Origin of the sequence: Salinimonas profundi (genome assembly GCF_014750655.1) — a bacterium.
Lineage (GTDB): Bacteria > Pseudomonadota > Gammaproteobacteria > Enterobacterales > Alteromonadaceae > Alteromonas > Alteromonas profundi_A.
Genome location: NZ_JABBXD010000002.1, coordinates 359,636 through 417,306, shown reverse-complemented (window position 1 = coordinate 417,306; position 57,671 = coordinate 359,636). Strand labels below are relative to the sequence as shown.

52 protein-coding genes, 1 tRNA gene and 1 pseudogene (1 of these 54 cut by a window edge) are annotated in these 57,671 nt (G+C 49.2%); 46 read left to right on the top strand and 8 right to left on the bottom strand.

Going from position 1 to position 57,671, the window contains the following annotated elements; genetic code table 11:
• From HHX48_RS06305 to HHX48_RS06160, 30 genes are all read left to right on the top strand, one after another.
• Positions 1-1,198 carry the 3' portion of a sigma-54 dependent transcriptional regulator gene (locus HHX48_RS06305; protein WP_191023293.1) on the top strand. It extends 272 nt beyond the left edge of the window, so 1,198 of the gene's 1,470 nt are visible here — the last part of the coding sequence; its start codon lies off the left edge, out of view; the stop codon is at positions 1,196-1,198.
• Positions 1,199-1,316: 118 nt separating this feature from the next.
• Positions 1,317-2,471, top strand: coding sequence for a sensor histidine kinase (locus HHX48_RS06300; RefSeq protein ID WP_223858080.1), 1,155 nt, complete (start codon positions 1,317-1,319; stop codon positions 2,469-2,471).
• Positions 2,468-3,814, top strand: a complete 1,347-nt coding sequence (locus HHX48_RS06295) for a sigma-54-dependent transcriptional regulator (RefSeq protein WP_191023292.1) — start codon at positions 2,468-2,470, stop codon at positions 3,812-3,814. Before HHX48_RS06300 ends, HHX48_RS06295 begins: the two co-directional genes overlap by 4 nt.
• Positions 3,815-4,130: 316 nt before the next feature.
• Entirely contained in the window at positions 4,131-4,469 is a 339-nt protein-coding gene (fliE, locus tag HHX48_RS06290) for a flagellar hook-basal body complex protein FliE (RefSeq protein WP_191023289.1), read from the top strand.
• Positions 4,470-4,485: 16 nt separating this feature from the next.
• Complete coding sequence (gene fliF, locus HHX48_RS06285; RefSeq protein WP_191023288.1) at positions 4,486-6,186, top strand: flagellar basal-body MS-ring/collar protein FliF; 1,701 nt, start codon at positions 4,486-4,488, stop codon at positions 6,184-6,186.
• A gap of 15 nt (positions 6,187-6,201) precedes the next feature.
• On the top strand, positions 6,202-7,245 hold the full coding sequence (gene fliG / locus HHX48_RS06280; protein WP_139756999.1) for a flagellar motor switch protein FliG: 1,044 nt from the start codon (positions 6,202-6,204) through the stop codon (positions 7,243-7,245).
• 22 nt (positions 7,246-7,267) lie between these two features.
• Entirely contained in the window at positions 7,268-8,047 is a 780-nt protein-coding gene (gene fliH / locus HHX48_RS06275; protein ID WP_191023286.1) for a flagellar assembly protein FliH, read from the top strand.
• Positions 8,040-9,374, top strand: a complete 1,335-nt coding sequence (gene fliI, locus HHX48_RS06270) for a flagellar protein export ATPase FliI (protein WP_191023284.1) — start codon at positions 8,040-8,042, stop codon at positions 9,372-9,374. The genes fliH and fliI overlap by 8 nt, the downstream gene beginning before the upstream one ends.
• 3 nt (positions 9,375-9,377) lie before the next feature.
• Positions 9,378-9,821 carry a flagellar export protein FliJ gene (fliJ, locus tag HHX48_RS06265; protein ID WP_191023282.1) on the top strand — a complete coding sequence of 148 codons (444 nt, stop codon included), beginning with the start codon at positions 9,378-9,380 and terminating at the stop codon, positions 9,819-9,821.
• Between the two features lie 152 nt (positions 9,822-9,973).
• Positions 9,974-11,833 (top strand): flagellar hook-length control protein FliK, encoded by a 1,860-nt coding sequence (locus HHX48_RS06260; RefSeq protein WP_191023280.1) that lies wholly within the window; start codon positions 9,974-9,976, stop codon positions 11,831-11,833.
• Between the two features lie 89 nt (positions 11,834-11,922).
• A complete protein-coding gene (gene fliL, locus HHX48_RS06255; RefSeq protein WP_191023278.1) occupies positions 11,923-12,459 on the top strand; it encodes a flagellar basal body-associated protein FliL in 537 nt (178 codons plus the stop codon).
• Positions 12,460-12,473: 14 nt separating this feature from the next.
• Positions 12,474-13,532: a flagellar motor switch protein FliM gene (gene fliM / locus HHX48_RS06250; protein ID WP_191023276.1), complete on the top strand. Its 1,059-nt coding sequence runs from the start codon at positions 12,474-12,476 to the stop codon at positions 13,530-13,532.
• A 29-nt stretch (positions 13,533-13,561) separates the two neighbouring features.
• A complete protein-coding gene (gene fliN / locus HHX48_RS06245) occupies positions 13,562-13,966 on the top strand; it encodes a flagellar motor switch protein FliN (protein ID WP_191023274.1) in 405 nt (134 codons plus the stop codon).
• Positions 13,967-13,994: 28 nt separating this feature from the next.
• Positions 13,995-14,411 carry a flagellar biosynthetic protein FliO gene (fliO, locus tag HHX48_RS06240; RefSeq protein WP_191023687.1) on the top strand — a complete coding sequence of 139 codons (417 nt, stop codon included), beginning with the start codon at positions 13,995-13,997 and terminating at the stop codon, positions 14,409-14,411.
• Positions 14,401-15,162 carry a flagellar type III secretion system pore protein FliP gene (gene fliP / locus HHX48_RS06235; protein ID WP_191023272.1) on the top strand — a complete coding sequence of 254 codons (762 nt, stop codon included), beginning with the start codon at positions 14,401-14,403 and terminating at the stop codon, positions 15,160-15,162. Before fliO ends, fliP begins: the two co-directional genes overlap by 11 nt.
• Positions 15,163-15,170: 8 nt before the next feature.
• Positions 15,171-15,440, top strand: coding sequence for a flagellar biosynthesis protein FliQ (gene fliQ, locus HHX48_RS06230; protein WP_191023270.1), 270 nt, complete (start codon positions 15,171-15,173; stop codon positions 15,438-15,440).
• A 2-nt stretch (positions 15,441-15,442) separates the two neighbouring features.
• Entirely contained in the window at positions 15,443-16,225 is a 783-nt protein-coding gene (gene fliR, locus HHX48_RS06225) for a flagellar biosynthetic protein FliR (protein ID WP_191023268.1), read from the top strand.
• Between the two features lie 12 nt (positions 16,226-16,237).
• Entirely contained in the window at positions 16,238-17,362 is a 1,125-nt protein-coding gene (gene flhB / locus HHX48_RS06220) for a flagellar biosynthesis protein FlhB (RefSeq protein WP_191023266.1), read from the top strand.
• Positions 17,363-17,524: 162 nt separating this feature from the next.
• Positions 17,525-19,624 carry a flagellar biosynthesis protein FlhA gene (gene flhA, locus HHX48_RS06215; RefSeq protein WP_191023264.1) on the top strand — a complete coding sequence of 700 codons (2,100 nt, stop codon included), beginning with the start codon at positions 17,525-17,527 and terminating at the stop codon, positions 19,622-19,624.
• A gap of 29 nt (positions 19,625-19,653) precedes the next feature.
• Entirely contained in the window at positions 19,654-21,087 is a 1,434-nt protein-coding gene (gene flhF / locus HHX48_RS06210) for a flagellar biosynthesis protein FlhF (protein ID WP_191023262.1), read from the top strand.
• Entirely contained in the window at positions 21,084-21,950 is an 867-nt protein-coding gene (locus HHX48_RS06205) for a MinD/ParA family protein (RefSeq protein ID WP_191023260.1), read from the top strand. The genes flhF and HHX48_RS06205 overlap by 4 nt, the downstream gene beginning before the upstream one ends.
• Positions 21,947-22,675, top strand: a complete 729-nt coding sequence (locus HHX48_RS06200; RefSeq protein ID WP_191023258.1) for an RNA polymerase sigma factor FliA — start codon at positions 21,947-21,949, stop codon at positions 22,673-22,675. Before HHX48_RS06205 ends, HHX48_RS06200 begins: the two co-directional genes overlap by 4 nt.
• 52 nt (positions 22,676-22,727) lie before the next feature.
• Positions 22,728-23,111, top strand: coding sequence for a chemotaxis response regulator CheY (cheY, locus tag HHX48_RS06195; protein WP_040610362.1), 384 nt, complete (start codon positions 22,728-22,730; stop codon positions 23,109-23,111).
• 34 nt (positions 23,112-23,145) lie between these two features.
• Entirely contained in the window at positions 23,146-23,895 is a 750-nt protein-coding gene (locus HHX48_RS06190; RefSeq protein ID WP_191023255.1) for a protein phosphatase CheZ, read from the top strand.
• Positions 23,896-23,908: 13 nt separating this feature from the next.
• Positions 23,909-26,179: a chemotaxis protein CheA gene (locus tag HHX48_RS06185; RefSeq protein ID WP_191023253.1), complete on the top strand. Its 2,271-nt coding sequence runs from the start codon at positions 23,909-23,911 to the stop codon at positions 26,177-26,179.
• 34 nt (positions 26,180-26,213) lie between these two features.
• The gene (locus tag HHX48_RS06180; RefSeq protein ID WP_191023251.1) at positions 26,214-27,356 is read left to right on the top strand and encodes a protein-glutamate methylesterase/protein-glutamine glutaminase; all 1,143 of its coding nucleotides are present in this window, start codon (positions 26,214-26,216) and stop codon (positions 27,354-27,356) included.
• A gap of 8 nt (positions 27,357-27,364) precedes the next feature.
• Positions 27,365-28,144, top strand: a complete 780-nt coding sequence (locus HHX48_RS06175; RefSeq protein WP_191023249.1) for a ParA family protein — start codon at positions 27,365-27,367, stop codon at positions 28,142-28,144.
• Entirely contained in the window at positions 28,137-28,892 is a 756-nt protein-coding gene (locus HHX48_RS06170; protein ID WP_191023247.1) for a chemotaxis protein CheW, read from the top strand. Before HHX48_RS06175 ends, HHX48_RS06170 begins: the two co-directional genes overlap by 8 nt.
• Before the next feature lie 26 nt (positions 28,893-28,918).
• A complete protein-coding gene (locus tag HHX48_RS06165; RefSeq protein WP_139756977.1) occupies positions 28,919-29,410 on the top strand; it encodes a chemotaxis protein CheW in 492 nt (163 codons plus the stop codon).
• A gap of 104 nt (positions 29,411-29,514) precedes the next feature.
• Positions 29,515-29,928: a DUF2802 domain-containing protein gene (locus HHX48_RS06160; protein WP_191023246.1), complete on the top strand. Its 414-nt coding sequence runs from the start codon at positions 29,515-29,517 to the stop codon at positions 29,926-29,928.
• 187 nt (positions 29,929-30,115) lie between these two features.
• On the opposite strand, the gene HHX48_RS06155 is transcribed toward HHX48_RS06160, so the two are convergent.
• The 5 genes from HHX48_RS06155 to HHX48_RS06135 form a co-directional block, all read right to left on the bottom strand.
• A complete protein-coding gene (locus tag HHX48_RS06155; protein WP_191023244.1) occupies positions 30,116-30,844 on the bottom strand; it encodes a hypothetical protein in 729 nt (242 codons plus the stop codon).
• 119 nt (positions 30,845-30,963) lie between these two features.
• On the bottom strand, positions 30,964-31,323 hold the full coding sequence (locus tag HHX48_RS06150; protein ID WP_191023242.1) for a hypothetical protein: 360 nt from the start codon (positions 31,321-31,323) through the stop codon (positions 30,964-30,966).
• A gap of 367 nt (positions 31,324-31,690) precedes the next feature.
• Positions 31,691-32,236 carry a hypothetical protein gene (locus HHX48_RS06145; RefSeq protein WP_191023240.1) on the bottom strand — a complete coding sequence of 182 codons (546 nt, stop codon included), beginning with the start codon at positions 32,234-32,236 and terminating at the stop codon, positions 31,691-31,693.
• Between the two features lie 128 nt (positions 32,237-32,364).
• Positions 32,365-32,568: a hypothetical protein gene (locus HHX48_RS06140; RefSeq protein ID WP_191023238.1), complete on the bottom strand. Its 204-nt coding sequence runs from the start codon at positions 32,566-32,568 to the stop codon at positions 32,365-32,367.
• Positions 32,569-32,764: 196 nt separating this feature from the next.
• Positions 32,765-33,709 carry an endonuclease/exonuclease/phosphatase family protein gene (locus HHX48_RS06135; protein WP_191023236.1) on the bottom strand — a complete coding sequence of 315 codons (945 nt, stop codon included), beginning with the start codon at positions 33,707-33,709 and terminating at the stop codon, positions 32,765-32,767.
• A 630-nt stretch (positions 33,710-34,339) separates the two neighbouring features.
• On the opposite strand from HHX48_RS06135, the gene metA reads away from it, so the two are divergent.
• The 5 genes from metA (at position 34,340) to HHX48_RS06110 (ending at position 41,708) form a co-directional block, all read left to right on the top strand.
• Entirely contained in the window at positions 34,340-35,284 is a 945-nt protein-coding gene (metA, locus tag HHX48_RS06130) for a homoserine O-acetyltransferase MetA (protein ID WP_191023234.1), read from the top strand.
• Between the two features lies 1 nt (position 35,285).
• Positions 35,286-36,341 (top strand): homocysteine S-methyltransferase family protein, encoded by a 1,056-nt coding sequence (locus HHX48_RS06125; protein ID WP_191023232.1) that lies wholly within the window; start codon positions 35,286-35,288, stop codon positions 36,339-36,341.
• Between the two features lie 8 nt (positions 36,342-36,349).
• The gene (gene metH, locus HHX48_RS06120; RefSeq protein ID WP_191023229.1) at positions 36,350-38,971 is read left to right on the top strand and encodes a methionine synthase; all 2,622 of its coding nucleotides are present in this window, start codon (positions 36,350-36,352) and stop codon (positions 38,969-38,971) included.
• 30 nt (positions 38,972-39,001) lie between these two features.
• Positions 39,002-39,586 (top strand): DUF938 domain-containing protein, encoded by a 585-nt coding sequence (locus tag HHX48_RS06115; RefSeq protein ID WP_191023227.1) that lies wholly within the window; start codon positions 39,002-39,004, stop codon positions 39,584-39,586.
• A 100-nt stretch (positions 39,587-39,686) separates the two neighbouring features.
• Complete coding sequence (locus tag HHX48_RS06110) at positions 39,687-41,708, top strand: methyl-accepting chemotaxis protein (protein WP_191023225.1); 2,022 nt, start codon at positions 39,687-39,689, stop codon at positions 41,706-41,708.
• Positions 41,709-41,810: 102 nt separating this feature from the next.
• Here the strand turns inward: HHX48_RS06110 and HHX48_RS06105 are convergent, their stop codons facing one another.
• Positions 41,811-42,752, bottom strand: a complete 942-nt coding sequence (locus HHX48_RS06105) for a hydrogen peroxide-inducible genes activator (RefSeq protein WP_191023685.1) — start codon at positions 42,750-42,752, stop codon at positions 41,811-41,813.
• A 111-nt stretch (positions 42,753-42,863) separates the two neighbouring features.
• Between HHX48_RS06105 and HHX48_RS06100 the strand changes: the two genes are divergently transcribed.
• The 7 genes and pseudogenes from HHX48_RS06100 to HHX48_RS19135 form a co-directional block, all read left to right on the top strand.
• The gene (locus tag HHX48_RS06100) at positions 42,864-43,499 is read left to right on the top strand and encodes a carbonic anhydrase (RefSeq protein ID WP_191023223.1); all 636 of its coding nucleotides are present in this window, start codon (positions 42,864-42,866) and stop codon (positions 43,497-43,499) included.
• A gap of 222 nt (positions 43,500-43,721) precedes the next feature.
• Positions 43,722-44,369 (top strand): carbonic anhydrase, encoded by a 648-nt coding sequence (locus tag HHX48_RS06095; RefSeq protein WP_191023221.1) that lies wholly within the window; start codon positions 43,722-43,724, stop codon positions 44,367-44,369.
• A 9-nt stretch (positions 44,370-44,378) separates the two neighbouring features.
• Complete coding sequence (locus HHX48_RS06090; RefSeq protein WP_191023219.1) at positions 44,379-45,923, top strand: SulP family inorganic anion transporter; 1,545 nt, start codon at positions 44,379-44,381, stop codon at positions 45,921-45,923.
• 172 nt (positions 45,924-46,095) lie between these two features.
• Positions 46,096-46,740 (top strand): carbonic anhydrase, encoded by a 645-nt coding sequence (locus tag HHX48_RS06085; protein WP_191023217.1) that lies wholly within the window; start codon positions 46,096-46,098, stop codon positions 46,738-46,740.
• A 9-nt stretch (positions 46,741-46,749) separates the two neighbouring features.
• Positions 46,750-48,387, top strand: coding sequence for a SulP family inorganic anion transporter (locus HHX48_RS06080; protein WP_191023215.1), 1,638 nt, complete (start codon positions 46,750-46,752; stop codon positions 48,385-48,387).
• A 139-nt stretch (positions 48,388-48,526) separates the two neighbouring features.
• On the top strand, positions 48,527-49,393 hold the full coding sequence (locus HHX48_RS06075) for a hypothetical protein (protein WP_191023213.1): 867 nt from the start codon (positions 48,527-48,529) through the stop codon (positions 49,391-49,393).
• 496 nt (positions 49,394-49,889) lie between these two features.
• A pseudogene (locus HHX48_RS19135) lies at positions 49,890-50,016 on the top strand (DapH/DapD/GlmU-related protein); the annotation flags it as partial.
• Positions 50,017-50,214: 198 nt separating this feature from the next.
• Here the strand turns inward: HHX48_RS19135 and HHX48_RS06065 are convergent.
• Positions 50,215-52,311, bottom strand: a complete 2,097-nt coding sequence (locus HHX48_RS06065) for a M13 family metallopeptidase (RefSeq protein ID WP_191023209.1) — start codon at positions 52,309-52,311, stop codon at positions 50,215-50,217.
• Positions 52,312-52,313: 2 nt separating this feature from the next.
• A complete protein-coding gene (locus HHX48_RS06060; protein ID WP_191023207.1) occupies positions 52,314-53,525 on the bottom strand; it encodes a GNAT family N-acetyltransferase in 1,212 nt (403 codons plus the stop codon).
• Positions 53,526-53,599: 74 nt separating this feature from the next.
• On the opposite strand from HHX48_RS06060, the gene HHX48_RS06055 reads away from it, so the two are divergent.
• The 4 genes from HHX48_RS06055 (at position 53,600) to HHX48_RS06040 (ending at position 57,633) form a co-directional block, all read left to right on the top strand.
• On the top strand, positions 53,600-54,058 hold the full coding sequence (locus HHX48_RS06055; RefSeq protein ID WP_191023205.1) for a regulatory protein RecX: 459 nt from the start codon (positions 53,600-53,602) through the stop codon (positions 54,056-54,058).
• Between the two features lie 136 nt (positions 54,059-54,194).
• The gene (gene alaS / locus HHX48_RS06050) at positions 54,195-56,792 is read left to right on the top strand and encodes an alanine--tRNA ligase (protein ID WP_191023203.1); all 2,598 of its coding nucleotides are present in this window, start codon (positions 54,195-54,197) and stop codon (positions 56,790-56,792) included.
• A gap of 134 nt (positions 56,793-56,926) precedes the next feature.
• Positions 56,927-57,124 (top strand): carbon storage regulator CsrA, encoded by a 198-nt coding sequence (csrA, locus tag HHX48_RS06045; protein WP_191023201.1) that lies wholly within the window; start codon positions 56,927-56,929, stop codon positions 57,122-57,124.
• A 418-nt stretch (positions 57,125-57,542) separates the two neighbouring features.
• A tRNA-Ser gene (locus HHX48_RS06040) sits at positions 57,543-57,633 on the top strand.
• The last annotated feature ends 38 nt before the right edge of the window (positions 57,634-57,671 follow it).

Here is a 57,671-nt window from a genome sequence, read left to right as displayed (position 1 = left end):
GCCAATGACCTACCCGGTGCTCACTCAGGCAATACATCGTTGTCAGGAATATAGCCGTCGTCGCCCCGGTTCAACGAAACCTTCAGGGGTAAAAACCCGGTTATTCCGTTCGCTGGTAGGTCGTAGCGAAGAGATTCAAACGGTGCGACGTCTGGTGGAGCAAGTTGCCCCCACCGATGCCACCGTATTAATTCTGGGTGAATCCGGCACGGGTAAAGAAGTTGTTGCCCGTAATGTGCACTTTTTCTCAGAACGTAAAGATGGGCCGTTTATTCCGGTTAATTGTGGTGCGATTCCCGGTGAGCTGCTGGAAAGTGAATTATTCGGCCACGAAAAGGGCGCTTTCACCGGCGCAATCAGCGCAAGAAAAGGCCGCTTTGAGCTTGCTGAAAACGGTACGCTGTTTCTTGATGAAATTGGCGATATGCCTATGCAAATGCAGGTTAAACTGCTGCGGGTTTTACAGGAGCGTACCTTTGAAAGAGTGGGCGGCAGCACGCCCATCCAGTGTAATGTGCGCATCGTTGCGGCAACACACCGCAATCTTGAAACCATGATTCAGGAAAACAAATTCCGCGAAGATTTGTTTTACCGCCTTAATGTCTTTCCTATCGATAGTCCGGCGCTTCGCGAACGACGCGAAGATATTCCGTTGTTATTACAGGAATTAATAAGCCGCATCAAAGGTGATGGTGTTGAAGGCGTGAAGTTTACCGAGATGGCCATTGCCTCGCTGATGGAGCACTCCTGGGACGGCAACGTCAGGGAGCTGTCAAATCTGGTCGAGCGCCTGAGCATTCTTTATCCCGGTCAGATTGTGGATATTCAGGATCTGCCACCTAAATACCAGTATGGCGAAGTGCAGGCATATCAGCCTGAATACCCCGAAGAATTACTTGAGCGTGATGCATTTAATGCATTATTTGCTGAATCTGCAGCGCAGGAGGACGCGCCACAAGCGCCGTCTGAGCAGAATGACGAACCCGAGTCCCATCGTTCTGATCTACCTGAAGATGGCGTCAACCTTAAAGAGTACTTGTCTGAGCTTGAAATCAACCTGATTATTCAGGCACTGGAACAACAGGATTGGGTTGTCGCGCGTGCGGCAGATAAACTGGGCATGCGCAGAACCACACTGGTTGAGAAGATGCGAAAGTACAATATTCAGCGTGACGAGACCCTCTCGTCAGATAATTGACATCCTGCTTTGCGCTCAAAACCCTTCTAATTCATTGAAAATAAAAGCTTAAATATTGGCCTGAAAACTGCTAGTTACTAGTCATTCGAAGTTACGTCTGCTTTTTGACGAGGTCGGTATGACATATGACAGCGGTCAGTTTTCAATGCAACATGATTCCCACTATGTAAATGACGTGTGCGATGCGCATTTTTCTGCGTCGTCCACCGACGAGCCGTTTACTGATTCTGCAGACGTAACAGCGCTACGCCAGCAGGCTGATCGCTTATCGCACCTGCTTCAGGTTATGCCTGCCGGCGTGATTGTGTTAGACGGTTATGGCATTGTCAGGCAGGCCAACAGCCAGGCCATTGATTTACTGGGCGAGCCGCTCGAAGGCGAGTTGTGGCGAACCATTATTGCCCGTTCCTTCAAGCCCCGTGCTGACGATGGCCACGAGGTGTCACTCATTGATGGTCGTCGTGTGAAGTTATCAATTACGCCGCTTCAAAATGAACCGGGGCAGCTGATTGTATTAACCGATCTGACCGAAACCAGACAGCTGCAAGCGCGGGTCAGTCATATGCAGCGGCTGTCCGCGCTGGGAAAAATGGTCGCCTCGCTGGCTCACCAAATCAGAACACCGTTGTCAGCGGCAATGCTATACGCGGCGAATCTGACACGTTCAGATCTTGGACAAGATGCAACGTCCGGCTTTGCACATAAGCTTACTGCACGGCTGCAGGAGCTGGAAAGTCAGGTTAATGACATGCTGCTGTTTGCCAAATCCGGCGAGGATCAGGTTGTCAGCAATCTGACGCTGACAGATTTAAAAATGGCGATAGCGCCTAACGCTATAACATTAGCCGATCAGGCGCAGCTATCCGTTGTCTTTGAAGGATTCGAACAAGATGCTGTTATGGTCGGTAATCTGACGGCGCTGCAGGGCGCTGTGCTGAATCTTGTCCATAATGCCTGTCAGGTGAGCGAACCGGGTACGCAGGTTTTGGTTAAAGCTACTGTGAATGGCGATAGTCTTTCGCTTGATGTAGCAGACTGTGGCCCGGGCGTTACTGATTCAGTTAAAGATAAAATCTTTGAGCCTTTCTTCACAACAAAAACGCACGGCACAGGACTGGGGCTGGCAGTGGTGAAATCGGTTGTGAACGCACATAAGGGCCAGCTGACAGTGACAAACAACGCCCCGGCTGGCGCTGTATTTACGATGTCTTTTCCCACTCACGCTGCGCAGTCCGCAGCGCCCAGAGCACATTCTGACGGAGAACTTGTATGAGTGAGACCACCATTCTTATTGTAGAAGATGATGCTGGCCTGCGCGAAGCGTTAATCGATACGCTATCGCTGGCTCGATACCGTGTGGTATCTGCACAAAGTGCTGAAGAAGCATTGGTGTGTCTGGGTCAGTATGCTGTCGATTTGGTTGTCAGCGATATTCAGATGGCGAAAATGAGCGGACTGGTACTGCTTAAAAATATCAAGTCGCGCTTTCCGCAAATGCCGGTTTTGCTGATGACAGCCTATGCCACCATCGATGATGCCGTGCAGGCCATGCGTGATGGTGCAACCGATTATCTGTCAAAGCCCTTTGCCCCAGAAGTGCTGTTAAACCTTGTTGAGCGCTATGCACCGGCGCGAAAAATTGAATCGACCACACCGATAGTGGCAGATCCTGCCAGTGTTCAGTTGCTGGAATTGTCGCGTAAAGTGGCGCGCTCTGATGCAACCGTGATGGTACTGGGACCCAGTGGTTCAGGTAAAGAAGTGCTTTCGCGCTATATTCATGATCAGTCCCCCCGTAGTCAGGCGCCGTTTATAGCCATTAACTGTGCAGCGATTCCGGAAAACATGCTTGAAGCGACGCTTTTTGGTTATGAAAAAGGGGCATTTACCGGTGCCGTTCAGGCCTGTCCGGGTAAATTCGAACAGGCGCAGGGCGGTACACTGCTGCTTGATGAAATTACGGAAATGGACCTGGCATTGCAGGCCAAATTACTGCGGGTCTTGCAGGAAAAAGAAGTCGAACGGTTGGGCGGCCGTAAAACCGTGCAGCTGGATGTACGGGTAATTGCCACCAGTAACCGCGACCTGAGAGACGCGGTTGATGCTGGCAGGTTCCGCGAAGATTTGTTTTACCGGTTGAATGTCTTTCCAATCACCTGGCAACCACTGGCAGCCCGCCCCGGGGATATTGTGCCATTGGCTGAGCACCTTATTGCCCGTCATGCCTCAGCGCAGGGAATGAAAAACATCACCCTGAATGCGGCTGCACGAAACAAGCTCACGCAATATGAATGGCCGGGTAATGTGCGCGAACTGGAAAATGTGGTTCAGCGAGCCCTCATCTTGTGTAACGGAGAGGCTATTGACGCCAGCGACCTGATGATTGATATGGCCGCCACACTTGCCAGTCACAGCTATGCTCAGCCTGCCGCCGAAGAGGATCCAAGCCGGCTCGGCTCGGAGCTGCGCCAGCAGGAACACCAGATCATTCTGGATACTTTAGAAGCCTGCAAGGGCAAGCGTAAGGATGTCGCCGAGAAGTTGGGCATCAGTCCGCGGACTCTGCGCTATAAACTCGCGCGCATGCGAGAGGATGGCATTGAGTTACCCGCCTGATTAACGAAGAAGCCCGGCCTGTCTGGTGCTTCTTTCCTCTATATGTTTAGAGTACGCCGCCTGACTGTAAATAAGCCAGGTGGCGCAATCGTTGTAGTCTTATAGTAACAATTTCTGTCTACTGACTCGCCGTTCGGCACTGCGTCTGACGCGCCTTCGCTTCCCTTCATTCCGATGTCTGTCATTTTTTTGGCTTTTTCTTTGTAGTGCACTGTAATCATTAGGTTTTTAAAGTTGGCCTGCTAGTTGCTTTATCTGTCATAAGTAGTGATGTCAGACAGAAATCTGACTACCAGTGATTTAGCGGAGAGTTGCAATGGACATTAAAGGAAACAGCCTGTACCAGGAAATGCAAGCGATGATCGGACAGACGCGCCTGCAGTCGACTGAAATGCCCCAGCCGCAGCAAATTCAGGAAGCCGGTAGTTCGGCCAGTGAATTTTCCACCATGCTTAAAGGCGCGCTGGAAGGGGTCAATGATATGCAGATGCAATCAAAGGATTTACAGCGTGCGTTTGAGATGGGTGACCAATCTGTAAGCCTGGCCGATGTCATGGTCTCCAAAGAGAAAGCCGGTATTGCGTTTGAAGCAACCGTGCAGGTACGCAACAAAGTGCTTGAAGCATACAAGCAAGTTATGAACATGCCGGTGTAGGTGAGGAATTACTCAGATGGCTGAAACAGGAACGAACCTTACTGTCGCTGATTCTGATGCGATGAATGCATCAACAGAGGCTGAAAATAAATCCGGCTTTATGGATACGCTGGGCAGCGCTGACATGATGCGTCAGATGGCGCTGGTCATTGTACTGGTCATCTGTGTGGCAATTGCTGTGTTCATTATGATTTGGGCGCAGGAGCCGGATTATCGCCCATTGGCGAAAATGCCGACCGAAGAGTTGATTGAAACCCTGGATTATCTGGATGCCAATCAAATTGAATATAAGCTGGAAGGCAACACAGTTTATGTTCGTAACGATGAGTTTCAGAATGTTCGGTTGGGAATGACCCGCCAGGGCCTGACACAATCAACCGATGCCGGTGCTGACATTATCATGCAGGATATGGGATTTGGTGTCAGCCAACGGGTTGAATCGGAGCGTCTGAAGCATGCCCGTGAAATGCAGATTGCTTCAACTATCGAGGATATGTCCAGCATTCAAAAAGCACGTGTGCTGCTGGCCATGCCAAAAGAAAATGTGTTTGCCCGTCGTGAGAAAAAAGCCAGCGCAACGGTCGTACTGACGGCGCGCCGGGGTAAAGCGATATCCGGTGAAGAAGTTGATGCCGTGGTGGATATCGTGGCATCAGCGGTACAAATGATGGACCCGGAAAATGTCACGGTAACTGACAGTAATGGTCGTTTGCTGAACTCCGGCTCGCAGGATTCGATGAGCGCCCGCGCCCGAAAAGAATATGAAATCGAACGTCAGCGCGAACAGGAGTATCTGGAAAAAATTGATGCGATACTGATCCCTGTTTTAGGTATCGGCAACTACACCGCGCAGGTTGATGTGTCCATGGACTTTACCGCCATGGAGCAAACCCAGCGTAGCTACAACCCCGATCTACCGGCTGTGCGCAGTGAAATGGTGATTGAGCAAAATACAGTGGGTGGCGCCAACGGTGGTATCCCTGGTGCACTGACAAATCAGCCCCCACTGGCATCTAATATTCCAGAAGATGCGACCGGTCAGGGCGGTAACGCCGTGCCGATTCCTGGCAGCAACAGCAAAGAAGAAACCCGGAACTATGAGCTGGACACCACAATCAGTCATACCAAAAAGCAGACGGGTGTCATTCGTCGTCTGAGTGTTTCAGTCGCCGTGGATTACGCACACAGTACTGCCGAAGACGGCAGCGCAACCTCAGCGCCCAGAAAACAGGATGACTTACTGAATATCCGTCGCCTGCTGCAAGGAGGCCTGGGCTTTGATGTGACCCGCGGTGACTCGTTAGAAGTGGTGAGCGTACCCTTTACTCGTATGGACAGTGGAGTTGTAGAGGAACTGCCATTTTGGGAAGATCCGAAGTTCTTACCTATACTGAAGCTGGTTACCGGCGCTCTGGTCATCATTGTACTTATTATTTTTGTAATTCGTCCGATGTTACGTCGTCTGATTAACCCTGACACGGCCAATGATTCTGATGATTATGATGCAGATGAAGGGTTGGATCTGGGTGACGAAACCATCAGTATGCTCAGCTCAGACTTTGATGAGGGGCAGGTAGGATTTGCATCAGATGGTTCATTGATGTTGCCGGATCTGCATAAAGACGAAGATGTATTAAAAGCGGTACGGGCATTGGTTGCCAATGAGCCTGAGCTATCGGCTCAGGTGGTCAAAGGCTGGCTGATGCAGGATGAGTAGTAGGAGCGTCTGACGATGGCTGAAGAACTGGCAACAAATAACGAAGAGTCCGGCTACGACGTCGGCAAGCTTGAAGGCGTTGAAAAGGCGGCCATCCTGCTGCTGAGTCTGTCTGAAGAAGATGCCGCGCAGATCCTCAAGCACCTTGAGCCGAAGCAGGTTCAAAAGCTCGGCGCAGAGATGGCCAAAGTCGATGACATGACACAGGCCAAGATCACCTCTGTGCACAAGCACTTTATTGAAGAGATCCAAAACTACAGTACTATCGGCTTCCAGAGCCAGGACTTTGTGAAGCGGGCACTGACCGCAGCGCTGGGTGAAGATAAAGCGGCCAATCTGATTGATCAGATTCTGCTGGGCAACGGTGCCAAAGGCCTGGATTCTTTGAAATGGATGGACTCCAAACAGGTGGCGTCAATTATCCGTAACGAGCACCCGCAGATTCAGACGATTGTTTTATCGTATCTTGAGCCTGAGCAAAGCGCCGAGATTCTGGCGCAGTTCCCGGAAAAAGTGCGTCTGGACCTGCTGATGCGTATTGCCAACCTTGAAGAAGTTCAGCCTGCTGCCTTGCAGGAACTGAACGAAATCATGGAGAAACAGTTTGCTGGTCAGGCGGGTACGCAGGCAGCCAAGATGGGCGGCCTGAAATCTGCAGCCGATATTATGAACTATCTGGACACCGCTATCGAAGGTCAGCTGATGGATGCTATCCGTGAGCAGGATGAAGAGATGAGTCAGCAGATTCAGGACTTGATGTTTGTCTTTGATAACCTGGTCGATGTGGATGACAAAGGCATTCAGGCTATTCTGCGTGAAGTGCAGCAGGATGCATTGCTGAAAGCAATTAAGGGCGCAGACGACGAGCTTAAAGATAAGATTACCCGCAATATGTCCAAGCGTGCCGCTGAAATGCTTACTGATGATTTGGAGGCCATGGGGCCGGTCCGTGTGTCAGAAGTTGAAACAGCACAAAAAGAAATTCTTTCTGTGGCCAGACGTCTTGCTGATTCAGGTGAAATTATGCTGGGCGGCGGTGGCGGTGAAGAATTCCTGTAACCCTTTTTCGGTAGACTAAACCATGTCTGAATATGATGATAATTTGTCCGCGGCGCAGGCTAAACTCTGGGATTTGCCGTTTGTTGACGATGCAGGCAGGGAAGCAGAGGAGGCAGATAAAACCAACGCACTGAATCGCCGCAGTGACTGGAAATATGAGCCGCCCGAAGAAGAGGAAGAAATAAAACCGCCTACGCTGGAAGAGATTGAAGCCATTCGTCAGGCGGCTCAGGACGAAGGTTACGCTGAAGGTAAACAGGCTGGTTTTGAAGAAGGCAAAGCGCAGGGCTATGAAGAAGGCCTGGAATCTGGCAGGCAAGCCGGCCACGAGGAAGGTTTGCAGCAGGGGCTGGATGAAGCAAAGTCACACATAGACGCGCAAAGCGAAATCTGGCAGGCACTGACCGATAACCTGCACGCGCCATTGAATCAGGTCACGGAAGCCTCGCGGCAGCAACTTGTACAGTTGGCCGTAGCACTGGCAAAGACTGTTATTCGTCATGAAGTCACCACTAACGAGCAGGTTATACTACAGGCGCTGGCAGAAGGCATGAAAGCACTGCCGGTTAACGAAAACACGTATCAGATTCATATGCATCCTGAGGATGTTGCGCTTATCACTGAGCATTTCGGTGCACAAAAAGTAGCGGATAAAGGCTGGCAGTTGATCGAATCACCCACGATGTCCCGCGGCGGGTGCGATATTGTCACCGCCACCAATGCCGTTGATAATTCTGTTGAGCGCAGAACCCGCGAAGTCCTCGACCGTTTTTTACTGGAGCAGGGCCTGCACCGTGACTGATCCCTTTAAGGACTATTTCAGCGACCTCAAAGACCAGATTCCGCAGCCACCCATCGTGGCGGCAGGAAAACTGGTACGCGGGATCGGCCTGACATTAGAGGCCGTAGGCTGTCAGTTGCCCGTGGGGAGTCAGTGCAAAGTGCAAACCGTTGAGGGTGAAATTGAAGCCGAGGTTGTCGGCTTTGGTGATGATATTACCTATCTGATGCCCACCGAGGCCGTACGCGGTATTGTTCCCGGTTCCCGGGTTATTCCGCTGGACAGAGAAAGCGGTTTGGCGGTAGGTATGGGATTACTGGGGCGGGTCGTTGATGGCAACGGCCAGCCACTCGATGGCTTAGGCGCGGTAAAAACCGATACCCGGATGCCTACTACACGGGCGGCCATGAACCCATTGCTGCGAAAGCCTATCAGTGAGCCGATGGATGTCGGCGTGCGCTCGATAAATGCATTAAATACCGTTGGTGTCGGACAGCGAATGGGCTTATTTGCCGGCAGTGGTGTGGGTAAAAGCGTTCTGCTGGGCATGATGACCCGTGGCAGCGAGGCAGATATTGTCGTGGTCGGCCTGGTCGGCGAACGGGGGCGCGAGGTCAAAGAATTCATTCATGAAATACTCACCGAAGAAGAGCGTCAGCGGGCAGTTATCGTCGCCGCACCGGCAGACACCTCGCCATTAATGCGCTTAAAGGCATGTGAGACTGCAGTAACTATCGCCGAATATTTTCGTGACCAGGGTAAAAATGTGCTTTTGCTCATTGATTCATTAACCCGGTATGCCATGGCGCAGCGTGAAATTGCTCTTGCTGTGGGTGAACCTCCGGCGACAAAGGGCTATCCGCCTTCCGTATTTGCCCGGTTGCCAGCGCTGGTAGAAAGAGCCGGTAATGGTTCGGAAAATCAGGGCTCAATTACGGCCTTTTATACTGTGCTGACAGAAGGCGATGATTTGCAGGATCCTATCGCGGATGCAGCCCGCGCAATTCTTGACGGTCACGTGGTCTTGTCACGCAAACTGGCAGACAGCGGTCATTATCCGGCCATAGATATTGAAGCTTCTATCAGCCGGGTTATGCCAATGGTCGTTAGTGAAGAACATCAGTTGCAGGCGCGCCGTATCCGTCAGGTGTATTCAACATACAAACAGAATCAGGATTTGATTGCTATAGGCGCTTACGCCCGCGGCTCTGATCCGCGCATCGATCTTGCGATCCGCGCAGAACCTGCCATTAACGCATTTTTGCAACAGGGAATGAAACAGACCCTGACCTTTGATGAATGCCACGAAGCGATGCAGGCGCTGGCTGGCGGACTGGGTAACGGGTAATGTATGGGACAGCTTGATACCGTCATTCGCGTGGAGCGCGACCGTGAAGAAAAAGCGGCGCAGGCTTATCAGATGGCACAGCATAGTTTGAATGAACAACGCCAGAAGTTAAGCAGCTTACAGCAGTATCGGCTGGATTATTTGCGTAATTTGCAGCAGAACGGTCAGCATGGTGGGTTAGATGCCCGCGATTATCATCAACATCTGCAATTTGTGGCCAAGCTTGATAAAGCCTGCGAGCAGCAAAACCAGATAATATCCCGAGCTTCATTAGTGGTGGATCAGCGGCGTCAGCATTATCTTCAACAACAAAAACGTCGAAAAGCCGTCGATTTCCTGATTGATAAAAAACAGCATGAGGCGGCAGTGGCGGCAGGCCGACGCGAGCAGGACCAGTTAGATGAGTTTGCCGCCCAGCGCTTTTTACGCGCAAAAACAAGATATTAACCGCTCTTCCAGACATTTTTCAGATCAGCATACAATATTGGAACACGACTTGCTGTATTCATTACAGTGACGGTTTTCCGCTTATCCAGATAAGGCTTTAAACCTGGTTTTAACAGGCCTGCGCGGGAATTTTGAATAAGGAACCTAAGGTTATGATGCAAGACATTGCCACGAAGCGTCAGGACGTTGCCGCTTTGCCGATAAATCTTGACGGTGATGTTGATCTGAAGCCTGAATCGACCAATGGTGCGGCCTTTTCGCAGGCGTTTCGGCAAAGTAGTCAGTCTGCCGGTGCTGATAAAGCGTCTGAACGAAATATGCCATCGACAGAGTCTTCTGGCGTCTCTGCTAAAAAGACAGACGCCCGCCAGAAAACCACTGATAAATCGACGGGTTCTGATAACGCAATCCAGGCCAAAGACAAGCAATCGCAGAGCGGCGAAAACAATGTCACTTCGGGTGATGCCGCCCCAGCGGTAAAAGATAAAGAAAAAGCCGGAACAGTTGGAGCGAAGGATAGTAAGTCAGATACGGTGGAAGGCGAACTGAGCGAGACGATTATTGCTCATGAAGGCACGCCAGAGGATATCGACTGGCTGGCTTATGTCGATCAAATTCGCAGCATATCAGACGCAGATAAAAACAAAGCGGTGGAAGCGGAAGCCGCAATTACCGGGCAGACGCTATCGGCAGATCCTGAGTTGCAAAATCCAGCGATGGTTGATGAAGCAACAAAAATCGCTCACTTGCTGAATCTGCAAGGCGACAGCACCGGACGTGAGCAGGATAAGATCCCCGCCATTCCTGATTTGATTGCCAGATTGGGTCATGAGATTGCGGCTCAGCAAAAAAATACGAATACAGATGCCGGTTCAACAGTAAGTGATGCATCTGCTACCCTTAAGGAATTAGCCGCGGCCATTGTCAGCGGTTTGCAAAATGAAGGTGCAGAGCAACAATTGGGAGAGGATGGCCAATCGCTTGAAGCGCTGGTGGCTAAGCTTAAAGGCTCATCGCAGTCCGATGCAGCACAACAAGATGCTGCTTTATTGTTATCGGTGATTCAGGGCCAGATTGCTGGTAAACAGACTGCCGCAGATGAGGTGACGCAAGCAGGCGCTGCTGAGTCAGTCCAGGCGATCAGTCCGAAGATGTTATCGCTGATGGAAAATATCGTCAGTCTTACTGATAAGCAGTCAGAGGATCTTGCGCAGAATATTACGGCCCGCGTAGCGGATCTGGTCCCATCAGTATCTGACAGTGCGAAAAAGCAGATCACCGATGCAATTGTGGCTGGCTTATCTGAGATGAAAACGCAGATTCAGCAGGGTCATGAGCCGGGTATCAGTTTAAAGGCGATGGTTACTGAAGCGCTGCAGCAGTCTGAGGTGAATGTGACTCCCGCTTTGAGTCAGAATATTGACCAGCAGCTAAGCCAGATCAATACGCTGCTCAATGCTGCCAGTACAACAAGTCTGGCTGCTCAACAAGCCGCGCAACTGGCTGCGCCTGACATGGCAATAACAGAAAATACACAGGTGAGAGCAGAATCCGGTACAGCTACCCGACAGGCAGAAGGCCTGTCACAGCCGGTAAATATTCATCAGCCAGATGGCCAGAAACAGCTGACTGAGAAAATACGCTGGATGGTGAACAGCCGCAATATGATGGCTGAGATCCGGTTAGATCCACCTGAAATGGGCAGCATGCAGGTACGGGTAAACGTTCAGGGTGATGCAGCATCAGTCAGTTTTATTGTGCAATCGCCTCAAGCGCGTGAAGCCCTGGCTCAGGCAGAGCCCCGGCTAAAGGATATGCTCGCACAGCAAGGTATTGAGCTTGGTGAGTCATCGGTTCAGCAGCAAAGTCAGGGGCAGTCTGATACACAGTCAGATGGTCGCGGTGGCTTCGGCGGACAGACTGCCGGTCACGGCGATGCTGATGATGGTACACAGGTGATTGAGCAGCCGCTTACCCGGCAAGCCCAGGGGGGTATAGATGATTATGCTTAATCCGTCTTTCGCATTATTGCGCTTTTATGCTGAGCATTGATAATAGCGGCTGATTAAACGAGACAAGCCTGAAGCAGTAGAGACAGAAAATGGCCGAAGAAGAATTACAGATCGAAGAAACGAGCAAAAAAAGCAAGCTCCCGCTTATTGTCATTATTATCGTGGCAGTCCTGGGGGCGGGCGGTGCAGCCTGGTACTTTTTGTTTTCCGGCAGCGATGAGCCTGTTGCCGAGGAAGCCCCGGCTCAGGCAACCCAGGCCGGTAGCGGTCAGTCTGGCAGTGCAACTACGGGTAATGCAAAAGTTGGTACAGCACTGTATGTAGCAATGCCGCGCCCGTTTACGTTTAATGTACCCGGCTCTGGACGCGATCGACTTGTGCAGATAAAGGTGCAGTTGATGGTGCGTGGCAGTGACAACGAAGAAACCGCCAAAATGCATATTCCGCTTATCGAAGGAACGCTGCTACAGGTTTTCAGCGGCAGTAACGCCGATGAGCTGATAACCGAAGCCGGAAAAGTAGCACTGCGCGAAAGTGCTGTCAGTGAAGTGCAAAAAGTAATGAATGAAACGGTTGGAGCCAATGTGGTTGAACAGGTTCTGTTCACTGGCTTCGTCATGCAATAAATCAGGAAAAGACTGTGAGTGATTTATTATCTCAGGATGAAATCGATGCCCTGTTACATGGTGTCGATGATGTAGAAGAAGATGAGGCCAGCGAATCGCCCTCTGATTCTTCAGCGCTCGAGTATGACTTCTCCTCACAGGATCGTATTGTCCGTGGGCGAATGCCAACGCTTGAGATTGTAAACGAGCGTTTCGCCCGGCATCTTCGCGTGAGCCTGTTTAATATGATGCGCCGCTCTGCTGAGGTGTCGATTAACGGCATTCAGATGATCAAGTTTGGCGAGTACATACATACCCTGTTTGTACCAACCAGTCTGAACATGGTGCGCTTTCGCCCGTTAAAAGGCACCGGCTTAATTACCATGGAAGCACGCCTGGTGTTTATTCTGGTGGATAACTTCTTTGGTGGGGACGGACGCTATCACGCCAAGATTGAAGGTCGGGAGTTTACGCCGACTGAGCGCCGGATCATCCAGATGCTGCTCAAAATTATCTTTGAGGATTATAAAGAAGCCTGGGCCCCGGTCATGGATGTATCGTTTGAGTATCTGGATTCGGAAGTGAATCCGGCGATGGCAAATATCGTAAGCCCCACGGAAGTGGTGGTTATCAGTTCTTTTCATATTGAACTTGATGGCGGCGGCGGCGATTTTCATGTGTCGTTACCATATTCGATGCTTGAGCCCATCCGCGAGCTGCTGGATGCCGGTGTACAAAGTGACAAAGAAGATACGGATCTGCGCTGGAGCAAAGCGCTTCGTGATGAAATCATGGATGTGGATGTAGAACTGTCTACCCACATGCTGGATGTTGAGGTGTCCCTCAAACAGGTCATGGAGTTTAAAGCCGGCGACATCATTCCGGTGGAAATGCCTGAACATATCACTGTTATGATTGAGGATTTACCCACGTTCAGAGCAAAACTGGGGCGTTCCAGAGATAATCTGGCTTTGAAAATTACCGATAAAATTCCTAGACCGACATCGGTTAAATCAGAGCTGCAACTATTAACCCGCGGTGGCCGCATTATTGATAATGACGCGGAACTGCAAGTACTTGAAGAAGACCTGTAACCCAGGCCTTAGCAACCAGAGGCATTGTTATGAGTGAACAAGACGGCATGGACGACTGGGCTGCCGCAATGGCGGAACAGGCTGAATCGGAAGAAAATCAGGGCGCACAAGAGGATGTTCAGCCAGCTGAGCTGGATGAATTTACCGAAGACGCACCCATAAGCTCCGAGGAAAAACGCAAGCTGGATACGATTCTTGATATTCCGGTCACCATTTCCATGGAAGTGGGCAGAAGTCAGATAAGCATCCGGAATTTGCTGCAACTGAATCAGGGCTCAGTGGTGGAGCTGGATCGGGTTGCCGGGGAGCCATTAGATGTTTTAGTAAATGGCACGTTGATTGCTCATGGTGAGGTAGTAGTAGTTAATGACAAATTTGGTATCCGACTCACCGATGTTATCAGTCAAATCGAGAGAATCAAAAAGCTTCGCTAAATCATCAATTTTATCAGGGGGTTGCGCACTGCTTCCCCTGGTGTTGCCCTTTGATGTGATGGCGCAGAGCACGCAGTCCATCACTAATCCCACCTCTGTACTGTCAATTTTTCTATCACTTCTGCTGGTTGTCGCGATTATTTTTGCGCTCGCCTATGTGATGCGACGGTTTAATGTCACCCACGGTGGTGGTGGCCAGCTGAAAGTGGTCGCCAGCATGGTAGCCGGTGCCAAAGAACGCATAATGGTTATTGAAGTGGGTGATGAGCAGCATATGATTGGCGTGACCAGTCATAATATTTCCCACCTGTGTAAACTGGAAAATAAAATTGCTCCGAATCAGCACGCGATAACCACCGGTAGTCAGTTTAAAGATAAGCTGGTTAAAGCCATGGCGGGCAAAATGAATCCATCGGTGAAGGGAGACGACAACGATGCGAAATAAATCGCTTTTAACCTGTTTGGGTGTACTGCTGGTAAGCTTGTTGGCGATGCCTGCGTTTGCGCAGCAGGGCATTTCGGCCGTGACGGTATCCACCAACCCCGACGGTACTCAGGATTATTCCATGACGCTACAGGCGCTGTTCATCATGACAGCCTTAAGCCTGATACCCGCGTTTATCATGATGATGACCTCCTTTACCCGCATCATCGTTGTGCTGTCTATCCTGCGCCAGGCGATTGGTTTACAGCAGTCACCGTCTAATCAGATTCTTATCGGCGTCAGTCTGTTTTTGTCGTTATTTATTATGGCGCCAGTCTTTGATGAGATAAACGAAAAGGCATTACAGCCATATCTGGATGAACAGATGACAAGCAAGGAGGCCTTTGAGGAGGCAAAAGCGCCGATGCGCGCCTTCATGTTATCGCAGACGCGGGTCAAAGATTTGGAAACCTTTGTGCGCATTGCCGGCGACGAGGATAAATATCAGGAGCCTTCAGAGGTGCCGTTGACAATTTTAATCCCGTCATTTGTGACCAGTGAGCTTAAAACCGCGTTTCAGATAGGTTTTATGCTGTTTATCCCGTTTCTAATCATTGATTTGGTGGTGGCATCTATACTCATGGCAATGGGTATGATGATGTTGTCACCGATGATCGTGTCATTGCCCTTCAAGTTGATGCTCTTTGTGCTGGTGGATGGCTGGAATCTTATTTTCGGTACCCTGGCTACCAGCTTTGGAATGGGCGTGTAGGAGGCATTATGTCACCCGAAGTATTTGTAGAGATACTGCGTGAAGCCATGTTCATGGTTATTTTGCTGGTGTCTGCCGTCATTGTCCCCAGTCTGATTGTGGGATTGATTGTTGCCGTTTTTCAGGCAGCGACTTCTATCAACGAACAAACCATGAGTTTCTTACCACGTTTGATTGTGACCTTACTGGCATTGAGTTGGGGCGGAAACTGGCTGGTTAAAAAGCTGATGGATTTCTTCTATAACATGGTTGAGCAAATTCCGCAGGTTGTTGGCTGATAATGCAGTACGAGCTAGACGTTGTTTTCCAGTTTCTGGCTGATTCGACCTTGCCGTTTATGCGCATTAGCGGCATGTTTGCAGCGATGATTGGTCTGAGCGCCAAAACGCTACCACCGCCGGTCAGGGCGCTACTTGCTGTTTTTCTGACGCTGGTGATTATGCCGGTTGTCGATCCGGTCCCGGTAGATAACCTGGTCGGACTGGGCACGTTTATGGAGATTATCCGCCAATTGCTGATCGGCATCGCCATGGGTTTTGTGTCTATGATGGTGTTGAACACCTTTGTGTTGGCAGGCCAGATCGTTGCCATGCAAACCGGTTTGGGGTTTGCCTCGATTGTTGATCCGGTAAATGGGATTAACGTGCCTGCGGTGGGTCAGTTTTATCTGATTCTGGCAACATTGCTGTTCTGGGCAATGGACGGCCATTTATCTATGATCCAGATGGTGGTGGCCAGCTTCGATGCGTTTCCGATTGGTGGTGCCTGGTTTACCGGCGAGCAATTGCGTGAAGTTGCTCACTGGGGAGCATGGATGTTTATTTCTGCCGTCACCTTGTCATTGGCGCCTATTGTTTCTCTGCTGATTGTTAACCTGGCGTTCGGTGTAATGACCAAGGCGGCACCGCAGTTAAACATTTTCAGTATTGGTTTTTCCATTGCGCAAATCACCGGGCTGTTGGTTATCTGGATTACACTGGATAACTTTATCGCCCATTTTTCCGCGCAATGGGGCAGGGCAGAACAGTTCATCTGTGAACTGGTTCGGATTTGTCCGGGTTAAGGAGGGGAACTCGTGTCTGACGCTCATGATAAAACAGAAGAACCCACACAGAAAAAGCTCGACGATGCCCGAAAAAAGGGGCAGCTTGCCCGATCCAAGGAGTTATCAACGGCGCTGGTGCTTATCATCAGTGCCTTCATGTTTTTGCTTATTGGCAGCGTTGTCGCCGAAGATATTTTTGTAATGACCAAGCGCATGTTCACTCTGTCGCGCGATGAAACCTACGATATCTCACATATGTTTTCGGCAAGCGGCGAAGCCTTGATGTCTGTTGCCTGGCCTGTCTTGCTATATATGATTGTCTCTATGCTGGCCGGCATCTACGGCAGTATCGCACTAGGCGGATTTAACTTTAGCTGGGAATCAGCGGCCCCGAAAGCCAATAAGATCAATCCCATTAACGGCTTTAAACGCATGTTTGGCCCTAACGCAATGGTGGAGCTACTGAAAGCCATTGCGAAATTCTTTGTTATTGGTGCCATTGCTATTGGCGCGTTGTTTTACTTTAAAAACGAGGCGCTGCATCTTGATCGGGAGATGTATCCCCTTAACCTGTTTCATGCCATGAGTATGCTGGAATGGGCATTTTTGTTTCTTACTCTGGGTATGATCCCTATTGCCCTGATTGATGTGCCCTATCAGATGCACAAACACAATAAAGAGCTGAAAATGACCAAACAGGAAGTCAAGGACGAGCATAAGAATGCCGAAGGTGACCCACAGGTTAAAGGCCGCATCCGTCGGTTACAGTTCCAGGCTGCCGCCAACCGAATGATGCAGGATGTCCCGGATGCTGATGTGGTTGTCACCAACCCGACCCATTATTCGGTAGCCATTAAATACGAGGAAGATGGCAATCGTGCGCCGGTGGTCGTGGCCAAGGGGCAGGATGAACTGGCTATGCATATTCGTAAAATTGCCACGGCGCATGATGTTCCGCTGATCCCTTCGCCTATGCTGACGCGGGCTATCTTCTATTCTACGGAAGTGAACGAAGAGGTACCGAATAAGTTATTCATGGCCGTGGCGCAGGTACTGGCGTATGTCTATCAGCTGCGCGCTTACAAAGCGGGTAAAGGTCAGCGTCCTAAGCCACTGAAAAAAGATCTGCCCATTCCTGAAGAGCTACGCCGCTGATTATCGTGCGTGTAAAATCTTGCATGTATCTGATTTTTAGTGCGTTTAGCTTTCCGCTTTTCACTGTCAAAAAACGACCTCTAAATATGGCACGGTAGTTGAACTATCTCTGCTATCGCATTCTTTTAGCGTCAAAATTCTGATAGTGAGAGATTCCACGCAATGCAGTTAGCAGCTTATCTACAGCGGTTCGATAAAAATCAGTTGCAAAAATTCACCAGCGGTTTGGGTGCGCCCATCGTACTGTTGGCGATTATGGGCATGGTTATTCTGCCAATGCCGCCATTTTTGCTGGATGTGCTGTTCAGTTTTAACATCGCATTGTCACTGGTCATCATTCTGGTGGCGGTCTTCACCCAACGTCCTATCGATTTTGGTATCTTTCCGCTTGTTCTGCTGATTGCCACCGTACTGAGGCTGGCACTTAACGTCGCCTCCACACGGGTGGTCCTGCTGTATGGCCATGAGGGCGGTGATGCCGCCGGAAAGGTGATTGAAGCATTTGGCGCCGTGGTGATTGGCGGTAACTATGCAGTCGGTGTGGTGGTGTTTGCCATCTTACTGATCATTAATTTTAAAGTAGTGACGGCCGGTGCGGGGCGTATTTCTGAAGTTAATGCCCGTTTTACCTTAGATGCCATGCCCGGTAAGCAGATGGCCATCGATGCTGATCTGAATGCTGGTTATATTGACCAGGATCAGGCCCGTCATCGCCGCGAAGAAATCACCGCTGAAGCGGATTTCTACGGGTCGATGGATGGTGCGTCAAAGTTTGTCAAAGGTGACGCGGTAGCCGGTCTGTTTATCATGCTTATCAACATTGTCGGCGGTCTGTTCATCGGCATGATTCAGCATGATCTGACCTTTGGTAACGCCGTTGAGGTCTATACCATTTTAACCATCGGTGATGGTCTGGTAGCGCAAATTCCGTCGCTGCTGTTATCAGTTGCTACCGCCATTATTGTGACCCGGGAAAACGAAACCCAGGAGATGGGTAAGGAAATCCGTAGTCAGTTAGGCAATCAACAGGCGCTGTATATTGCCTCTGCGGTCTTGTTTGTCATGGGTATCATTCCCGGCATGCCACACATTGCGTTTTTAGGCTTTTCTGCCATTGCCGGTGGGTATGCTTACTGGCAAACCAAGCAGGCTAAGAAGGCTGAGCTGGAACCTGCGGCAACGTCGCTGGCCACTGATGAACCGGTTGAAGCACCTGAAGCCAAAGAGCTTGGCTGGGACGATGTCCAGCAGGTTGACACAATTGGTCTGGAAGTCGGCTATCGTTTAATCCCGCTGGTTGATAAGTCCCAGGGCGGCGAGCTGCTAACCCGTATCAAAGGGGTGCGTAAAAAGCTGTCACAGGAACTGGGCTTTCTCATTCCGCCGGTGCATATTCGCGATAACCTGGATTTGGATCCCAATGCTTATACTATCGCCATGCTGGGCGTCACCATTGGTGATGCACAAATCAGTCATGATGAAGAACTGGCAATTAATCCGGGGCAGGTTTTCGGAAACCTGGATGGCCGGCCTACCCAGGATCCTGCGTTTGGCCTGGATGCGGTGTGGATTAAGCCCAGCCAGCGCGAGCACGCTCAGACGCTTGGTTACACCGTGGTAGATGCTGCGACGGTGGTGGCCACGCATTTATCGCAGCTACTGACCAATAATGCCTATCAGTTACTGGGTCATGAAGAAGTGCAGCAGTTACTGGATATGCTGGCTAAATCAAATCCCAAGCTGGTGGAAGGGCTGGTACCGGATATTTTGCCCCTTAGTACGGTGGTTAAAGTACTGCAGACGCTTCTTTTTGAAGGTGTGCCCATTCGGGATATGCGAACCATCGTGCAAACGTTGAGTGAGTACGGTACCAAGAGCCAGGATCCTGACGTGCTGGTCTCTGCCGTGCGCATTTCACTTAAACGACTTATCGCGCAGGAGATTTGTCAGGGTACTCCGGAGATCCCCGTCATAACTCTGGCGCCAGAGTTGGAACAGATGTTGCACCAGTCCTTACAAGCAGGCGGAGAAGATGGCGCAGGTATTGAACCCGGGCTGGCAGACAGGCTACAGAAATCGTTACAACAAGCCAGTCAGCAACAGGAATTAGCCGGTGAACCAGCGGTATTGCTGACATCAGGTATGCTAAGACCGGTACTTTCCCGCTTCTTTAAATATTCTGTCAATGGCCTGAACGTCCTGTCTTATCAGGAAGTGCCGGATGACAAACAAATACGAATTGTCAGTTCAGTGGGTCAATAATCTGACGCACGGGTTGTAAAGAGGTTGCAATGAAAATCAGACGTTTTTTTGGCAAAGACATGCGCGAAGCGATGAATGCAGTGAAAGCTGAACTGGGCAGTGATGCGGTGATCATGTCAAACCGCAAGGTTGCTGATGGTATCGAGCTGGTTGCAGCCTATGACAAAGAGCCGGAAGTGAATCTGCAGGCGAAGCGTCCGGCAGCTCAACAAAAACAAGCAGCAGGTAAAGCCGTGCCCAGCCTGAGCGAAATCATCGGTGATGATGGTCCTGACAGCTTGCGCGCATTGCTTGAAAAGCAAGTTGAAAAAGCGCAGCGTCAGGCACCGGCGCATCCGGTGTCAGAATCTATCAATGCCGCAGCACAAGCTCCCGAACGGCCAGCACCCAGTGCACGCACAGAGCAGCCTGCCTCACGCGGTCAGAATATTAATTATTTCGAAGATGACCATGAACTGGATTTAGAACGTCCGGTAGCACACAGCGATACTACGACCCAGTTTACCGGTCAGTCAGCGACAGACACGACGTCCGGCCAAAGCGATCTTGACGCGATTAAGGAAGAGCTGGCGTCGCTGCGAAATGTACTGCAGTTTCAGGTTGCCGGTCTGATGAATGACAAACAGCAACGTCAAAGTCCCACCCACAGCTACCTGACCCGCTGTCTGGAAGGTATGGGCCTGAGCTACTCTCTGGCAGAGCAGCTGGTCAACTATACGCCTAAAGAATATAACGAACGTGAGGCCTGGGTGTATTTACTCAACCTTTTGGCTAATCGTCTTCATGTATCGGGTAATGATATTCTGCAACAAACCGGTGTGGTTGCGCTGGTCGGTCCTACCGGTACAGGTAAAACCACTACCGTGGCGAAACTGGCAGCACGCTACGCGCAAAAATACGGCGCTGATGAAGTGGCAATGATTACCATTGATACGTACCGGATTGCAGCCTACGAGCAGCTAGCCACCTACGGCAAAATAATCGGTTGTACTGTGCGAAAAGCTCAGTCCAGTGAAGAGTTGGCAGAGCTGTTGTTTCAGCTACGCCATAAGCGTATGGTGCTTATTGATACCGCCGGATTCAGTCAGCGCGATAGTCGTTTGATTAAACAGCTATCGAAATTTGATAATGGTCAGATGCAACCGGTCAGAAAGTACCTGGTTGCACAGGCGAATACGCAATACCCGGCGTTACAACGTATAATCAACGCGTTTGACGGCGTGAAACTGGATGGCTGTATTTTCACAAAGCTGGACGAATGTTACAGCCTGGGAGAGGTGCTCAGCGTGGCGATCGAACATGCGCTACCGGTCAGTTATGTGACCGATGGCCAGCAAGTCCCTGAAGATATTAAAGTAGCGGATGCAAAATCTCTGGTATCGGCCGCTGCAAAGCTTTATAAAAAGTACGGTTTGAATCATACTAACGGCAATCACCTTGGAAATGCAGCACGGGCAGTATGATTGAAGATCAAGCGAGTAGCTTACGAAAGATGAATCAGTCACGATTAATCAAAGTTATCGCCGTTACCGGCGGTAAAGGCGGGGTGGGTAAAACCAATATAACCCTGAACACTGCCATCTCTATGGCTAAGCAAGGCAAGCGCGTAATGGTGCTTGATGCTGACCTGGGACTGGCGAATGTGGATGTTATGCTCGGCTTGCGTGTAGAGAAAAATCTGGCGCACGTGTTATCGGGTGAATGCACTCTGGATGAGGTATTAGTCACCGGTCCGCACGGTATCAAAATCGCGCCGGCAACGTCTGGCACGCAGTCGATGACAGAGCTGACGCCCACCGAGCATGCCGGACTTATCCGAGCATTCAGTGAGTTGCGTTCGCAAATTGATGTTCTGATTGTTGACACCGCAGCCGGTATTTCTGACATGGTGCTGAGTTTCTCCAAAGCATCGCAGGATATCATGGTGGTGGTCTGTGATGAGCCTACCTCACTGACCGATGCTTATGCGCTGATAAAGATTCTGAACCGCGAGCATGGTGTGTTCCGGTTTAAAATTGTGGCTAATATGGTCAGAGACGCCAGAGAAGGGCAGGAACTTTTCAGTAAGTTGTCTAAAGTTACTGGTCGTTTTTTGGATGTTGCACTAGAGTTAGTCGCAACCATTCCATTTGATGAAAATATTCGTCGCGCAGTACGAAAACAAACTGCAATTGTGGATGCATTTCCAGGATCGCCGGCTGCGATTGCCATCTCTCGACTGGCAAGCAATGCAGCTAACTGGCCGGTGCCCAATCAACCGGGCGGACACCTGGAATTTTTCATTGAACAGTTAATCTCACAAAAAGCTACGGGAACGCCACGTTGAATAGCAAAGCGGCTGCTTACTCACAGCAAATCGATAAATCCCAGCTTGTCGAAAGGCATGCGTCATTGGTCAAACGAATTGCCCATCACCTGATGGCACGATTGCCAGCCAGCGTGCTGGTAGACGATTTGATTCAGGCCGGGATGATTGGTTTGCTGGAAGCCGCAAGAAATTTTGACGGTTCCAAAGGCGCCAGCTTTGAAACCTTCGCAGGTATTCGCATTCGCGGCGCCATGCTTGATGAGATCCGTAAGGGCGACTGGACACCGCGTTCTGTGCATAAAAATGGCAGGGCCATCACCGATGCCATTAACGAGGTTGAGCGTGAGACCGGTCGTGATGCCAGAGACACTGAAATTGCAGCGAAACTGAATGTCGATATTGATACCTATCATCAGATGCTCAATGAAGTAAATGCAGGCAAACTGGTAGGTATCGAAGATTTAGGGGTGTCCGAAGACGTTATTACGGCGCCAACCAATCAGGGCAATGATTTGCCCTTGGAAGATTTAATGCAGGGGGCGTTTCAAAAGGCCCTTGCACAGGCAATCACCACATTGCCTGAGCGTGAAGCAATTGTGTTGTCATTATACTATGATGAAGAGTTGAATTTGCGCGAAATTGGTGACGTGCTCGATGTCAGTGAATCCAGGGTCAGCCAGATTCACAGTCAGGCCATGTTAAAATTAAAAGCTAAAATGCAATCGTGGCGTGCCGATAACTAAGCACAATGAATAACGATTAATAATAATTTACTAGTCCCCAGTGGAGGCCATTTTGGACAAAAATATGAAAATTCTTGTGGTAGATGATTTCTCTACTATGAGACGAATCATAAAGAATTTGCTTAAGGACTTGGGGTTTTCCAATATTCAGGAAGCCGATGACGGAAGCACGGCACTGCCGATGTTACAACAGGGCGACTTCGATTTTGTCGTGACTGACTGGAACATGCCCGGTATGCAGGGAATTGACTTATTGCGGAATATCCGCGCCGACGAAAAGTTAAAGCACTTACCTGTATTAATGGTAACGGCTGAAGCGAAAAAAGAACAGATTGTTGCAGCAGCGCAAGCCGGCGTAAACGGCTATGTTGTGAAGCCCTTTACGGCAGCAACACTCAAAGAAAAGCTCGATAAAATTTTCGAACGTTTAGGTTGATCCAGGCGATCCCAGGTTTTAAGAGGAAAACTGGATGACAACAAATGTCAATGTTCCTATTTCATTAGAAGAGGCACGTCAGCTTGTAACGTATCTTGAGCAGGGTGATAACGACTCGGCACACGCGTTACTTGAAGCGGTTTCAATGAAAGAGTCGATCGAGTTATTTGCTGAAGTTGGCAAACTCACCCGCCAGTTACACGATGCACTTAATAATTTTCAGTTAGACGAACGCATAGTTGGTCTGGCCAACGATGATATCCCTGACGCCCAAACGCGTCTGACCTATGTTATCGAGGAGACTGAAAAAGCCGCAAACACCACCATGGATGCTGTTGAGGCAAGTATGCCTATTGCAGAATCACTATCTCAGCGCATTGATACCATCATGCCTGAATGGAAAAAGCTCATGACCCGACAGATTGAGCTGGGTGAATTTAAAGCGTTGTGCGGTGACCTGGACAAATTACTTAATGATGCCTCTTCAGAATCAGACCGGTTAACGGCGTTGCTGACTGAAGTACTTATGGCGCAGGGCTATCAGGATTTGACCGGACAGGTCATTCGCCGGGTGATAGAACTGGTTAAAGAAGTCGAAGATAGTCTGGTTAATATGCTTACCATGTTCGGTGAACCGGACGGTGACACACCAGCTCCACAGACGCAGAAGAAAGAAAGTGGCAAAGTCGACGCTGAAGGGCCCATTATGAATGCCGAGGAACGCGACGACGTTGTAAAAGGTCAGGACGATGTTGATGACCTTTTGTCTAGCTTAGGTTTTTAAGGAGTGCGGGCTGATGTCATTTGATCTTGACGAAGATATTTTACAGGATTTTCTTGTAGAAGCCGGAGAAATTCTCGAACAGCTTCAGGAACAGTTGGTTGATTTGGAAAACCACCCTGAGGATGGCGACTTACTGAATGCGATATTCCGCGGTTATCATACAGTTAAAGGTGGTGCCGGCTTTTTGTCGCTCACTGAACTTGTCGAGATTTGTCATGGCGCTGAGAATGTCTTCGACGTCATGCGAAACGGACAGCGGACATTAACCCCAGAGTTGATGGATGTCATTTTGCAAGCCACCGATGTCGTGGTTGCGATGTTCGAAAAAGTCAAAGCCCGCGAACCCCTGGAGCCGGCCGATCCTGTGCTGGTGGATGTACTGCATAAACTTAGTCACCCTGAATCGCCGGATGAAAATATATTCGGTGAGGGTATCACCGCAGGCCATCAGCCTAATGCGCAGGCAAATATGGATGATGAGCCACAGTTAATTGTCGAAGAAACGCCTCAGGCACCAGAAGTGGGTGCCATGTCATCTGGCAGTGGTGACGGTAGCATCGATGAAATTACTGAAGACGAATTTGAAAAGTTACTGGATGAGCTGCATGGTGGCGGTGCGCCTGGTCGACCTGCAACACCGGAAAATGCTACCGCCAGTACCGAAAACAAACCGGTAGCAGAAACCGCCGCGCCTGCAGGTGGTGATGATATTACCGATGATGAGTTTGAAGCGTTGCTGGACGAGCTTCATGGTAAAGGCCAGTTCAGCGCGACGAAAGCTGACGAAAAAGATACCCAACCTGCCAGTACAACGAGCAATGCATCCGGTGGCGATGACGAGATCACCGATGATGAGTTTGAAGCGCTGTTAGATCAGTTACACGGTAAGGGGCAGGGGCCTTCTGTAAAAGATGAGCAGCCCGCTGCGTCAGCAACAAGCAGTTCGGATAAACCCCACGTTAAAGTTGATGTTGAAGCGACCCAGGCAGTTAGCCAGGCGCGTCAGCAACAACAGGCTGCCCAACCACAAAAGGATACCGCTGAACCTGCGCAAAAGGCTGCGGCTGCGCCCGTGCCTAAAAAGGATGACAAAAAGCCCGCTGCATCACCTCCGCCAGCAGAAACAACGGTCCGGGTCGATACGAAGCGACTTGACCAGATTATGAACATGGTTGGTGAGCTGGTTCTGGTACGTAACCGTTTGCTGAGCCTGGGCATTAATACCAGCGATGAGGCTATGTCTAAAGCTATCGCAAACCTGGATGTGGTCACCGGTGATCTGCAAGGCGCGGTGATGAAAACCCGCATGCAGCCTATTAAGAAAGTATTCGGACGTTTTCCTCGGGTTGTTCGTGATTTGGCGCGTAGCCTGAAAAAAGAAATCACGCTGGAACTTGAGGGCGAAGATACCGATCTGGATAAGAATCTGGTTGAAGCACTGGCCGACCCGCTGGTTCACCTGGTTCGCAACTCTGTCGATCATGGTATTGAAATGCCGGATGAACGTCAGGAAAACGGTAAAGCCCGAATGGGGACGGTGCGGCTGTCAGCGTCTCAGGAAGGCGATCACATTTTGTTGACCATCGAAGATGATGGTAAGGGAATGGACCCGGAAAAGCTCAAGGATATCGCTATCAACCGTGGCGTACTGGATGCAGACGCTGCAGCCCGTATGTCAGATGTCGAGGCGTTCAACCTGATTTTCGCCCCGGGTTTCTCAACCAAAACAGAAATCAGTGATATATCCGGACGCGGTGTTGGCATGGACGTGGTGAAGACCAAAATCACCCAGCTCAATGGCACCATCAATATTGATTCACAGTTGGGTAAAGGCACCCGGCTTGATATAAAGGTACCGCTGACACTGGCGATACTGCCTACCCTGATGATTATCGTTGGCAAGCAAACCTTTGCGCTGCCATTGGGTGCGGTCAGTGAAATTATCAATATGGATATCAAGAAAACCAATACCGTCGACGGGCAGTTAACCATGATTGTTCGCTCGAAAGCCATTCCGCTGTTCTTTTTGGGCGACTGGCTGATTCGTGGTGGCAAAGCGGTCAACCGTGAAAAAGGGCATGTTGTGGTAGTGCAGATAGGCACCCAGCAGGTTGGCTTTGTGGTCGATGCACTTATCGGTCAGGAAGAAGTCGTTATCAAGCCATTGGATGCACTGCTACAGGGCACGCCCGGTATGGCTGGCGCGACCATTACCTCGGACGGTGGCATTGCATTGATTCTGGATATTCCCGGCTTGCTTAAACGTTATGCGCGTAGAAGCTGACTGACAAAATCTTTTCCAGGGGTTTAAGTATTTCATGGCTTTCAAAGTTCTGGTGGTGGATGATTCAACATTCTACCGCCGTCGTGTTCGAGACATTTTAAACGCAGACCGCGAGCTGGAAGTGGTCGGTGAAGCCAGAAACGGTCAGGAAGCTGTCGATATGCTGGGGCGCCTGTCAGTAGACGTTGTTACTATGGATGTCGAGATGCCGGTCATGGATGGCATCAGCGCCGTGAAAGTAATCATGAATCAGCGTCCGGTTCCTATTTTGATGTTTTCATCACTGACACATCAGGGCGCGCAGGCGACCTTGGATGCACTAGAAGCCGGGGCGTTAGACTTCTTACCCAAAAAGTTTGAGGATATTGCCTCAGAGCGCCAACAGGCAGCTGGCGTGTTACGCACGAAAGTCAGGCTTCTGGCCCGTCGTGGAACCGGCATGCGCCGACCTGTGATGAGTAACAGCGCCGCGGGTATGCCTGCCATGCCCCGTAATGCGCCCAAATCGACCTTTTTACGCTCATCATCCGTGTTAACCGGCCAGAAAGATGCCGCCGTTATTCCCTCCGTGTCTTCTGTTACACGCTCGGGCAAAAGTTATCAGTGTCTGGCGGTGGGCGCATCTACCGGCGGACCAGTTGCGTTGCAAAAACTGCTGACGCCGTTACCAAAAGATTTTCCTTACCCGATTTTGCTTGTGCAGCATATGCCCGGGACATTCACCGCCGCGTTTGCCCAGCGTCTTGATAACCAGTGCGCGATTAACGTCAAAGAGGCCTGTTCTGGCGATATATTAAAGCCAGGATGTGCGTATCTGGCGCCTGGCGGCAAACAGATGACTGTGCAAAAGCGTCAGTCAGGCACCTTCATTCAGGTGACAGAGTCTGATGATAGTGCGTTGACGTACAAGCCCAGTGTCGATTTTACCTTTGAAAGTGTCGCTCAGGCTTTTGGGGGCGATGTGATGGGCGTTATTCTGACCGGCATGGGAGCGGATGGCAAAGAAGGTTGCGCCACACTGAAACAACGTGGCGCCAGCATCTGGGCACAGGATCAGGCATCATGCGTGGTATACGGCATGCCGCAGGCTGTAGCAAAAGCGAATATCGCTGAAAAAAGTATCAGTATTGATGATATGGCTGCGTGTATTCTCAGTGAAATGATGCCGGTAGCATAGGGGAAGGTGTGAGAACCTGGACGATTGCCAATCAGAAAGGTGGTGTGGGCAAGACCACCACCACAGTGACACTGGGTGGCCTGCTGGCACAGCAAGGCAAACAGGTTTTACTGATTGATACCGATCCTCATGCATCGCTTAGTTATTATTTCGGTGTGGATGCCGACACCCTTACCAGTTCGGTTTACGATATTTTTGTTAATAAAGCCACGATTGATGCCGATACAGTGCTTAACTGCCTGAGTCCGACCAAGGTTGATGGTTTGTACGTATTACCCGCCACGATGGCACTGGCCACGCTGGACCGACAGATGGGCAGTGAACCGGGCATGGGGCTGATTCTTAAAAAAGCGTTGGCGACAGTCAGTCAGAAGTTCGATTATGCGCTTATCGACTGCCCGCCTGTATTGGGTGTGTTGATGGTGAATGCACTGGCAGCCTGTGACAAAGTGCTGGTGCCGGTACAAACAGAATTTCTGGCCCTGAAGGGGCTGGACAGAATGATGAAAACACTGAAAATCATGGGCCGCTCACTGGACAAGCAGTTCGATACTCTGATTGTTCCGACGATGTTTGACCGGCGGACCAATGCAGCGATTAAAGCGCAGGCGCAGTTGATGACAGATTACAAACAGGATGTATGGAAGGGAATGATCCCGGTAGACACGCGCTTTCGCGATGCCAGTCTGGCGCAACTTCCTGCATCCGTTGCCTTCCCGAAAACCCGGGGAGTGCATGCCTATCAACAATTACTGGAAAGACTTTCGGTGAGTAACACTCATGGCTGAAAATAGCACAGTTTCACAGGATGAGGTGATGCAGGACTATCTGGATAGTCTGCTTAAAGAGCCTGCGCCTGTTGATCCTGTTAGTCAGACAGCAGCACGACTGTTAGAAAGGGCGTCAGAACAACTTTCTAATGACGTCTCTGGCTCGCAGCAAGAGCAAGTGGTGGTGGAAGCCCTTGCGGATGATGAGGACGTGGCCGATGTCGCGGCGCCCGTGATTGAGCCGACACCAGAAGATGAGCCAGCAGAGCTGCAGATAGTAAGCGATCCGGCAACCTCGGCGATGGCGTTGAAGGATCAGCTGGAAGCATCTTTTCAGGCACTGTTTTTTGAGGTCGCTGGCCTGACGCTGGCGGTACCATTGATTACCCTTGGTGGTATTCACAACCTGGACAAAGTCGGTCCGCTGTTTGGCAAGCCCGCCTGGTTTAAAGGGGTGATGCTGCACCGGGAACAAAAAATTAATGTGGTAGACACCGCGATGTGGGTCATGCCGGAAAAATATGATCAGAATCTGTCAGAGACACTAAACTATCAGTATCTAATCATGCTGGGTGACAGCCCCTGGGGCCTGGCCAGCGATAAACTGGTTAATACAGTGACCTTATCAAAAGATGAGGTGAAGTGGCGCGAATCTAACTCCAAGCGTCCGTGGCTGGCAGGAATGGTAAAAGAAAGAATGTGTGCGTTAGTTGATGTAAACCAGCTAATATTAATGCTAAACAATGGCTTAGGCAGTCAGGATTAATCGCCTTAGCAATCGGAGCCAGGTTAATGAGTGAAGAAAGAGCAACCAATAATACACCAGATAGTAACGACCAGGTATTACAGTGGGTAACATTTCGTTTAGGCGACGAGACCTACGGTATTAACGTAATGCAGGTTCAGGAAGTATTACGCTATACGGAAATAGCGCCGGTTCCGGGCGCGCCTGATTATGTGCTGGGTATCATCAATTTGCGCGGCAATGTCGTGACTGTCATCGATACACGGTCCCGCTTTGGTCTGCCAGGCTCAGAAACAACCGATAATACACGTATTGTGATTATCGAATCAGACGAGCAGGTGGTAGGGATTCTGGTCGACAGCGTTGCCGAAGTGGTCTATTTGAAGACATCGGAAATCGATAGCGCACCGAATGTCGGTACAGAGGAAAGTGCCAAGTTTATCCAGGGTGTAAGCAACCGTGACGGCGAATTACTGATACTGGTCGATCTGAATAAGCTGCTCAGTGACGATGAATGGGATGAGTTAGCTAACCTGTAACGTCAATCGTTTCGCAAAAGCAGGCCAGCGGGCCTGCTTTTTTATTGCTATCAAACAGCATCACTTGCTAATCTATTGATCTAAAAGATAATGCGGTATTTTCTATGAATGCATCACAATTTTCTGTACTTGCGCTGGCCATCGCCGCCATTGCACTGGTATTGCTTGTGGCATTCTGTCTTCAGTCTTTTCAGTATCGCAAGCGCACCGAGCAGACACTGGAGACACTCAGGCAACAGGTGGCGTCAGTCAGCGCCCAGTCCAAAGATGTAGGGCATCAGGTAGAAGAGCAACAAAACCGCTCTCTGGTACAAAGCAAACATATCCAGCAGCTGCAGGATGAAATTACCGGATTCAATAATCAGATCCGCGAAGTGAAGCTGCAGGACCCTTCCATGCGCATGTATCAGCGCGCCGCAGAGCTCGTCAAGCAGGGCGCCTCACTGGAAGAAGTGATGGAATCCTGTGACATTCCCAGAGCAGAAGCAGAGCTCATCGTTACTATTCACAAAAAATAAATCGGAAGTCTCATTATTATTTGGTGGTACTGAAACTAAGAGGGGGTTCAGAAACGCTGTCTAAATTGAATGAGAGGCAAACGGCCCATCTGTAGAGGACCGCAAAAGATAAGTAGCGGACGTTTAGCGCCTGCATTGGCGGCTGATTTGGAGCGCAGCGGAAAACCAGTCCGACAACATGCGCTTGTTAGAACTGTATTGAAATTGCTTGATATAAGTTAAGAGCATTTCTTGTATTATCCTCGACACCAAAGAAACGTGAAATTCCACTCATCATCTGGTTGTGATTTCCAAGTTGGACTGCATTGCTACCAGCTTTGATCTTTCCATTTATCTCGCTTAACTCTTCATATAACAAGGTCATCATTTGTAGCTGTTGTTGATTTTGTGTATGTGGTGTTTTTATCAAGTTACCAAGGTAATTAATCTTTAAATAAGAGGGTCTATACAGAAAACCAAGCTGATTATCGCTATTTAGTTCTGAAGAAAGAAATTTTAAAATACGCAAATTAATATCTCTTTCTGCTTTAAAGGCTGAAATCCAACCATCTTTATGCTGTCGGTCTTTCAATTGATGGTACTGTAATTCTTTCTTATTTGCGTTTTCTATTACATTTCTCAGCTTAATCTCTGCATTGGTTAATTGACTTTTTAGATCATGCTGTTTAGACAACGAGCTTTCTAGACTTTTTTCCAGAGTAGACAAGTGCGCTTCATTTTTATCATCTTGAATTTTATCGAAGTATGTTTTCACCACCCCCAAGGAAAGAACAATTAAGATATTCAATGCGAGAAGCTTTGCAATTGAAGCAGTTTTCTTCCACCACTCTCTGCCACCATCGCTTGAAGTCAATGTTAAGACACCAAGCAAAGCCGAAGCCGCAGAAAATATAGCTAGTGTTACCTCGAGAAGCATAAATTAAGTACCCTAAGCTTGAACTTCCAAATATGGGGCGCGGACGCGCAGGCGAAAATGGCGAAGCCGCCTGCGTGTTTGCGTCCCAGCGAGCGAGAGCGAGTGCCATGATTTGTTTGTCATGTGCAAACACTCAATACAACCTTGCCACTATTGATAGTGACATTACCAAAGCACGCTGAAATCAAAAAACCTGATTCTGTTTTGCTAAAGCTATCTATGTTGCCATAGTCCAGCGAGCCATCTAAATCCGTTGTCGGCGTGATTTCCGATTGCTCTTTAACATTCGATATATATGAAAAGTCAGAGAACGTTAAAACTGCTTTTTTATAACAAGTGTACTCATTGGGTTTTGGCTTAGTGTAATGAACCGATGAAGGCCAGATACTAGCTTCCAGCTGTATGGAAAATTCGTTTTCTGAGACTGTCCAGCTCAGTATAAAAGAGTCTTGAAGATCAATTCCATCCATAGGATCCAACGGTTACTCCTTGCACATAACATTTAAATGAAGCGGACCCTTAGAACCGCATATTATTTTTATCATACCTGGCCACCTCCCGCTATCCTTTGCTGTGACTGCGATGGCAGCACTTTTAATATTTTGCGAACCTATTTATATGCGAACCACGGTTCGCATATAAATAAATTACTATTGGCATAGTACAGCTCTGCGCTCCCAAGTCACATACTTTGGCGTTCGCAAAACTGGTGACTGAAAAGTTAGGAAAATTTATGCTTTCAGCAATGCCCTGAGCGGCAGCAATACGTACTTTTCCGACCTACATGCTCACCTGACCGGCATCAAAAGACAATTGGCGGTCATTCTGTCTTGAGCCTAATTCAGCTCAAAGTAAGGTTTTGAATTTTTTGACGAATACTTCAGGCCAGTCGCCGGCTTTGTTATATGGGCCAAATAACCGAACAGTATACTGAAATTCAGCCTTTAGCTGCTCCATCTCAGATATCTTTTTCAATTCCTCGAACTCTCTGCTCAGATTATCGATCATCTTCTCGTAACGCGACTCATCGGCAGACACCTTTTCTCTTTTTGCACAAAGCCGGAGCTTATCGTAGACATTGATTTCAACACCTAACGCAAACCACTGCTGCAAGCTCTTGGTCTTTTCCGAAAACACCCTCTCCACATCCAATTGGATGCGAGGTATCAAAAAACCAAAACAGTACTGCTCAAGCTCTGAGTAACGCCCAGCTTTTTGGTAATAAGGGATGGCTTTGACATAGGCCCTGCCATAAAAAAGCTCTGACTTTTGGTAGAGATTTAAAGCTTTCTCAAACGTCTCAATGGCGCCATCAAAGTTTTTTTCTTCGGCTTTAGCGCTCGCTTCTTTGGTTAGTTTTGAGATCTCCTGATCAATCGCGGAATGTTGCATTTTTTGACTTCCCTGTTGATATGCAAGAGATACCTTACACCTTCGGCGACACGGGGAAAAGAGCCGCAATTTAATGCAGATTCAGCAAGGTAATTAAGCGCCGAGGCGTAAAGGCCCAGCTATCCTGATTACACTATATAGCGACCTACAAGCGCTTCAAGAGTGTCTGCCTTACTGTTGATATTCACGACGCTAGAGCTGTTGTTTTGTGAAATCTTATGGAGGTCGTGTGTCTTACTTGAGATTTCCTCTACACGCTTACTGATTTCTTCTCCAGCCTGATGCTGCTCGCCTAGGTAATCTGACTGAATTGCCACGGGTTTAGTAGTCATACAATAACCAAACTCTGAAGTGAAACTAAAACTCACTGTCTAACGGTTGCTATAGATACACAGCTGCCGCCCGCTAGATGAAATACCATCGGCAGCAACTGGCACTTTAACGAAGTTGAACTCAAGACAAGGGGCAGAGGTTCAACACCCGAAAATTGGGCATTTACACGTGTACAAATTTACGCAGCGAAGTTCTTTATTTGGTAGCATTCGTTTGTTTCCCCTCAAGTCGAAATGTGGCCATGAGTGGGTTATGGTCCGAGGTCGTCACCGCTTCAGTAAGGCTGCTCTCACGCCGCAGCCCTCTCGCCCAGATATAGTCCAATGGCAGCCCGAAAATACTGACACGTTCATCCACCGGGAATGGCACTTCTCGCAAACCAGCACCGCTCATCAGTTGACGCATCTTGTTAAGTCGTCCCTTGCGCCAGGTATTGAAGTCTCCGACAACCATAGCGGGCCCGCTTACGGCACGTAGCAATTGGTTAACCTGGGTTAATTGACGCTCAAAATCAGTCAGGCCGAAGCTAAAGTTCACTGCATGCAAATTGACCACCAACAAGCCGTGGGCACGACCCGGTATAGCAAACAACGCAGCTGCTGTTGCCTTGGGACTGCCAAGCCACGGCTCCTGCACCTGAAACCGACATACAATATCGGGCGCAACGACACTGAACATCAGCAGGCCACTGCGAAAGGCGTCCGTGCTGTACCCCGGCGCAAACGACCAGAACAGCTGGCCCGTTTGCGTATCATGCATTTGCCAAGTAAGTAATGCTTCTTGTAGCAGCACAAGCTGCCGCCCTGCGCCTAGCCTTTTTAGGTCGGACAACCATCCTTCATTTGCGCCTTTTTGTACGTTCCAGCTCAGTATGCTAAGCGGATTGCCAGGACGCAGCAGTGCCGGCTTCTCGGGGCTTTCGGCGCTCGTAAAGGATTGCATTGCCTGAATACAGGTCGGTAGGTTGCCATACATGGCACCATCATGATTGGTGTACTCAACCTGTGAACCGGAATCACCGAACGCCACGTTCGGTACAAATTGCGCCAGCAGACATACCACCACAACCATGCTGCTTCGCAGAAAGTCTTGCCAGGTGCGCTTCAACGCAGAGAAGAGATAATGAGCGAATTGGGTCATTTTCTAACTATAGCCGGTAATACCCGAAAAAATTGTCAGCCGGATAAAATCACTGGTTTCACTTATGTCCGAGTTATACAAGGAACCTACATTCTATCCTTCCAGCCCGGTGATTTCGGAACCAGATAGGGCACCGGTGATCCTGACTCCCTAATACAAGCATCATTCGATGACCACGTTCATCGCTTAACAGCCTCACGAAACGCCCTGTTACCATTGTTAATCAGCTGGAGGGACCTTATCCAAATGCTTTTGCAAGAGCGCACAGAGAGCCTCGACACGGGCAGAGATTCGCTCATTGAAGACTGAAGACGCCATCTCCTCATGGAGTTTATGTTCGGAACACGTACATAGCAGCCGGCCAACCTCTTATTGCTCACCAAGTGATATAAAGCGTGTCTTGGCTTATTTTACCGAACAGATATGTAAATTGAGTAGCCAGGGGAAAACGCCAAAAGCTTGAATCGCCGATTCTCAATTAGTACCGATCCCAAATTTACTATCATTACCCAAACAGAACCACCATCTCTCACCTTCGCAAAAAAAACGTTTAGACGTCTAGACGTAAATGTGTTGACATCTTCTGTCATGTCGCCACAATGTTCGAATCAGGATAAGTGTGGAGCCAGCATGCCAATCAGAATACCCGAACAACTTCCGGCACAGGATGTCTTGCTGGGAGAAAACATTTTCACCATGGACAGCCTTCGGGCTTCGCATCAGGATATTCGTCCGCTGGAAGTCGGTATCCTGAATCTCATGCCGAATAAAATTGAAACGGAAGTGCAGCTGTTAAGGCTACTATCCAATACACCGCTGCAGATAAACGTTGATTTGATCCGTATTGACAATCAGGCCCCCAAAAATACGCCCCAGTCTCATATGGATGCGTTTTATCATGAGTTCTCTCAGGTGGCGCACAAAAAATATGACGGCCTGATGGTAACGGGGGCACCGCTTGCACATATTGATTACGAGCAGGTGAAATACTGGTCCAATATGCAGGCAATTTTCGACTGGGCAGAGAAAAATGTGCAATCTACGTTGTATCTGTGCTGGGCAGCACACGCGGCCATGTTTCATCACTATGGGGTAAACCGGCATTTGCGGGCAGAAAAAATTTCAGGTGTGTTTGAGCATCAGGTTTTGGACCCCCACAACGAGCTTCTGCGCGGATTCGACCCGGTATTTTTTGCACCACACTCACGGTTTGGCCATATTGAGTCGACGCAATATAGCAGTGTGGACGGGCTGAGTGTTCTTGCTGAATCGGCCGATGCAGGCGCATATATTGCTGCCAGTGATGACAAGCGTAAGGTATTTGTGACCGGACACCCAGAGTACGATCCGGAAACACTGCATGAGGAATTTCAGCGCGACAACGATGCCGGTCTTTCGCCTGCTGTGCCGGTAAACTACTATCCGCAGGATGACCCTTCGCAGTCACCGCTGGTGCGATGGCGCTCCCACGGCAGCTTATTATTTACCAACTGGCTGAACTATCACGTTTATCAGACCACACCGTATGATTTAAACTCACTGTCAGGCAGTGATTCACCAAACAACGAGGTTTAATGTGACCAGTAATCGTTTTGATCAACTCTCACAGGCAGCGCGCCAACGCATTCTCATACTGGATGGTGCGATGGGGACGATGATTCAGCAGCATAAACTGGATGAATCACATTATCGGGGTGAGCAGTATGCAGACTGGCCCAGTGAGCTTAAAGGTAACAACGATTTATTGTCTGTTACCCAACCTGAACTGATTTACCAGATACACTGTGATTACTTGGCGGCTGGCGCCGATATCATCGAAACGAATACGTTTAATGCCACGCCGATTGCGATGGCTGATTATGGTATGCAGGCAGAGTCGCGTCTTATCAATATTGAGTCTGCGAAAATTGCACGCCGGGCCGCTGATGACTTTACCCGGCAGACACCTGATAAACCGCGTTTTGTGGCAGGTGTGTTAGGGCCTACAAACCGCACTGCCTCCATTTCACCGGATGTTAACGATCCCGGCAAGCGCAATGTTACTTTCGATCAGCTTGTGGCAGCGTACACCGAATCGTGCGAGGCACTGATTGAAGGCGGCGTAGATGTCATCATGCTGGAAACAATTTTTGATACACTGAATGCAAAAGCTGCGGCGTTTGCCGTGCAGGGTGTATTTGACAAACTGGGCGAACGTTTGCCGGTTATGGTGTCAGGCACAATTACTGATGCATCGGGCAGAACACTATCCGGTCAAACGGCTGAGGCCTTTTATTATTCCCTGCGCCATATCGAACCGTTTTCTTTCGGACTGAACTGTGCACTAGGCCCGGATTTATTGCGTCAGTATGTTGCTGAAATTGCAGCGATTTCAGAATGCCTGGTGTCTGCACACCCTAACGCTGGTCTGCCCAATGAGTTTGGCGAATATGATCTTGAAGCTGACCAAATGGCTGCGCACATCCAGGAATGGGCGTCGTCCGGGCTGGTCAATATTGTCGGTGGCTGTTGCGGCAGTACGCCGGAACACATTCAGGCGTTAGCAGAGGCCGTAGCGGCTCTCCCACCACGCGACGTTCCCCGGTTTGACGTGAAAATGCGTTTATCCGGCCTTGAACCATTTGTCCACTAGGGGGAATTGTGACAGCAGAATTTTCTACATTTATTAATATCGGCGAGCGTACTAACGTTACCGGCTCAGCCCGCTTCAAGCGCCTGATTATGGACGGCGAATATGAAACGGCACTGGATGTTGCCCGACAGCAGGTGGAAAACGGTGCGCAAATCATTGATATCAACATGGATGAAGCCATGCTGGATTCAGTGGAAGCGATGACCACGTTCCTGAATCTGATTGCCTCAGAGCCCGATATCAGCCGCGTGCCTATTATGATTGACTCTTCGAAATGGGCAGTGATCGAGGCCGGCCTTAAGTGCGTGCAGGGCAAAGCCATTGTTAACTCCATCAGTATCAAAGAGGGCGAAGAGCAATTTATTGAGCAAGCCACGCTCATAAAACGGTATGGCGCAGCTACGGTGGTGATGGCGTTTGATGAAAAAGGGCAGGCGGATACGCAGGCCCGCAAAGTGGAAATTTGTCAGCGCAGCTATAAAATTCTGACTGAAAAAGTAGGCTTCGCACCCGAAGATATTATTTTTGACCCGAATATCTTTGCGGTCGCTACGGGCATTGAAGAACATAACAATTACGCCGTGGACTTTATCGAAGCTACGCGCGAAATCCGCCGAACGTGTCCGCACGCTCATATTTCCGGCGGACTTTCCAATATCTCGTTTTCATTTCGCGGTAATAATCCGGTACGCGAAGCCATGCACTCGGTGTTTTTATATCATGCGATTCGTGCCGGAATGGACATGGGCATCGTTAACGCCGGTCAGCTGGAAGTGTACGACGAGATCCCGAATGAGCTACGCGAAGCGGTTGAAGATGTCATATTAAACCGGCGTGACGATGCGACTGAGCGACTACTGGATATTGCACCCAACTATCAGGGTGATGGAAAAGCCGCGGCTAAAGAAGATTTATCCTGGCGTGAAGCGCCGGTAACCAAACGCCTGGAACATGCGCTGGTAAAAGGCATCACCGACTATATCATTGACGACACCGAAGAAGCCCGCCAGCAGGCTGAGCGGCCTTTACATGTCATTGAAGGGCCGTTGATGGACGGAATGAATGTCGTTGGAGACCTGTTCGGCGAAGGGAAAATGTTTTTACCGCAGGTGGTGAAATCTGCCCGGGTAATGAAAAAAGCCGTAGCGCATTTGCAGCCTTATATCGAAGCGGAAAAAAGCGATGATAATAAAAGTGCCGGCAAAATCTTGCTGGCCACAGTAAAAGGCGATGTTCACGATATCGGTAAGAATATAGTGGGCGTGGTGTTGCAATGTAATAACTTTGAAGTGATTGATTTGGGCGTCATGGTGCCCTGCGAAAAGATCCTGCAGACCGCGCGGGATGAAAATGTCGATATGATTGGTCTGTCCGGTCTCATCACGCCGTCGCTGGATGAAATGGTTCATGTTGCAAAAGAGATGGAGCGTCAGGAGTTTGATTTACCTTTATTGATTGGCGGGGCCACCACGTCCAAGGCGCACACTGCGGTTAAAATAGAGCAAAATTACCATGCGCCGGTCGCCTATGTGGCAAATGCCAGTCGTGCGGTTGGCGTGTGCCAGAAGCTGTTGAACCGGGCGAGCCGGGACATTTATGCGGCTGAGCTGGCAAAAGAGTACGATAAGGTGCGCGATCAGCACGCCCGTAAAAAGCCACGTTCCAGACCGGTGACCCTTCAGGAGGCCAGAGATAATGCCGCCCAGGTCGACTTTTCGATGCCGCCGGTCAAACCAAACCAACCCGGCGTGACGCCGGTGACGGTAGGGTTGCAAACACTGCGAGATTATATCGACTGGACGCCTTTCTTTCTCACCTGGTCACTGGCGGGCAAATATCCGCGCATCCTCAATGACGAGGTGGTCGGTGAACAAGCCCGTTCCCTGTTTGAAGATGCCAATGCCATGCTGGATGACGTTATTGCAAATAACAGTCTCCAGGCAAAGGGTGTTATCGGACTGTTTCCTGCTAACCGCTGTGGCGATGATGTTGAGATTTATGCCGATGAGACCCGCAGCGCCGTTATTGGTGTTTCCCATCACTTGCGGCAGCAAACACTGAAAGATAAGTTTCCGAATTATTGTCTGTCAGATTTTGTTGCGGCTAAAGATAGTAATGTTGATGACTATATCGGTGCGTTCGCGGTTACCGCAGGTATAGGTGAAGAAACCCTGGCAAAGGCATTTGATAAAGCGGGTGATGACTACAACGCGATCATGGTCAAAGCTGTGGCGGATCGTCTGGCTGAAGCGTTTGCCGAATACTTGCACGAACAGGTAAGAAAGCATTACTGGGGATATGCACCAGATGAAAACCTGGATAATGACGCGCTTATCCGCGAAAAGTATCAGGGGATTCGACCGGCACCGGGTTATGCGGCCTGTCCGGAGCATACTGAAAAGCAGCTCATCTGGGATTTACTTGATGCTGAGAAGCATACGCAAATGACGCTGACAGAAAGTTATGCCATGTGGCCGGGGGCATCAGTTTCCGGCTGGTATTTTGCGCATCCTCAGGCCCGTTACTTTGCAGTGGCACAAATTCAGGAAGACCAGGTTGAAGACTATGCGCAGCGTAAAGGCTGGGATTCAGAGACAGCACACAAGTGGCTGGCGCCGAATCTTAACTGAACATATTGAGAACCGGTACAGGCAGAAACTATGACACAACCTTACAGCCAGGCTTGCGAGAATAACAAACGCCCGATACTGGAAATTCTTGCCACAGCATTTGCACGTTGTCAGGTGGTGTTAGAGATAGGCAGTGGCACCGGTCAGCATGCGGTGTTCTTTGCCGGGCAGTTGCCATTTTTGCAGTGGCATACCAGCGATCAGCCGCACTATCATGCGGGAATTAATAGCTGGATTGACTTGTATCCCGGTGAAAATCTGCATCGCCCGGTATCGTTGACTATTGGCGCTGAGCCGCTACCTGCGTTGCACGCTGATGGTATATTCACGGCAAACACCGCTCACATTATGCAAAAAGCAGAAGTGCAATTGATGATGGAGCAGGTTGCATCCATGCTGCCTGATGGCGGTGTATTCTGCCAGTACGGACCATTTACACAGAATGGGCGTTTTAACAGCGACAGTAATGAGGCGTTTCACTACAAACTGGTGACGCAGGGATATGGCGGATACAGGGACATTGAAGAACTGCAACACTGGGCATCTCCGTTACATCTTAAAACCGTGCACCCGATGCCGGCGAACAACTTGCTACTGGAATGGCATAAGCAATAGCTCTTTCTTTAGAAATTTTTGAAAGTATTTCAACTGGTTTTAATAAAGTTTCCTGTGCTACTGTCGACATTATAGATAAGTGAAATAAAAAAAATAATTCATGATGTCGTTATCTTTACGTAAAAAATTCATGCTCATAGTGGGTGGCAGCATCGCTGCTGTATTAGCCGTTGTCGCCATTATTGCTGTCACTTACATCGGTCAGGTTGCTCGTAAGTCCGTTGAAGACGATTTAGCCAGCCGGGTCGCACTGGAAGCGGAAAATGTTGAGGGCTTTTTTGCACGCTATGCAGAAGTTGCCAGAACATTTCTGAGCAATCCATTCCTGCAAAACTTTTTTGCTGAGCACACTCAACGCGGTGCGCCGGATTCAGCAATACCTCAGTCAGAAACGGTTTTTCAGGTATTTACCAATATCAGCGATGCCGACGAAAATATTAAGTCAGCATTTTTTGGTTCCGCGCTGACCGGTGAGTATTTTTATGAAGCAGGTCGGGTGGGCGTTGAGTCTGAAGGCCCTGATGCAAATAATCCGGCCAAAGGCTATTTCACCACCAAGCGTCCCTGGTTCAACCAGGCAGTAGAGATAGGCGAACTGTATGTCAGCAAACCGGCGGTAGATTCGCAGGACGGTAGCGTATCTGCTGTGATTCAGTCGTCAGTTTCCCGCAATGGTCAGTTATTGGGTGTCGGCGGCATTGATATCCTTATCAGCACCCTGGGCGATGTACTGGAGAAAGTAAAATATCAGGGCGAGGGGACGGCCTTTTTGCTGGACGACGAACAAAACATCGTTTATTTCCCGCCCGAAACTAAGACATTACCGCTTCATACTCCGCTGGCCGAATTCGATACGCAGTTTAATGATTCGACAGGGTTTAACGACGTCGCCGCCACCATTAAAACGCAGAAAAAAGGCATGGTAAATGTGGCCTGGCGTGGCGAAGACTACGTGGTGGTTTTCGAACATGTCACGATAGATGGCGCCAAAATGGACTGGTCCATGGGGCTGTTGGTGCCTCAGTCTCTGGTCACCGCACCAGTGGAGCAGGCCTTTTTTACTGCCGTTATTGTGGCGCTGATCATCATTGCGCTGGTTTTAGCTATTACTTACGCCACAGGTTCAACAGTGGTCGCGCCCATCTTAAGAATGAAGAAGGCCATGGCCGAGATTGCCCGGGGCGATGGTGATTTAACCAAGCGCCTCGATGTGCGCTCCAATGATGAAATTGGTGAACTGGCCACAGAGTTTAATCGCTTTACCGACAAGTTGCGGGATTTGCTTAATCAAACGGCAATGAACACAGAAGCCGTAGCGGCAGCTGCGCAACAACTCAAAGACGTGTCGCAGAACACCAGTGCTGAGATCGCGCAGGAGCGCGACCAGGTTGATAATGTTTCTACTGCCGTCACCCAGATGGCCGCTACCGTCACTGAGATTTCTGACAATGCGGCGCAGTCCAGTCAGGCTGCAACCCTGGCTGATGAAGAGGTACGCAGTGGTACTGCTGAAGCACAAAACACCATGACGGAGATCAAAGCGCTGGCTGATGCGATCAATGAAGCGGTGTCGGTGGTAAACGGACTGAGTCAGGAGTCAGACAATATCGGCGCGGTGATTGATGTTATTAATAGCATTGCTGAGCAGACTAACTTGCTGGCGCTAAATGCAGCCATTGAAGCCGCCCGCGCCGGTGAACAGGGTAGGGGCTTTGCTGTGGTGGCCGATGAGGTGCGTTCTCTGGCCAGTCGTACTCAGGATTCTACCGACGATATTCGGCGCATGGTTGAGCGTTTACAGGGCATGGCCGAGCAGACTGATAAAGTGATGCAATTAGGTAAGGAGCGCTCTGAACGAGGAGTTGAAAAAACTGCGTCGGTGGTTTCTGCGCTGGAGCGAATCAGCCAGTCCATCAGCACGGTGCAGTCGCAAAGCGGGCATATCGCCCATGCTACTGAGCAACAGAGTGTAGTGGCAGAAGATATTAACCGGTCGCTGGTAAAAATCACTGGCCTGAGTGATCGCACCAGTGAGCATGCGTTTGAACTGGCCGCGCAGGCAACGCAGTTAAGCGGCGTGGCAAATGAACTTCAGCAGGTCGTTAATCAGTTTAAAACCTGACCTTATTGTGCCATTCAAAAAGCGCATCAGTGTTTGCCCTGATGCGCTTTTTTGTTTGTGCCTAACAGGTACTGCGTAAGGATGAAGACGCGACCTTTAATATTATTCCGTGACAGTTACCGCGCCCTTGAGGCGCTCTTCGATGATATTGCGCATCATTGCAGATAGCTCGCGAAAAAAGGTACGCGAAGGTGAAGTATTACGCCAGGCCAGTACATGCTGACGCACAATTGGCATATCGGCTAATTCACAAACGTGCAGTGCTTCAGGTTTGTGCAGTTCAGAATGAATATACAGGCCCGGCATAAATGCAACGCCCATTCCCATCACGACCATCTGGCGTAACGTATCAAGACTGGTGCCTTCGTAATCGCGTGCCACCCTGGCGCCCAGCTGCAGGCAAATCTCCTGAACCTGATGATGAAAATGGTGACGGTCTTCTAAAGTAAGCACTTGCTCACCGCGAATCAGTTCCGGGTCAATATATGCCTGTCCTGAGAGCGGGTGGTCAGATGCAGTAACAAACTTCAAAGGTTCATAAAATAATGGCTGGCTCTGAATCTGAGAATTGGTATCTGACATGGGGGTAAGAATCAGGTCATAGTCGCCCGCCAACAGTCCTTGCTGCAATTGGGTTGGGGCGGCTTCACGCACATAAAATTTAAGACCTGGCTTAAGTGCATGGATATCCGGTAAAACATGCGGCAATAAATACGGACCCAGAGTCGGCGGAATGCCCAGCCGGTACATAGTATTGTCGCCGTCTGAAAGATTTCGGGCTGTTTCACTGAAATGCAGATTCGCAGTCAGAACCTTTTCTGCACTTAACAGTAAAGCGTGACCATGGGCACTTAACAGCGTGCCTGATCGTGAACGCTCGAACAGCGTTAATCCCAGGCTGGCTTCCATCGCATTTATTTGCGTAGTCAGCGTTGGCTGACTAATTCCCAAAACCTGCGCGGCATGGCGAAAATTAAGGTGTTTGGCTACAGTAACAAAGTAACGGATCTGATTTAACGAAGGCGATTTGGCATTGCTTAACATGTGAATGCTGTGCATAGTGAAACTGACTGATAGGCAAAGGTTATCACCACTTCATCGTTGTGACTATGAATGAGCGCATTTCAGGTTACGCATCTTTTCCAGGAGATACCAATGAAGCATGTAATTCAGGGGGTAGCGAAGTTTCAAAGCGATGTTTTCCCTCAAAAAAAGACGACATTCAAAAAGCTTGCACACGGACAAAACCCCGAAGTGCTGTTTATTACGTGTTCAGATTCTCGCATCGATCCGAATCTGGTTACGCAAACTGAGCCCGGCGAATTGTTTATTTGTCGTAATGCGGGCAATGTCATTCCTCCCCACAGTAACCAGACAGGGGGCATGACAGCGTCGATTGAATTTGCCGTTGCTGCGCTGGGCGTGACCGATGTCATCATCTGCGGACATACTGATTGTGGCGCCATGAAAGGGGCACTACATCCTGATAAACTGGCTGGACTGCCCCACGTGGCAGAATGGCTGGGACACTGCCGTAGCGCCGTAGAGGTGCTTAAACATAAGCATCAACACTTATCAGATGACCACCTTGATGAACTGACCTGTGAAAATGTTGTTCAGCAAATACAGCATATAAAGACCCATCCGGCCGTGGCGGCAAAAATCGCCAGCGGGGAACTCAAGTTGCATGGCTGGATGTACGATATTGAGTCAGGCGCGGTAACGTGCTGGAACAGCCAGACGCACAAGTTTGAAGGTATTGAGCAACGCTATTCGCAGGAAACAGAGTAGCAATCTTCGTGTAATGATAGTCAGCAAAGCTCGTCACAGGCGATGGGTCTTTGCTGAACAACCGCTACAAACATCACGCCTGTTATTCAATTACGACATAACGCATATAATCTGATAGCTTTTGGCTATGGTGATAACCAGTATTTTTCTATAAAGCTATCAGGTGACACTTCTTCGTATTAATTGTCATATTTTAGTTCAAATATTAATCGGAGATTATGAATGGATCATGTTATTTCAGGTGTTGCCAAGTTCCAAAAAGACGTTTACCCGACTAAAAAAGAGACCTTTCAAAAGCTGGCAAACGGCCAGAATCCAGAAGTACTGTTTATCACTTGCTCTGATTCACGCATCGACCCTAACCTGGTCACACAAACTGATCCAGGTGAACTTTTCATCTGTCGTAATGCGGGTAATATCGTCCCTCCTCATTCAAACCAGACCGGCGGCATGACGGCCTCCATTGAATTTGCTGTCGCAGCTCTTGGAGTGACACATATCGTGGTGTGCGGCCACACTGACTGCGGCGCGATGAAAGGTGCGCTTAATCCGGAGAAACTGGATAGTCTGCCACACGTCAAGGAGTGGCTGGGACACTGCCGCTGCGCCAGTGAAGTCGTTAAAGAAAAGCATGGTGAGCTAAGTGCTGATCAACTCGACGAGCTGACTAAAGAGAATGTTGTACAACAGATGCAGCACCTTCGCACCCATCCGGCCGTTGCTGCAAAGCTGGCGACAGATCAGGTTCAGCTGCATGGCTGGGTTTATAACATTGAAAGCGGTACGGTGTTATGCCATGACCCGAAAACCGGCGAGTTTGAAGAGATGGAACAAGCCTACGCTGAACGCAAACTGGTGGCAGCGAAGTAGGTAGCAACCATGAAAGGTGAATTAAATTTTTCTGAGATCAAGAATGATCTCCCGGCAAGTATTGTCGTTTTTTTCGTTGCGTTACCGCTTTGTCTGGGTATTGCACTAGCCTCCGGTGCCCCCCTGTTCTCAGGGGTTATCGCGGGTATCGTGGGCGGTATCGTTGTTGGACTTTTCAGTGGTTCACGACTTGGCGTAAGTGGCCCGGCTGCGGGTCTGGCTGTCATTGTATTTGACGCTATTGGTACGCTGGGCAGCTGGGAGTTATTTCTGTGCGCCGTCGTGTTATCCGGTGTCTTTCAACTACTGCTGGGCTTTGCCCGGGCAGGCTTTGTGGCCTACTTTATTCCTTCTTCGGTGATAACCGGCATGCTGGCCGGTATTGGTCTGTTGATTGTACTTAAACAAATTCCTTATTTGTTTGGCTGGCATTCGGACTTTCTTGGCGAGGAGGCCTTTCAGCAGGCCAATGGCGAGAATACATTCTCTGCTATTTCCCATGCCTTATCACTGATGTCGCCTGCTGCAGTGACCATCTCGGTGGTTTCTCTGGTTCTGCTGGTGATATGGGATAAATACCTGACACACGCTCACAAAATATTTCGCCTTATTCAGGGTCCTATTGTTGTGGTGCTGCTGGGCATTGTTGCTTCGCTGGCCATGGCGCAGGCCGATATGCCGCTTAAAGCTGATCAGCTGGTGACGTTGCCGGTTATTGATAGCTTTGACAGCTTTGCAAACGAAATGTCCTTCCCGGCATTTTCTCAAATGTTTTCTGTTGAAGTCATTACCATCGCGCTGGTGATGGCGGCAGTAGCCAGCATCGAGACATTATTGTGCGTGGAGGCGACAGACAAACTGGATCCGGATAAAAATGTCACCCCCACGAATCGCGAGCTGAAAGCGCAGGGTGTGGGAAACATTGTGTCTGGTCTGATTGGCGGATTACCCATCACACAGGTTATCGTGCGCAGCTCGGCCAATATTGCCTTTGGCGGTAAGACCAAAATGTCAGCAATATTGCATGGTGTATTTCTTTTAGTGTCGGTCTTTGCAATGGCTACGCTGTTGAATCACATTCCTCTGGCATCGCTTGCTGCAATCCTGGTCACAGTGGGTTACAAGCTGATGAAGCCAGCAACTTTTAAGGTCATGTACAAAAATGGTATGGAACAGTTTCTGCCGTTTATCATGACGATTGCGGTCATGGTGGTAACTGACCTGCTGACCGGTGTTATCGCGGGTCTTGTGCTCAGCTTATTTTTCACACTACGTCATAGCTATCGTAACTCTTATCACTTTAAGGATACGGTGGAGCATGCTGACGGAAGAGAAACACATCACATCGTGATGGCTGAAGATGTCTCGTTTTTCAATAAACCGAGAATCCTTAAAAAGCTGGACTCTATTCCATCAGACACAAAAGTTATTCTGGATTTTTCTAACTCTAAGTCGGTTGCTTACGATGTTAAAGAAACCGTCAAAGACTTTTTAGAACATGCAAAATCTAAAAACATTGAGGTAGAAACTATCGCGTTTCCGCAACACGCATAATCCTCTGTAAATGAGAGCGGGCCTCGCCCGCTCTTCTCACTGACCCCGCCGAGTCGCTAAGAATCCCCCCGCTGATAGCTGATTGCTATCACGAGAATCTATGTATTTCTATAAGACTATCAGTTACAACTTCGTTAATAACTATTAAAAAATTGTAAAAGCGGAGTATAAGATGGATCATGTAATTTCTGGTGTCGCCAAATTTCAGGAAGAAGTTTATCCCAATAAAAAAGCGACATTCCAAAAGCTGGCTAACGGCCAAAACCCTGAAGTTCTTTTTATTACCTGCTCAGACTCTCGTATCGATCCTAACCTGGTAACACAAACCGGGCCCGGAGAGCTTTTTATTTGCCGCAACGCAGGTAATGTTGTTCCCCCACATTCTAATCAAACCGGTGGTATGACTGCATCCATTGAATTTGCTGTCGCTGCGCTTGGTGTAAGCCACATTGTTATATGTGGTCACACTGATTGCGGTGCCATGAAAGGGGCGCTGAATCCAGAAGCCCTCGATGGTTTGCCCCATGTCAGAGAGTGGCTGGGACATTGCCGCTGTGCCACTGAAGTGGTCAAAGAGCGCCGTGGTAAAGTTGACCATGAAGATTTGGAAGAAGTGACGCAGGAGAATGTTGTACAGCAGTTGCAACACCTTCGTACGCATCCAGCGGTAGCGGCTAAAATCGCGACTGGTCAGGTCAAGCTTCATGGCTGGGTGTATAACATCGGTTCCGGCGATGTACTTTGCTATGACGAAAGCAAAAGAACCTTTGAGCGTATGAGCGAAGCTTACGCAGAACAGAAACTTACTTCAAAATAAGCAGTAGCCATGTTGAAAATAAGTACATCTAATTTACGCGGCGACCTCACCGGCGGATTAACCGCGGGGATCGTTGCCTTGCCACTGGCGCTGGCGCTTGGGGTGGCTTCTGGTCTTGGGCCCATGGCCGGTTTATATGGTGCCATTGCCGTAGGCTTTTTTGCCTCGCTGTTCGGTGGCACGCCCTCTCAGATCTCCGGGCCGACAGGTCCGATGGTGGTTGTGCTTGCTGGTTTGTTTGCCAGTTTGTCCGGCGATGTAGAGCTGATACTGACCGCGGTGGTGATGGCGGGTATTTTTCAGATAGTGTTTGGCGTGCTCGGTGTCGGGCAATATATCCGCTTGGTGCCTTACCCGGTAATTTCCGGATTTATGTCCGGTATCGGGGCAATTATCATAATTCTTCAGATTGGCCGTTTATTAGGCCACGAACCACCTGGCGGTACGTTAGGAGCCCTGGAATATTTGCCTCAGGCGTTGGCGGATATCAATTATGTTACGTTAGCGCTCGGTATCGGAACGCTGGTCATCGCTTATAAATGGCCGGCCGCACTGGGTAAATATGTGCCTGGCGCCCTTGCTGCACTAATTATCGGTACGCTGGTAAGCCTGGCGCTTTCCGTCCCGGTATTAGGCGACATTCCCACCGGCTTGCCTAGCATACATCTGCCAACGTTCACCCAGGGCAATGTTCTTATGGTGCTGGAAGCGGCGTTTATTCTGGCGATTTTAGGTGCCATTGATAGTCTGTTAACGTCGCTGGTGGCAGATAATATGACCCGTACTCGTCACAATAGTAATCGCGAGCTTATCGGGCAGGGTATTGGTAATACTGTTGCCGGTCTGATCGGTGGGATCGCGGGTGCTGGCGCCACCATGCGTACGGTGGTTAACATCCGAAGTGGTGGTAAGGACCGTATCTCCGGAATGACGCATGCGTTGGTTCTGCTGGCGATTGTACTGGGCCTGAGCCCGCTTGCGGCGAAAATTCCTCACGCGGTACTGGCAGGTATTCTGGTTAAAGTCGGTCTGGATATCATTGACTGGGGATATCTTAAACGAGCACATACGGGCCCGCGTTGGGATTTTGCGCTGATGATTCTGGTGTTAGGGCTAACCGTATTTGTTGACCTTATCACCGCCGTTGGCGTGGGTGTGGTACTGGCTGCGTTGGCGTATGTTCGTCAGGTGGCACAGCTACAGTTGGATGAAGTGAATAAAATTCCTGATAACCTGGATGATCCGGAAGAAAACGCGTTGCTTGAAAAAGCCGGCGGCAAAGTCAGTATGTTTAGCTTCGGCGGGCCACTGAGCTTCGGTGCGGCGGCTGACCTGGGTCACCATGTCAGGGAGCGGGTCAAAGCACATTCGCAGGTACTGATTCTCGATTTTAGTCGGGTGCCGGTTGTGGATGTGTCAGCAGCGATGGCTGTTGAGACCATCACCTCTGATGCGCACGCTGCAGGCCGTGAACTGGTCATTAGCGGCGCAACGGATGCGGTAAAAAAGGTGCTTGATAGTATTAATACGCACCAGCCAAATGTGAGAATGTTTAAAACGCGCCTGGAAGCGCTGGACTGCGCACTACGCATCATCAGCAATAATGAGGATGATACGAAAGGTGATGGTAAACTCGCCAGCGTATAGCTTTCAATCAAACTTAAAAAAAGCCACCTCGGGTGGCTTTTTTGTTTTTATAATCTTTATCGTGAATGCGAATAGACACAGGTACCGAATCAGGTACGCTGTCATTGTCACAAGTAAGGGAGCCTGTTTCAGGATGACATTGTCGGCTATTAAGAGCGCTTTGCGTGCTGGTATCGTTATCTGTGTGGTAGCGATTAGTGTGGCGGTTGTACCTGCTGCCGGCGCAAACGAACTTGCCCCGATACCCTACGATGACATTGGCGCATACAGTCCGTTATTAATAGGTGAAACCCACGGCAGTAATGAAGTGGTCGGGTTCATTAAAACTCTCGTCGCCAACACGAGAGATAATCAACATTTACAGATTCTGCTGGAAATGCCTGCAGATATGAATGCGGCTATCCAACGGTACTTTGCGAATGAATTAACAGTTAAGCAACTGCTTTCTCACCCGTTCTGGACACGCAAGATACAGGATGGCAGAAGCAGCGCCGCGGTTTTCGGGTTAATTACGTTTGTAAAAGAGCTTCGCAGTATAGCGAGGAAGGTGACTATTGCCGGTTTCGATGCGCGCAGGGATGAACACAGAAAAGACGCGCCCCGCGAAATAATTATGGCAGATAATATTCGTCGTTACATTACGCAAAATGATAAAGCAATAACGATCATTATCACCGGTCGGGTGCATGCAAACCGGTCGCTGCACATCAGTGATGACTACAAGACCGTGGCCGCACAGCTTGCTTTAACACACCAATTGACGACCCTTAATATGGTGGCACGCACTGGAAGCTACTGGGCATGCTTCAGACACCCTACCAAAACCTTCGACTGTGGCAAGAAGGACATCAAAGCAGCCGTCACAGAAGATTACGCCGACTATACGACTTCAGGTATGTATATTAAGCAACAGGCGGTGGACGCGTTTGACGGCATCTTATTTTTCGACAAGATAAGCAGCTCGGCACCTGCCACCCAAACCCCTGAGTCACTGTCTGCCCATTAAGTTAAAAGTAATAGCCAGATGCGTTATTCGGGCCAGGCGTTACAGCTAGCATGCGTAGAGGACAGTTAAATCAGACCGATAGATTTAACTTACAGTAAGTCACAGGTATACTGCCGCGCTCCATGGAAAGGGCCAAAAAGTAGCAGGTAGTATGCTTAAAAAGGTTTTCAATAAAATCGTGCTTAAAGCGCGGTTTCCCTCTGTTCGTAATGATTCGTATCATGTTTCCCGCCGCTGTCAGCTGGGCAAAAAAGTCCGTATTTATAAAAGTGTCAGTATTTTCGATGGTGTTACCATCGGTGATTATTCTTATGTAAATGCTGGGTCAATTATCCGAAGCGGTAAAATCGGGCGTTATTGCTCCATCGCTTACAATTGCGTTATCGGCGCGGGTGAACATCCGTTAGATCGCTTCTCAACCTCATCCCGTTTTTACCGAAAGAACAAATTAAAACACTACCTGAAATGGAAAGAGATTTACTCGCCGCCGGTTATCGAAGACGATGTCTGGATTGGGGCAAATGTGACCGTTCTGCAGGGCGTAAGAATAGGGCAGGGGGCGGTCATCGGCGCGGGCTCCGTGGTGACGAAAGATGTCGAACCCTATACTGTCTGTGTGGGCGTGCCTGCGCGAAAGTTAAAAGACCGGCAGGTGCAGGAGGCGCATCAGGTCTTTATTGAAAATGACTGGAATCTGATGTCGGAAAACGAGATTTATCACAAATTGGGCGATAATCTTGTCAGGTGACAGCAGGCAGCACGAAAATAAAAAAGGCAGCCTTATGGCTGCCTTTTCGCTATTGATAAGCTAACACTGCTTATTACCAGATTTGTACCCGCTCTTCTTTTGGCAGATACAATTCGTCTTCCGGTGTTACATCAAATGCCTTGTACCAGGCATCGAGATTGCGCGGCGCCATGGTACGGTAACGGGCCGGGGCATGCGGATCAGAGCGAAGCTGATTCATCAGGCTTTGCTCAGTACGCTTTTCACGCCAGACCTGCGCCCAGGCAAGGAAGAAACGCTGGTCGCCGGTCAAGCCGTCAATAACCGGTGCTTCTTTGCCATCAAGGCTGATTTTGTAAGCCTCGTAGGCCATTGACAAACCACCCACATCACCAATGTTTTCGCCTAATGTCAGACGACCGTTGACCTTGTTGCCTTCGATGGGTTCATACTTGCTGTACTGCTCATCAAGCTGATCAACTTTATCATTAAAGGCTTTCAGGTCTTCTTCAGTCCACCAGTTACGCTGAATGCCTTTGGCGTCTGATTTTGAGCCCTGATCATCAAAACCGTGACCCATTTCATGACCAATTACCGCACCGATTGCGCCGTAGTTCACAGCAGGATCGGCATTGGGGTCAAAAAACGGTGGTTGCAGAATTGCAGCAGGGAATACAATTTCATTGAATGAAGAGTTGTAGTAAGCGTTTACCGTTTGCGGGGTCATACCCCAGCGCTCACGATCAGTGGGCTCAAGCTCTTTCTCAACATCGCGCTGCTGGAAGAACTCGCGCAGATTACGAACATTCTGTACCAGTTCGTTATCGGAAATCTTAACACCATCCAGATCGACCCATTCATCCGGGTAACCGATTTTAGGACGGAAAGCGGCCAGCTTTTCTTTCGCTGCTTCTTTGGTGTCCTCGCCCATCCAGTCAAGATTTTCGATACGTTTTTTGAGTGCTGCACGCAGATTCTCAACAAGATCCTTCATTTGCTCTTTAGAGCTTTCAGGGAAATACTTGTCGACATAAATCTTACCAATTGCGAAACCCAGAGATTCAGTGCCAGACATCTGGGAAAGCGCTCGCTTCCAGCGTGGACGCGGCTCTTGCTGACCATTTAGTGTTTTGCCGTAAAAGTTGAAGTTAGACATAAATACGTCTTCAGACAATAGGTTCGCGTTGTTTGAAACAGTGTGGTAAGTCAGGTAGCTTTTCCAAATATCCAGGTCAGTGTCATTGACGATCTTGATGACATTTCTGATCGGCTCTGGGGTGGTCATATTCAGCTCTGGCACCTTCAGGCCGCTGGATTTAAAGAACGCATCCCAGTCGAAATCGCTGTATTCTTCAGACAGTTTTTCACGGTCAATCTGGTTCAGTGTCAGCTCACGGTCGCGAAGTTTTTCACGTGGCCACTGGATTTCTGCAATTTTGGTTTCCAAATCCAGAATCTGCTGTGCTTTTTCAGCGGCATTGTCTTCATTTGCCAGTGTCAGCATTTCTTCCACATGCGCCAGATAAGCCTTACGAATTTCGGCAAAGCGCTCCTGATCACCCAGGTAATAGTCACGATCAGGCAGACCCAGTCCACCTACACCCACGGTAACCTGATATTCATTAGGATCCAGGCGGTTGTACCAAAGCCCTGCATACAGTGGTGAGGCGTTGCCATACAACCATGCACTGCCAAACAGTTCAGTCAGTTGCTGACGATTTTCAAGACCGTCAATTTTGCCCATTACGTCAGAAATTGGCTTAAGGCCTTTCTTATTGATGGCATCGGTGTCCATGTAGGCTTTGTAAAAATCATGCACCATCTGCTCTTCGGCATTCAAATCATCACGTGCCATGATGTCGTCGATAATGGTTTTGACCTGTTCCTGGCTGCGGTCATACAGTTTGCTGAACGCACCGTAGCGTACTTTATCTGCCGGTAGCTCAAAATTGTCGTACCAGTTACCGCTGGCATAGCGGAAAAAGTCATCACCCGGATCAACTGATTCATCACGGGCTGATAGGTCGACACCGAAACTGCCCAGTTCGGGTTTACCATTGTTTTGTGCAGTGGTTTCGCTGTTTTGCTTTTTCGTTTGTTCAGCTTCCTGCGCATTGGCTTGCTCTGGCTGTCCACAGCCCGCCAAGCCGAGAGATGCCGCGACCATAGCGGCGATTAAGCTATATTTCATCGTTAGTTCTCTGTTCTCGTTGTTGTGATGTCGTCGCCGACACTGGAAATGGTAAAAACGTTAAGTTGCTGTTTTGCTTTGTCATTGTAAGGTAATACATCTGTGGCCTGTTTGAAATAGCCAGCAATTGCATGGGTTTCTCTGTGTAGAAAATCTTTTACAGCCTGATGAAAAACAGGTTCAAATAAATAATGTGAAGAGGTGCAGTAAACCGGTTCAAAGCCCCGGATAAGCTTATGCTCGCCCTGGGTGCCGGGGTTGAAATACTGAAGCTTGTTCTCTATCGAAAATTCAATGCCCTGGTAATAGCAACATTCAAAATGCAGCTCATTGATTTCTTGCAGCGCCCCCCAGTAACGCCCGTATAGCGCCTGTCCGTCAAACAGCAACAGTGAACTGGCACACGGACCTTCTGCTGTACTTGCCACTACCAGCAGTAACTGATCTGATAATTTCTCAGCAAGCTGATAAAAAAACGCCTCATTCAGGTACCCGGTATGACCGCTCCGTTTAAGATAAGTGGCCTGATAGCACCGTATGAAGAACGCGATATCTTCGCGGGAAATATTTTGCCCTGTTTTACGTTCAATGGTTACGCCCTGCTGAGAAAGCTGATTTCTTGCCTTTTTTATCCCTTTTCGTTTTCGTGAGGTCAGGGCCTGCAAAAAGTCATCAAAGCTTTGGTAATGATAGTTATACCACTGGAACTGGACACTGTATCTGCGCAAGAAACCTTGGGGCGCCAACTGCGTAGCGGTATCGGCGAAAGGAAACAGAACATGGGCGGATGATACGGCGTCTGCCAGAAGCGATTTCATCTGCTGAGCAATGTAGTGAATTAGTTGCTCAGCGTCATAATCCGGGTGCAATAAAAAACGGGGGCCGGTTACCGGCGTAAATGGTACCGCATTGACCCATTTCGGATAATAGGCAAGACCATGTTGATGGTAGGCATTGGCCCAGCCATGATCGAAAACATATTCGCCATAACTGTCGTATTTTAAATAACCGGGCACAACAGCAATAAGTGTATCGCCGTCAAAAACGGCCATATGGTGCGGTTGCCAGCCAGTGTCATCGCCTACACAGCCGGTATTTTCAAGCAACGAGAGAAACGTATGGCTTAAAAAAGGGGTCGCTGACGTGTTCAGACTGCTCCACTGCGATGCAGAGAAGTGCGTCAGGCTATTGAAAAACTCAGTTTGGTATCCCATAAAGAAAACGGTGCGCCACTTTTAATCATTATTGTCGGGGCGTTATATGTCTAAAGCACCAAGTAGTTTAAAACATGTCAGAGTCTAACAGAAAAATCATTGTCGACGCGATTACCCGCATGCTGGCGCGACGAGAACACAGCATGGTGGAAATTACGGCCAAGCTTTCACAAAAAGGCTATGAAGAATCAGAAACTGCGCCGATAATCGATGAGTTTCGTGAAGCCAATATACAATCTGATGAACGATTTGCAGAAGCGATGGTTAGAAGTGCAGTTGCCAGGGGCAGAGGGCCAAGACGACTGAAAGCCGACTTATCTCAGCATGATGTGAGTGATTCTGTCATTAGCCAGGCCATTAAAGAAGTGGCGCCGGACTGGTTTGAACTTGCTTTACGGGTACGCGTTAAAAAGTTCGGGCCGGCAACGCCTGATGATTTTAAGGATCGTCAGAAACAAATGCAGTTTCTGCAATATCGTGGTTTTGCGCAAGAGCAGATACAATATGCCATTCGCGGTGATGGCACCGAATAAGGCTGCTTAACAAAAGTAGTATTTCCGTGGTATTGTTGCGCTAGTCTGACGCCAGTCAGCGCGGTGCTTTTAGCGTAATTTTTTATGCCCACGCGAACTGAATTAACACTGAATTAAATAGGAAGTTTGGATCTCAATGACATTATCAACAGCTGACATTCGCCAAAAGTTCTTCGACTATTTTAAACAACATGGTCACCAAAGCGTGGCAAGTAGCTCACTGGTTCCGGCGGATGATCCAACTTTGCTTTTTACCAATGCCGGAATGAATCAGTTTAAGGATGTTTTTCTGGGCACAGAGAAACGCAGTTATACCCGCGCGGTTTCATCGCAGCGCTGTGTCAGGGCGGGTGGTAAGCATAATGACCTTGAGAATGTAGGCTATACCGCACGCCATCATACTTTTTTCGAAATGATGGGGAATTTCAGTTTCGGCGACTACTTCAAAAAAGAAGCGATCGAGTTCGCCTGGAATTTTCTGACCGAAGAACTGGGTCTGGCAAAAGAAAAATTATTGGTCACTGTGTTTCATAATGATGATGAAGCATTTGATATCTGGGAAAACCATATCGGCGTACCTATAGACAAGATTATCCGGATTGATACAGCCGATAATTTCTGGTCGATGGGAGACACCGGACCATGTGGACCTTGCTCGGAAATATTCTATGACCATGGCGAGCACATCTGGGGTGGCCCACCGGGAACACCGGAAGAAGATGGCGATCGTTTCATCGAGATCTGGAATCTGGTCTTCATGCAGTATAACAAGCAGGAAGACGGTACCATGGAGCCACTGCCCAAGCCGTCAATTGATACGGGTATGGGGCTGGAGCGAATCTCTGCGATTATGCAGGATGTTCACAGCAACTATGAAATCGATCTGTTTGCCAGACTGATCAAGGCAACGGCGGAGGTTGTTGGCACCACAGATTTAGAAAACAAATCACTGCGGGTAATCGCTGACCATATTCGTTCCTGTAGCTTTTTGATTTGCGATGGCGTGATGCCTGGCAATGAAGGCCGTGGATATGTGCTACGTCGTATAATCCGCCGGGCAGTACGTCATGGCTATAAGCTGGGCGCAAACGATATTTTCTTTTACAAACTGGTCGCCGCACTGACCAAAGAGATGGGCGAAGCCTATCCGGAGCTGGCCGATCAACAACCCGTGATAGAAAAAGTCCTGCGCGTAGAGGAAGAGCAGTTCAGTAAAACGCTGTCTCGCGGCATGGCGATGCTAAATGACGTGTTAGAAGGCTTAGACGGCGATACCATTGCCGGCGAAGTTGTGTTTAAGCTGTATGATACCTACGGATTCCCTGCTGACCTGACCGGTGATGTTGCGCGTGAACATGGTTACAAAATCGACGAAGCGGGTTTTGAGCAGGCAATGCAGGAACAGCGTCAGCGGGCACAAAAAGCCAGTAATTTTGGCATGAACTATAACGAACAGCTGCGCGTTGAACACGCTACGTCATTTACCGGCTATACCGATGTGGAAGGTCAGGCAAATGTGCTTGAACTTATTAAAGACAATGCGTTTACCGATACTCTGCAGGACGGTGACGAAGGTGTGGTTGTTCTGGATAGTACGCCGTTCTACGCTGAAGCCGGAGGCCAGAGCGGTGACTCTGGTCTGTTGCAGGTTGCCGGTGGTGAATTTGTGGTAACCGACACCCAGAAAATGGGTAATGCGTTTGCTCACTACGGTAAAGCGGTAGGTAATATAAAGAAAGGCGACAAAGCGACTGCAAAAATTGATCGTGAAAATCGAGAGGCGATCAAGAAAAATCACAGTGCTACCCACTTGTTGCATGCAGCATTGCGCGAAGTCTTGGGCGAGCACGTAACGCAAAAGGGCTCTTTGGTTGAAGCGCAACGTATGCGTTTTGATTTTTCTCATTTTGAGGCAATTTCCTCTGAGCAGATTGCATTGTTAGAGCGTCGCGTTAACGAAGAGATCCGCGCCAACCATGCTCTGGCTACCGAGTTGATGGATCTGGATGAAGCCAAAGCATCAGGTGCAATGGCGCTATTCGGTGAAAAATATGATGAGAAAGTGCGCGTGGTAACAATGGGGCCGTTTTCTGTTGAACTGTGTGGGGGAACCCATGTGGGGCACACGGGGGAAATCGGGCTATTTAAAATCTTATCAGAAAGCGGCATAGCATCGGGCGTACGTCGGATTGAGGCGGTAACCGGTGAAGCGGCCATTGAGGTGATTCAGCACCAGCAGGCAACGCTTAACCAGGCGGCAGGGTTACTTAAAACCGATACCTCAAATGTCCTGAGCAGACTGACGGCGCTACAGACGCAGACCAAAGAGCTGGAGAAAGCACTAGGTGCAGCGAAACAGAAACTGGCCAGTCAACAGGGGGCGGATATGCTTGGCCAGGCGAAGGAAATTAACGGCGTTAAAGTCCTGATCACGCAGCTTGATGGCGTGGATCCGAAAGCGCTGCGCGGTATGGTTGATGATCTAAAAAACCGAATCGGTGAAGGCATCGTAGTACTAGGTGTAGCAGGCGATAAGAAAGCGAGTCTGATAGTTGGTGTTACAAAGCAATTAACAGCGAAGGTTAAAGCCGGAGAGTTAGTAAACTACATCGCTGGCCAGGTAGGCGGTAAAGGTGGTGGTCGACCTGACATGGCTCAGGCGGGCGGCGACCAGCCAGAAAAGCTTGGTTCCGCGTTAGACTCTGTTACCTCTTGGCTATCAGATAAGCTATAATCTAGTTTATCTGTTGATCAGCGGGTTTTTGATGTGACACAAAAACAAGGAATCGCTGCTGCTATCGCCGGGTCGTGCCGGTGTTAACGCAAAACGAAAGGATATGTTCATAAGTAAGGAACAGGAGCAAGCGAATGCTTATTTTGACTCGTCGTGTAGGTGAAACATTGATGGTGGGTGACGAAGTCACTGTCACTGTCTTAGGCGTTAAGGGAAACCAGGTGCGCATCGGGGTGAATGCCCCTAAAGAAGTGTCGGTTCATCGTGAAGAAATATATATGCGGATCCAAGCTGAAAAAGGTGGAGAAGCAACAAGTTCAGATAAAGAATAATTATTTCGAAGCGATAAAAAAGGCTGGTTTTTAAACCAGCCTTTTTTATTTTTGTTTCGAGTGATAAATAAAGCAATCAGGTACGTCAGAAGATCGAAGAAAATAATTTGCCCGAGGTGTTGGATTTTTCATCTGCCAGACGTCAAACTGATTAAACAGTGCGCATTCAGTGCGTTCCGGTGCAGTTTCTGATTTGCTTCTGGCTAATTCTTTGATATCTTGGCGGGGTTGTTCGGGAGACGCCCTGCAGGTCAGGGAGTTAGTGAATGATTCAGTATATTCGTGTATTGAATCGTGCGAAAAATCATGATTTTATGTTTTTTTGTACAATGTGCTCAAAATCCCGGCGGGTATGCATTTTCTTTGAAAAAAGGTTTGACACCATCAGGTGAATCCGTAAAATGCAGCCCCACATCAAGGAGAGGTGGGTGAGTGGCTGAAACCAGTTCCCTGCTAAGGAACCATACGCATTACGCGTATCGAGGGTTCGAATCCCTCCCTCTCCGCCATATTTTGTTGGCGGCGACAACCAACACCAATTTATTGC

What these genes read in the sequence shown, in the direction of transcription:
- HHX48_RS06300 (WP_223858080.1), top strand. Translation starts at nt 1,317, where the DNA reads ATGACATATGACAGCGGTCAGTTTTCAATGCAACATGATTCCCACTAT.
- HHX48_RS06295 (WP_191023292.1), top strand. Translation starts at nt 2,468, where the DNA reads ATGAGTGAGACCACCATTCTTATTGTAGAAGATGATGCTGGCCTGCGC.
- fliE (WP_191023289.1), top strand. Translation starts at nt 4,131, where the DNA reads ATGGACATTAAAGGAAACAGCCTGTACCAGGAAATGCAAGCGATGATC.
- fliF (WP_191023288.1), top strand. Translation starts at nt 4,486, where the DNA reads ATGGCTGAAACAGGAACGAACCTTACTGTCGCTGATTCTGATGCGATG.
- fliG (WP_139756999.1), top strand. Translation starts at nt 6,202, where the DNA reads ATGGCTGAAGAACTGGCAACAAATAACGAAGAGTCCGGCTACGACGTC.
- fliH (WP_191023286.1), top strand. Translation starts at nt 7,268, where the DNA reads ATGTCTGAATATGATGATAATTTGTCCGCGGCGCAGGCTAAACTCTGG.
- fliJ (WP_191023282.1), top strand. Translation starts at nt 9,378, where the DNA reads ATGGGACAGCTTGATACCGTCATTCGCGTGGAGCGCGACCGTGAAGAA.
- HHX48_RS06260 (WP_191023280.1), top strand. Translation starts at nt 9,974, where the DNA reads ATGATGCAAGACATTGCCACGAAGCGTCAGGACGTTGCCGCTTTGCCG.
- fliL (WP_191023278.1), top strand. Translation starts at nt 11,923, where the DNA reads ATGGCCGAAGAAGAATTACAGATCGAAGAAACGAGCAAAAAAAGCAAG.
- fliN (WP_191023274.1), top strand. Translation starts at nt 13,562, where the DNA reads ATGAGTGAACAAGACGGCATGGACGACTGGGCTGCCGCAATGGCGGAA.
- fliP (WP_191023272.1), top strand. Translation starts at nt 14,401, where the DNA reads ATGCGAAATAAATCGCTTTTAACCTGTTTGGGTGTACTGCTGGTAAGC.
- fliQ (WP_191023270.1), top strand. Translation starts at nt 15,171, where the DNA reads ATGTCACCCGAAGTATTTGTAGAGATACTGCGTGAAGCCATGTTCATG.
- fliR (WP_191023268.1), top strand. Translation starts at nt 15,443, where the DNA reads ATGCAGTACGAGCTAGACGTTGTTTTCCAGTTTCTGGCTGATTCGACC.
- flhA (WP_191023264.1), top strand. Translation starts at nt 17,525, where the DNA reads ATGCAGTTAGCAGCTTATCTACAGCGGTTCGATAAAAATCAGTTGCAA.
- flhF (WP_191023262.1), top strand. Translation starts at nt 19,654, where the DNA reads ATGAAAATCAGACGTTTTTTTGGCAAAGACATGCGCGAAGCGATGAAT.
- HHX48_RS06205 (WP_191023260.1), top strand. Translation starts at nt 21,084, where the DNA reads ATGATTGAAGATCAAGCGAGTAGCTTACGAAAGATGAATCAGTCACGA.
- HHX48_RS06190 (WP_191023255.1), top strand. Translation starts at nt 23,146, where the DNA reads ATGACAACAAATGTCAATGTTCCTATTTCATTAGAAGAGGCACGTCAG.
- HHX48_RS06185 (WP_191023253.1), top strand. Translation starts at nt 23,909, where the DNA reads ATGTCATTTGATCTTGACGAAGATATTTTACAGGATTTTCTTGTAGAA.
- HHX48_RS06180 (WP_191023251.1), top strand. Translation starts at nt 26,214, where the DNA reads ATGGCTTTCAAAGTTCTGGTGGTGGATGATTCAACATTCTACCGCCGT.
- HHX48_RS06170 (WP_191023247.1), top strand. Translation starts at nt 28,137, where the DNA reads ATGGCTGAAAATAGCACAGTTTCACAGGATGAGGTGATGCAGGACTAT.
- HHX48_RS06165 (WP_139756977.1), top strand. Translation starts at nt 28,919, where the DNA reads ATGAGTGAAGAAAGAGCAACCAATAATACACCAGATAGTAACGACCAG.
- HHX48_RS06160 (WP_191023246.1), top strand. Translation starts at nt 29,515, where the DNA reads ATGAATGCATCACAATTTTCTGTACTTGCGCTGGCCATCGCCGCCATT.
- HHX48_RS06155 (WP_191023244.1), bottom strand. Translation starts at nt 30,844, where the DNA reads ATGCTTCTCGAGGTAACACTAGCTATATTTTCTGCGGCTTCGGCTTTG.
- HHX48_RS06145 (WP_191023240.1), bottom strand. Translation starts at nt 32,236, where the DNA reads ATGCAACATTCCGCGATTGATCAGGAGATCTCAAAACTAACCAAAGAA.
- HHX48_RS06140 (WP_191023238.1), bottom strand. Translation starts at nt 32,568, where the DNA reads ATGACTACTAAACCCGTGGCAATTCAGTCAGATTACCTAGGCGAGCAG.
- HHX48_RS06135 (WP_191023236.1), bottom strand. Translation starts at nt 33,709, where the DNA reads ATGACCCAATTCGCTCATTATCTCTTCTCTGCGTTGAAGCGCACCTGG.
- metA (WP_191023234.1), top strand. Translation starts at nt 34,340, where the DNA reads ATGCCAATCAGAATACCCGAACAACTTCCGGCACAGGATGTCTTGCTG.
- HHX48_RS06115 (WP_191023227.1), top strand. Translation starts at nt 39,002, where the DNA reads ATGACACAACCTTACAGCCAGGCTTGCGAGAATAACAAACGCCCGATA.
- HHX48_RS06110 (WP_191023225.1), top strand. Translation starts at nt 39,687, where the DNA reads ATGATGTCGTTATCTTTACGTAAAAAATTCATGCTCATAGTGGGTGGC.
- HHX48_RS06105 (WP_191023685.1), bottom strand. Translation starts at nt 42,752, where the DNA reads ATGTTAAGCAATGCCAAATCGCCTTCGTTAAATCAGATCCGTTACTTT.
- HHX48_RS06100 (WP_191023223.1), top strand. Translation starts at nt 42,864, where the DNA reads ATGAAGCATGTAATTCAGGGGGTAGCGAAGTTTCAAAGCGATGTTTTC.
- HHX48_RS06095 (WP_191023221.1), top strand. Translation starts at nt 43,722, where the DNA reads ATGGATCATGTTATTTCAGGTGTTGCCAAGTTCCAAAAAGACGTTTAC.
- HHX48_RS06090 (WP_191023219.1), top strand. Translation starts at nt 44,379, where the DNA reads ATGAAAGGTGAATTAAATTTTTCTGAGATCAAGAATGATCTCCCGGCA.
- HHX48_RS06085 (WP_191023217.1), top strand. Translation starts at nt 46,096, where the DNA reads ATGGATCATGTAATTTCTGGTGTCGCCAAATTTCAGGAAGAAGTTTAT.
- HHX48_RS06080 (WP_191023215.1), top strand. Translation starts at nt 46,750, where the DNA reads ATGTTGAAAATAAGTACATCTAATTTACGCGGCGACCTCACCGGCGGA.
- HHX48_RS06065 (WP_191023209.1), bottom strand. Translation starts at nt 52,311, where the DNA reads ATGAAATATAGCTTAATCGCCGCTATGGTCGCGGCATCTCTCGGCTTG.
- HHX48_RS06060 (WP_191023207.1), bottom strand. Translation starts at nt 53,525, where the DNA reads ATGGGATACCAAACTGAGTTTTTCAATAGCCTGACGCACTTCTCTGCA.
- HHX48_RS06055 (WP_191023205.1), top strand. Translation starts at nt 53,600, where the DNA reads ATGTCAGAGTCTAACAGAAAAATCATTGTCGACGCGATTACCCGCATG.
- alaS (WP_191023203.1), top strand. Translation starts at nt 54,195, where the DNA reads ATGACATTATCAACAGCTGACATTCGCCAAAAGTTCTTCGACTATTTT.
- csrA (WP_191023201.1), top strand. Translation starts at nt 56,927, where the DNA reads ATGCTTATTTTGACTCGTCGTGTAGGTGAAACATTGATGGTGGGTGAC.